Annotated in this window: 25 protein-coding genes (1 of these 25 running past the window's edge); 6 read left to right on the forward strand and 19 right to left on the reverse strand. The window is 61.8% G+C overall.

Going from position 1 to position 57671, the window contains the following annotated elements:
- Window positions 1-193: 193 nt before the first annotated feature.
- The 3 genes from ABD937_RS19980 to ABD937_RS19990 all read right to left on the reverse strand — a co-directional run bounded on the left by ABD937_RS19980 (window position 194) and on the right by ABD937_RS19990 (window position 3958).
- A complete protein-coding gene (locus ABD937_RS19980; RefSeq protein WP_345257686.1) occupies window positions 194-583 on the reverse strand; it encodes a hypothetical protein in 390 nt (129 codons plus the stop codon).
- Window positions 584-1228: 645 nt separating this feature from the next.
- Entirely contained in the window at window positions 1229-1687 is a 459-nt protein-coding gene (locus ABD937_RS19985) for a hypothetical protein (RefSeq protein WP_345257687.1), read from the reverse strand.
- Window positions 1688-2788: 1101 nt separating this feature from the next.
- Window positions 2789-3958: a tyrosine-type recombinase/integrase gene (locus ABD937_RS19990; RefSeq protein ID WP_345257688.1), complete on the reverse strand. Its 1170-nt coding sequence runs from the start codon at window positions 3956-3958 to the stop codon at window positions 2789-2791.
- Window positions 3959-4246: 288 nt separating this feature from the next.
- Between ABD937_RS19990 and ABD937_RS19995 the strand changes: the two genes are divergently transcribed.
- The gene (locus ABD937_RS19995) at window positions 4247-5938 is read left to right on the forward strand and encodes a Kelch repeat-containing protein (RefSeq protein WP_345257689.1); all 1692 of its coding nucleotides are present in this window, start codon (window positions 4247-4249) and stop codon (window positions 5936-5938) included.
- Window positions 5939-6319: 381 nt separating this feature from the next.
- On the opposite strand, the gene ABD937_RS20000 is transcribed toward ABD937_RS19995, so the two are convergent.
- From ABD937_RS20000 to ABD937_RS20030, 7 genes are all read right to left on the reverse strand, one after another.
- Window positions 6320-12298 carry a malectin domain-containing carbohydrate-binding protein gene (locus ABD937_RS20000; protein ID WP_345257690.1) on the reverse strand — a complete coding sequence of 1993 codons (5979 nt, stop codon included), beginning with the start codon at window positions 12296-12298 and terminating at the stop codon, window positions 6320-6322.
- Between the two features lie 515 nt (window positions 12299-12813).
- Window positions 12814-19896, reverse strand: a complete 7083-nt coding sequence (locus ABD937_RS20005) for a malectin domain-containing carbohydrate-binding protein (protein WP_345257691.1) — start codon at window positions 19894-19896, stop codon at window positions 12814-12816.
- Window positions 19897-20557: 661 nt separating this feature from the next.
- Window positions 20558-21445, reverse strand: a complete 888-nt coding sequence (locus ABD937_RS20010; RefSeq protein WP_345257692.1) for a polysaccharide deacetylase family protein — start codon at window positions 21443-21445, stop codon at window positions 20558-20560.
- 308 nt (window positions 21446-21753) lie between these two features.
- Window positions 21754-23484, reverse strand: a complete 1731-nt coding sequence (locus tag ABD937_RS20015) for a hypothetical protein (RefSeq protein ID WP_345257693.1) — start codon at window positions 23482-23484, stop codon at window positions 21754-21756.
- A 51-nt stretch (window positions 23485-23535) separates the two neighbouring features.
- Window positions 23536-25668 (reverse strand): fibronectin type III domain-containing protein, encoded by a 2133-nt coding sequence (locus ABD937_RS20020; protein WP_345257694.1) that lies wholly within the window; start codon window positions 25666-25668, stop codon window positions 23536-23538.
- 8 nt (window positions 25669-25676) lie between these two features.
- Window positions 25677-31910 carry a carboxypeptidase-like regulatory domain-containing protein gene (locus ABD937_RS20025; protein ID WP_345257695.1) on the reverse strand — a complete coding sequence of 2078 codons (6234 nt, stop codon included), beginning with the start codon at window positions 31908-31910 and terminating at the stop codon, window positions 25677-25679.
- 65 nt (window positions 31911-31975) lie between these two features.
- On the reverse strand, window positions 31976-37177 hold the full coding sequence (locus tag ABD937_RS20030; RefSeq protein ID WP_345257696.1) for a hypothetical protein: 5202 nt from the start codon (window positions 37175-37177) through the stop codon (window positions 31976-31978).
- A 360-nt stretch (window positions 37178-37537) separates the two neighbouring features.
- On the opposite strand from ABD937_RS20030, the gene ABD937_RS20035 reads away from it, so the two are divergent.
- From ABD937_RS20035 to ABD937_RS20055, 5 genes are all read left to right on the forward strand, one after another.
- On the forward strand, window positions 37538-37918 hold the full coding sequence (locus ABD937_RS20035; RefSeq protein ID WP_345257697.1) for a response regulator: 381 nt from the start codon (window positions 37538-37540) through the stop codon (window positions 37916-37918).
- A 53-nt stretch (window positions 37919-37971) separates the two neighbouring features.
- Window positions 37972-38592: an LURP-one-related family protein gene (locus ABD937_RS20040; protein ID WP_345257698.1), complete on the forward strand. Its 621-nt coding sequence runs from the start codon at window positions 37972-37974 to the stop codon at window positions 38590-38592.
- A gap of 464 nt (window positions 38593-39056) precedes the next feature.
- Window positions 39057-40724 (forward strand): asparagine synthase B, encoded by a 1668-nt coding sequence (asnB, locus tag ABD937_RS20045; RefSeq protein WP_345257699.1) that lies wholly within the window; start codon window positions 39057-39059, stop codon window positions 40722-40724.
- Window positions 40725-40973: 249 nt separating this feature from the next.
- A complete protein-coding gene (locus tag ABD937_RS20050) occupies window positions 40974-41183 on the forward strand; it encodes a hypothetical protein (protein WP_345257700.1) in 210 nt (69 codons plus the stop codon).
- A gap of 291 nt (window positions 41184-41474) precedes the next feature.
- Window positions 41475-44435, forward strand: a complete 2961-nt coding sequence (locus ABD937_RS20055) for a PAS domain-containing sensor histidine kinase (RefSeq protein WP_345257701.1) — start codon at window positions 41475-41477, stop codon at window positions 44433-44435.
- 273 nt (window positions 44436-44708) lie between these two features.
- On the opposite strand, the gene ABD937_RS20060 is transcribed toward ABD937_RS20055, so the two are convergent.
- From ABD937_RS20060 to ABD937_RS20100, 9 genes are all read right to left on the reverse strand, one after another.
- Window positions 44709-45752 carry a serine hydrolase domain-containing protein gene (locus tag ABD937_RS20060; RefSeq protein ID WP_345257703.1) on the reverse strand — a complete coding sequence of 348 codons (1044 nt, stop codon included), beginning with the start codon at window positions 45750-45752 and terminating at the stop codon, window positions 44709-44711.
- Window positions 45753-45829: 77 nt separating this feature from the next.
- The gene (locus ABD937_RS20065; protein WP_345257704.1) at window positions 45830-47473 is read right to left on the reverse strand and encodes a M61 family metallopeptidase; all 1644 of its coding nucleotides are present in this window, start codon (window positions 47471-47473) and stop codon (window positions 45830-45832) included.
- A 102-nt stretch (window positions 47474-47575) separates the two neighbouring features.
- On the reverse strand, window positions 47576-48154 hold the full coding sequence (locus tag ABD937_RS20070; RefSeq protein WP_345257705.1) for a chemotaxis protein CheB: 579 nt from the start codon (window positions 48152-48154) through the stop codon (window positions 47576-47578).
- Window positions 48136-48945 carry a CheR family methyltransferase gene (locus ABD937_RS20075; protein WP_345257706.1) on the reverse strand — a complete coding sequence of 270 codons (810 nt, stop codon included), beginning with the start codon at window positions 48943-48945 and terminating at the stop codon, window positions 48136-48138. The genes ABD937_RS20070 and ABD937_RS20075 overlap by 19 nt, the downstream gene beginning before the upstream one ends.
- Before the next feature lie 216 nt (window positions 48946-49161).
- Window positions 49162-49521, reverse strand: coding sequence for a response regulator (locus ABD937_RS20080; protein ID WP_345257707.1), 360 nt, complete (start codon window positions 49519-49521; stop codon window positions 49162-49164).
- A 179-nt stretch (window positions 49522-49700) separates the two neighbouring features.
- Entirely contained in the window at window positions 49701-53735 is a 4035-nt protein-coding gene (locus tag ABD937_RS20085; RefSeq protein ID WP_345257708.1) for a response regulator, read from the reverse strand.
- A complete protein-coding gene (locus ABD937_RS20090) occupies window positions 53732-55312 on the reverse strand; it encodes a sensor histidine kinase (RefSeq protein ID WP_345257709.1) in 1581 nt (526 codons plus the stop codon). The genes ABD937_RS20085 and ABD937_RS20090 overlap by 4 nt, the downstream gene beginning before the upstream one ends.
- Before the next feature lie 336 nt (window positions 55313-55648).
- The gene (locus ABD937_RS20095; protein ID WP_345257711.1) at window positions 55649-55861 is read right to left on the reverse strand and encodes a hypothetical protein; all 213 of its coding nucleotides are present in this window, start codon (window positions 55859-55861) and stop codon (window positions 55649-55651) included.
- Between the two features lie 211 nt (window positions 55862-56072).
- A protein-coding gene (locus tag ABD937_RS20100) for a nidogen-like domain-containing protein (RefSeq protein WP_345257712.1) crosses the window boundary here: on the reverse strand, window positions 56073-57671 show its 3' portion. The gene runs 4356 nt beyond the window's last position; 1599 of the gene's 5955 nt are visible here — the last part of the coding sequence; its start codon lies beyond the right edge, outside the window — the gene reads right to left on this strand; its stop codon occupies window positions 56073-56075.

Below are 57671 nucleotides of genomic sequence, written 5' to 3' on the forward strand. Positions count from 1 at the left end.
GCAAGCGGGGAAAACGGTCACCCAGCCGAACTCCTGATGCGGCGGAACTATAGGACAGCCCCACACCGGCCGGCAATAGCGCCATAACGACCAGGGCTTTGCGCTGTGGCCGAGGATGAATGTAGCACTTTTTGTATGTTCGGAGGCCATAGCGCAATAGCCCATGTTGCACGCAGGCGACGGAAACGTCGACCTAGGCTCCAAGTTGCCCACCGTACAAAAACAACAGAACAGACCCTACCAGCAATACCAATAAGAGCAGCAAGAAATATACCTCGTACCAGTTTTGATAGCTTCTCAATTTGCGCTCAGCGAATGTTGACCTCAAAGACATGTTCTGCTCAGCGTACTTAAACGGAAGATTCACTAAAACTATCAACCCGGCCGCCCAATAAGAAGCTTTCACTGGACCAAAGAAGAAGTCGAATGCTACCCGCCCCACCCCATCAAGTAATGTAATGTCTAGGCCGTTTCCAGCCAATTTAGGCACAAACATTAGCATGGCCACAAATGCGAACAATACGTAGGCGAGGTTCGCATACACAAGGCACTTAAAAATCCATGAGTTAAAGAAACGCTCCATACAGCCTAAATTACGCCAGACGACTTTAAAGAATGACAGCTAAAGCTTGCGTGCAACGGCCAGGGCTTTGCGCTGCCGCCGCAGTAATGAAGTTAGTGCTTTCGGACATTTATAGCACTTTAGGAAGAGGTGCAGCGGCGAGTAGCGCAATAGCCCATGTTATGCGCCGCCGGATTTTGGGATCGGAGAACCAGCTAATCGATCCGCAAGAATGGTCCCGTCACGCCCGCTGCTACGAAGCTGATCCCGAGCCGCCCGCATTAGGCAGCGCGGCTTCGTCCGGCCGCTGCGAAGCAGTTTCGAAAGTTGGCACTTCCCGGCCACCGCGAACGTTGATGCGAATAGGCCGCGCGAAGCCGTCGGAGAAGTTGTCGACAAAGTTTTCGACGACGCGCTCGATACGAAGCCAAAAGCGGGCGGCGTCAACTATTCGTCGGAATGCGCTACGAAGCTGGTAGCACGAACGTCGAACTGAGGAAATGATCCGAAAAACTGAAGCTACTTTAGTGAGGTTGGCCAAACTTCGACCTAAGGAAGGCAGGTGGCGCATAACGGACAGGGCTTTGCGCTGTGGCCGAGGATGAAACTACGAACTATAGCGACTGCTCGTAGGCCATAGCGCAACAGCCCATGTTATGCGCCGTCTCAAGTGAGGTTGAGGGTGACCTCATAGCGCTTTGGCTGATGACTTTCTGCTACTATAAAACCTTTGGAATCTCTTACGGTGCGGAACCAAGTGTCCAGTGGCGCATTTTCTTCTGAAAAGAGCGTGATCTTCCCGACATCGCCAAAGCCTTGTTTGTCAAAATATAATGTAATGGTGAGTTGGTAGAGCTCTTCCTCTTCGTTATCGTTGCTGCCGAATTGTCTTGTGAAGCTAATTTGAAAATTCTTTCCGTAGTCATCATACCAATCATAAGTCCCATACTGAAATAGTAATAGCTCGGGTTCCGCTTTATCAATTATTGACGGCTCGTAAGTTCTATTAAAGTCCTCGAATACGTCTAAGGAAGTCTTTACGTTTGGCCCACTCTTTAGAAATGCTTTTTCCACAAGTGATTTCAATAGGGATTCGAGATCGGCATTAGAAACTAGCTTTTTCATGCTGTTCGTTTTGATGGCGCATAACGACCAGGGCTTTGCGCTGTGGCCGAGAATGAATGTACGAATTACTTGGGTGCTCGGAGGCCATAGCGCAACAGCCCATGTTAGCGGCAGTGCCTTGGGAGGCCTCGTCGCCTTTCTAGACGCTCAATCTCTCGCGGCGGCTTTGTGTTCCATTTTCTATTCCGAAAAACTTACGACTACGCTGTTTCGCGAGATTTAGCCTAGCTAGAACCTGCCGCATTCGCCTTTCGCTCTGCAGCCCAAGATAGCACGAGTCGTAGGAGATGGCGCTTGCCGAAACGTGTTGCGCCGTTGTTATACCGACTTGCTCCGCGATACCATCTCAACGACACTTTTGTCGTTTCGCCTAAAATATCGACTGGTATGTAGTTTGACTTGACGTCCATTTCGAATTTTGTGAGAGTTCCGCATTGCCGCTAACGACCAGGGCTTTGCGCTGTGGCCGAGAGGAAAGTTACGAACTATAACGACTGCCCGGAGGCCATAGCGCAATAGCCCATGTTATGCGCCGCCGGACTTTAAGATGGAAGAACCAGCTAATCGATCAGGAAGACTCGTCCCTTCACGTCCGCCGCTATGGAGCTGGTAACAAGCCGTCCGCCTCCGGTAGCGCGGCTTCGTCCGGCCACTGCGAAGCAGTTTGGGAAGTTGGCACTTCCCGGCCACCGCGAACGTTGATGCGAAGAGGCCGCGCGAAGCCGTCGGAGAAGTTGTCGACAAAGTATTCGACGAAGCGCCCAATGCGAAGCGGAAAGCGGGTGGCGCCGAGTTTACGTCGGAATGCGCTACGAAGCAGGTAACACGAAAGTCGAACTGAAGAAATGGTCCGAAAATCTGAAGCTACTTTAGTGAGGTTGGCCAAACTTCGACCTAAGGAAGGCAGGTGGCGCATAACACGTAAATATGCGCTATTCCCATCACTTCGCCAAACTACAACCTGCGTGTTCGAAACTCCTGACAACCATCACTTTGCGCTCGCGCATTTTGGGTAGTTCAACCAGATCCAGGCGCGTTTCTTTGATAGTTCAAACCGACATAGTAATGTGACATTCTTTTCAACTACCCGAAAAACCCGGCCTACAGATCCAAGCGGAGGCTGTCCAGCGGGCTACGCAGGTTCGCCGGCCCCTTGATAGCAACATGCGTGTATCGAACCGTTGTCGTAATCTGGTGATGCCCCAACAACTCCTGAATGAAGCGCAGGTCCGTACCCTGCTCCAGCAGGTGCGTTGCATAGCTGTGCCGCAGCATATGCATACTTCCCTTCTTTGTAATGCCGGCCGCCCGCTTAGCGGCCGCAATCACCTCCTGCGCACTGCGCACCCCATACGCACCACCCTTCTCCCCTTCGAAAAGGTACTCCCGCGGCCGATACTCACGGAAATACACCCGCAGCACCTTCAGCAACGTCGGGCTTAGTGGCACCATCCGGTCCTTTTTCCCCTTACCCAATCGCACATGGATCGTCATCCGTTTCGAGTCGATGTCCCTGACTTTGAGGTGCACCAATTCGCTTACCCGCAGACCGGCACTATAGGCCGTCATCAACAGGGCACGATGCTTCAGGTTCCGGATTCGGCCGATCAACTCCTCCACTTCTGATGTAGCCAGCACGTTGGGCAACGTCTGGGGCTTCTTTGGCCGGGGCAAGTCGTAGAACTCTTTGCTCCGCCCCTCTACCTGCTCATAGAAAAACTTCAGCGCATTCACCGCGGTATGAATATGGGCCTCACTATAGCCCCGTTGCTGCATCAACCAAAGCAGGTACGACTGCACCTGCTCACGGGTCAGGCCCGCTGCCGCACGCGGGCCCAGTAAGCGTAGCAATGCATGAAACTCTGTGCAATAAGTACGCAGCGTACTGGAACTATACCCCTTAAGCTTGATCAGGTCGCGGAAACGGTTGAACGCAGCCAGGTTGTCGGCACTCAATGGCTGCTCCTGCACAATTCGCGAACGGGCAGACGAAAGACGCTCAGCATCCGTCACTCCCAGACAGGCTTTCCGCTGCTCCAGATACTGCTTCAGCAATTGGGTGTCCAAGTGCGCCTTCCCGTGCAACGCCCGCTTCACCGCATCAAAATGCACCTGCGACAGCGGCACATACCAGCAATTACGCGTCCGGCTCCAGGCCACGTCCTTCAACGGGCGCAGCACCGCTACCACGTCCGCCCAGTCCTTCGGAAACGGGATCCCGATGCGCTCGGCACGGCGGTGGTAAAAAGCGATGAGCTGAATGGTACGCATGGTAAAACACAAAGCTCTCCCGGCCCGCGCAGCCGTCCATGGGAAGAACCCCGCAAACCGGCCGTGTTTTTCTCATCCGGCCGGTGTTTTTCCTGCAGCTCCCGGCGCCCGGAGCCATCGCACCACTGCTTTGCGAGTCTTAAAAATGCGCCACCGGTCACGGATCGGGCGGAACGGAAGGCATAACGCCGGGCAGCTGCCTCGCAGCCCCTACCCCGGCCGGAGTAGGGCCCAACCCTTCGAAAGAATGTACTATCTTAACCAATCGGTTCACAACCCACCGTTGCCTTGCGCGCTTCAATCGTCATACTGCTGATCTTGCTATCGGGATGCGCCCGGGAATACTCCTACGAAAGCGGCCCCGCCAACCGCGGCCCGGTTGCCGATGCAGGAACCGACCAGGCGCTGCCCGCAATGACCACCGCTACTACCCTCGACGGCTCCGCCTCCCACGACCCCGACGGAACGATCGCCTCGTATACCTGGGTGCTGCTGTCGGGAGCCGGACCGGTCGTCGCTTCCCCCACCGAACCGGTATCAGCAATCCGCAACCTCAGTACAGGCAGCTGGGAGCTGGAGCTCACCGTAGCCGACAATAAAGGCGCCACCGCTAAGGATACGGTGAGGATCACGGTGGGTGCAGCCCCAGCCCCCACCAACCGCGCACCCGTGGCCAGGGCTGGCGCAGATACGATCCTGCCCACCGGCACTACTACGGCTACGCTTAATGGAAGCGGCTCCTATGATCCGGACGGAACGATCACCGCGTATCGATGGGACCTGCTTTCGGCGGCAGGCACCCCGGCGCTCACGGGTGCCACCCAGCCCGTAGCCCAGGCATCCGGCTTGTCGGCCGGCACCTACCTCTTCCGGCTCACCGTTACCGACAACGGGGGCGCCACTGGCACCGACAGCATCCTGATCCGGATAAACAATGACTGCGGCGTAGCCAACCGTCCAATCGCCAACGCGCAACTGGGCACATGCGCACAGCTTCCTGCGGGTATTGCCGGTATGGATGCGGTTCAGGTAGGCAACAAGCTGCTGTTCGTGGGTGGCGAATACTACTCCGGTGGTATTTCAGACCATGTCATGATCTACGACCTCGCCTCCAACACCTCATACGCGACGCGCTTGCCGGTTGCACGCCTTTCGCCGGCCGTGACCGTACTCGGAAACAAAGTTTTCGTTGCGGGTGGTCATGATGGCTGGGGCTTCAGCACCGCGCGTGTCGACATATATGATGTGCCTTCCAATACCTGGTCGGCGGCGCAGCTGAGTGTGAGCCGAACGCATGCCAGTGCGGTTACCGTTGGCAACAAGGTGCTGATTGCCGGCGGTCAGACGGAAGGAGGGAATTTCCCCGGACTTACCACCGTAGACATTTACGACGGCGGCACCAATAGCTGGCGTACCGCCCAGCTGGCCCAGCCGCGCACCCACATACAAGGCGTAGCGCTCAATGGGAAAGCCTATTTTACCGGGGGCATGAGCCAGGGCGCGGCGGGGTCCGTGCTGCCGGTCATTGAAGTTTACGACGCCGCCACCGACAGCTGGTCGCAGCCCGCAGCGCTGCAGATGACGCAACCCAGAGTGTATCATGCCGCCTTTGCTTCCGGTAACACCCTTTACCTCGCAGGCGGCTTCGTGTCCGCAACCGGGCCGGGCACCAATCAAGTTGAAATGATCGACGTGACCACCGGCGCAAGATCCTTCGCCTGCCTGGCCACCGAACGCAGCAACTTCAGGATCGTTCAAAAAGGCACCCAGCTGGTCTTCTTCACCGGCACGCCCCATGGCACACACGACACGTTCGACATCCTCCACTTGCAAACGCTCCAATGGACCGTCGGCAAGCTGAGCAATCCCTTATACGTTGCCTCCATCATCGGGGCCAACAACGAGATCTATGTAGCCGGAGGCGCCGGCCTTTTCTCACAGACCTATTTCTCCGACAAGGTGTCGAAACTCACGTGGTGAGGACTTCAGATTTATGATTTGTGATTCCGCCCCTGCACCCCGGTACCGGCATTATAGAGCTGCGATTAACGATTTGAGTAGCCGTCTGCGCTATCAAGGCCGCTCCTGCCGGCCGTGCAGGCAGGGCATGCGAGGCTACCGTCCCTTTCCTCGAAGAGACGCCGGCACCCCGAAGCTTCGGGGGCACGACGAAAACGAATATCTTCTCTGTTTCGCTCCCGCCCGTATCGCAACAACAAATCTGAAATCAAAAATCACCCATCTGAAATCCAGATCACCGATCCGCGATCACCGATCTGAGATCCCCCCGCGCGTCAGCAACAAATCTGAAATCAACAAAGGGCACCCGAAGGTGCCCTTTGTATTTCTACTGGTATGCGGTTACCGGTTCGTCACCATGATCTGGATCGTCTCGCGGCGCTTCCCGACCACTACTTCCAGGAAGTAGATACCGCTGCTTTGCGTGGCGCGGCCCATGTGGATCGTCAGCATCGACGTCGGACCCGCCAGCACCTTGCGCTCGGCCAGTACGCGCGTGCCGTTGGGCGCATGCAGCGTATAGGTCAGCTCGCCCTGCACCGGCTTCGAGAACACGAGCTGCACAGGACCCGTGGGGGTCGGGTTGGGATAGACCTTCATGCGCACGTCGTCGGTCTCGCTGGTCTCGGTAACGCCTCCCTTGGCAAGCGCGGTTCCTGTTTCCGGCGTCGTGCTGCCCATACGGGTCACGGCGGCGGGGCTCACGACCACCAGCATCTCGTCGGCCACGCTCTGGGCGCCGGCATTGTCGGTGCACACAAGGGCGAATTTATAGGTGCCCGCCACGAGCCCGCTCACGGTCGGCTTCAGGATCGTTTTGCTGCTGAATGAGGCCGTATTGGGGCCGCTCACCTGGCTCCAGAGCACGCTCACCACGGTGCCGTCGGCGTCTTTCACCGTGCCTTGCAACATCACCGAGCTCGTAGGCAGGGTGATGGCCTTGTCGGCGCCTGCATTGGCTTTCGGGGCCATGTTGGTACTGCTGGTCACCGGGATGATCTCGATGGCCGATACCTTGGCGTTGTCCTTTCCGCCTTCGCCCGTAAGCGCGCTGAACTGCAGGTTCAGCGTACCGTCCGTAACGCTCACCGTAAAGGTTTCGGTGGTGGCGGTAAAGGCGCCCACCTTTGCCACAATGTCGTAATTGTCAAGCACCCGCGTGCCTTCGAGGGCCACGTCGAAGATGCGGTTGCCGGCAGCTGTGTGGTAGATCTCGGCAAAGTGGAGCACCACCTTGTACGATCCGCTGGGCACAGGGAAGGCATAGCCGAAATTGTAGCCCCAGCGCTCGCTCTGGTAGATGGCGTCGTCGGTAGTGCCGTTGATGGCAACCACATTGCTGTGCGCGCCGCCCGAGGTCGAAGAGTAGTAGTTGTCGGCCGAGAAGGTGCCGATGCTGTTCGTCACCTGCGCACCACCCGCATTAATACGGTAGGTGCTGACGCCGGTGGGCGCGGGATTCACCAGGATGCCCACCTGGTCGGCGACACTCGCAGCGCCGTTGTTATCGGTCACCACCAGGGCGAAGAGGTACGTGCCCGCTACGAGGCCGCTCACGGTAGGCGCTGCTACCGACGTGTTGCTGAAGGTGGCCGTGCCGGGACCGCTCACCTGCGTCCAGCTGTAAGAAGCGATGGTGCCGTCGGTGTCGGTACCCGAGCCGTTGAGCGTTACCGAATTCGCAGGCAGTGTAACGGTGTTGTCGGGGCCCGCGTTGGCCACCGGCGCCGCGTTGGGCGTCGGGTTCAGCACCTCGATGGCCGATATCTTGGCGTAGGTCTTGCCGCCATCGGCCGCAAGCGAGCTGAAATAAAGGTTCAGCGTACCGTCCGTTACGTTCACCGTAAAGGTCTCTTTGGTGGCGGTGAGCGCACCAACCTTGGCGAAGATGTCGTAGTTGTCGAGCTTCTTCACGCCTTCGATCGATACATCGAACACGCGGCGACCGGCCGTGGTGGCGGTCAGCTCGGCGAAGTGCAGCACCACCTCGTACTGACCGTTGGCCACCGGGAGGGCATAGCTGAAGGTACTGCCCCAGCGCTCGGTCTGGTACAGGGCGTCGTCCGTAGTGTTGGCGATCGCGCTGGTTACCGTAGTCGTTCTGCCCGGCGTGGGTGCAAAGTTCTTGTCGGCCACGAAGGTGCCGATGCTCGTGGTCAGCTGCGGGCCACCGGCGTTGATGCGGTGCACCACGGCGCCACCACCACCGCCCCCGGTTGCCGCACCGTTCACGGTCACGGTCACCTGGTCGGGTGCGCTGCTCGCGCCGTCGTTATCCTTCACCACGAGCTGGAACACGTAGGTGCCCTGCACGAGGCCGCTCACGGTGGGTGCCGCTACGGTCTTGCTGCTGAAGGTGGCCGTATTGGGGCCGCTCACCTGCGTCCACGCATAGGAAGCGATCGTGCCGCTGGCGTCGGAGCCCGAGCCGTTGAGCACGACCGAGCTCGTGGGCAGGGTGATCGTCTTATCAGGACCTGCGTCGCCCACCGGGGGCTCGTTGGAGCCATCCGTGCCGCCCGAGGCATTAAGTACCGTAGTGGTGCTGGCGTTGGAGCCGGAGTGCGCCACCACCAGGTTGGCGGTCTGCGCGCCGGCTGCTGTCGGCGTAAAGGTCACGTTGATGGTGACGCTGCCGCCCGCGGGGATCACGAAGGGCAGCTCCATGGGCGCGGTGAAGCCGAAGGCAGCCGAGCCGGTCACCGTGATCGACGACACGAGGAGTGCCTGGTTGCCGCTTGTATTGGTCAGCACGAGGGCCTTCTCCGCCGTGTTGTTCAGGTAGGCCGAGCCTACGTTGAGCGTCGTGGGCACCGAGAGCTGGCTTTGCGTCAGCGGCGTGCCGTCGGGCGTGGTGGGGCCATAGAAGTGGAATACTTCCTGCGTCGTCAGGATCGGCGTGCCGCCGCGGTTGCCGGCGCCGGTGGCGATGTAGATGCTGCCGTTGGTGGCGATGGCCTGCGTGCCGTGGCGGCCGGTCTCGAGCGTGTCGAGCGTGCGCCAGGTGTGGGTGTGCACGTTGAGGGCCTCGGTCTCGTTGTGGGCCTTCACCTGCGTGGCGGTCTCACCGCCGATCACGATCACCTCGTCGCCGACCACCACGTTGGCGGCGCCGGAGCGGGGCGTCGGGATATTGCTGGCGGCGGGCAGGGTCGTCCACGTGCCGGTGGCGAAGTCGTACACATCCACCTCGGGCACCGTGAAGTTGAAGTCCTGGTTGGTGGCTGCCGAGGAGCGGCGGCCGCCGGCCACATAAAGCTTATTGTTCACCACCGTCACCTGCACGTGGTCACGGGCATGCGGTGCGTCGGGGAGCGTCTTCCACTCGCCGGTGGCCGGGTCGTACTCGTCGAACCACTTCACCCAGCCGGCCCAGTGGCCGTCGGTGATGCCGCTCACGAGGTAGATCTTGCCGTTGTGCACGGCCGCGCCACCCGCGCCCCGGCGGCGCGCTGCCGGAATCGACGGACCGGTGTGCCACTTGTTCGAAGCCGGGTTGTAGATATACATGTTGGGTACGGGCGTCTCGCGCGGGTAGCCGCCGGTGAAGGCGCCGGCCACGTAGATGAGCCCGTCGAGCGTAACGGCCTGGAAGTGGTGGAGCTCCAGCGGCTGGTACGCCTTGTTGGTCCATGTCTTCGTTACCGGGTTGTATTCCTGTACGGGCTTGTTGCCGCGCCCGCCAATGAGGTAGAACTTATCGCCGGCCTGCACATAGGCATTCTCCTCGCGGCCGGTGAAGGCGCCCGAGGCGGGAGCCACGATGGTCCAGTCGCCTGCGGCCGTTACGGGGTCGGCGGTGAGGTGCAGGTAGTCCCAGGTGGCGGTGAACGGGGTACCCCCCTTAGAGGTGGCGATCACGCCCACACCCAGCACGCCCTGTCCTTTCAGCGCAGCCAGCACGGCGCCGCTCACCACGATGGGGGTGCCGACGTTGATCACCGCGCCGCTGTTCGACGAGTACCCCGCCTGGACGCTGTTGGTGGCCGGGTTGAACTTCAGGATGAGGTCGAGGGTAGAGCCCGGGATGCCGCCGGTGATCGCGTATTGCTTGGTAGTAGCTACACCCGCGTTCTCGTATACGACCTGGATGCCACCCGCGCCGCCGTTGGCGTTGAGCACGATCTTGAGGTAATTGTCCTGGTCGCCGTTGCCGAGGTAGATGCCCTGCGACATCGAGCCGGTGGGGGTTCCGTTGTTGAAGAAGGGCCCGAGAATGCGGCCTTTCAGGGTGAAGGGCAGGCCGCCCGTCTGCACGCCGAACTGGAAGCCGTTCTGCTGCGTATTGAGCGCGCCGAGGGCGTCGCCGGCGGAAACGGACACCACCGAGAAGGCGCCCACCGCACCACCGGCCACGAGGTTGTCGCCGTTGAACTGGTCGCGGTAGTTGGTGCTGCCGTTGCTCATGAGGCCGTTGAAGCCGAGGCCGAAGAAGCCTTTGCCCGGATCGTTGTTGAACAGGTTGTACGTAACGGGGAGTGTCGTGGTGCGGCCGTTGCTGGCGTCGATGGCGAAGAGATCGGCGGTATCGTTGATGCCGTCGTTGTCGTCATCGGCGTCGTTGAGATCAGACACCTTATCGCCGTCGAAGTCGGCGGGCTTGCTCGAGCCGGAGCAGGGGTTGCTGCCGTTGGCGAGCTCGTCGGCATTGGTGTAGCCGTCGCCGTCCTCGTCGGAAGTGTTGTTGGCGCCCGTGCAGGCATTGTTCTCCTGGGGCTCGAAGATCACGATGGCGTCGGCGCCGTAGGTGAGTGCCCACACCGTGCCGGGGAAGGGATCGTTATCGCCCTGGGCCACGAGGTCCAGCGGCGTGGAGCCGAAGTTGGAGGCGAAGACCGGCTCCTCGTTCAGCTTCGTAACGGAGTTGCGGGCATTGAGCACGTCGGTGCCGTCGGCCGTCAGCTTGATGAGGGCGATGTCGCCGTTGTATTCAGCGGCCAGCAGGTGGCCTTTCAGCGCTCCGCCGAATGCAGACGCCGTGTATTCAGCGATGCCGTTGGTCGACGATTTGAACGTGAGCTGTGCGCCGTCGCCGGTGCCCGGCATCTTGAAGAAGCCTTCGCGCGGGTCGGCCATGCTCACGGGCACGGGCGGCCAGTTGGCCGGCAGCGGGTTGGTGCCGGTCTTGCTGGTGCGGAACACGCCGGTAGTGCCGTCGTGCGTGTAGAGGCCGGCGCCGGCGGGGTTAGCGCGGATCGGCGTCGGGTGGCCTGCGTAGAAGGCGCCCGGCGTATAGTTGTCGATGGCGCCGATATAATGGAAGTTGTCGAGGTTGTTGACCTGCGGGTGGTTGGCAGAAGCCGTGGTAGAGCCCGGCTCGCCTTGCACGTAGTTGTTGGTGGCCGAAGCGCCCTCGTTGGCGGGGTAGCCGCCCCAGCCCTGGTTGGCGCCGTTGTCGACGGCGTAGAGCTTGCGCGACTTCGTGAGCACGAGGTCGTAGCAGTTGCGCCAGCCGCCGGAGTAGATCTGCACGGGACCGCCTTGCACGACCATGGCCTGGTTGAGGCCGTCGTTGCCGCCGAAAGGATCGCCCACGTCGGTGCCATCGGCGTTGTTGGCGCGGGTGGGGTCGTCGAGCGTGGGGAGATCGTATTTATACGCCGTGTTGCCGGTGCCTTTGGTAGGCATGGCCATGATGGCGTTAAGGTTAACGGAAAGGATCGCCGCGGAGAGGGCGTACTCGGTGGTGTAGGCGAAGTTGGTGGACGGGGCGCCGGCATTGGTGTGGCCCCCCACGGCGATGAACATCGTATTCGTCACGTCGTCGATCTGCATGCCGTTGACGGCGTGGTTCTCTTCGGAGCGAGGCAGGCCGCGCACGAGGTCCACCTTCACCCACTTGGTGCCGTCCCAGGTGAGCATGGAGATGATGCCGGAGTTGGTATCGAGGTTGGTCTCACCGCTCGGGCCGCCGATGCGGCTGTCGCTCGAGCTCACGTAGATGACCGGGTTGGCGGCCGTGCCCTTCACGAGGATGCCTGTGACCTGGCGCTTCGTTACGGTGGTATTCACCGAGCCGTCGTCGTTGTGGTTGGGGATCTGGTTGATGAGGCCGATCGTCTGGAAGCCGGTGACCTCGTAGTTGTTGGGGCCGTTCTTCCTGATCGTATAAATGCGGATCCACCCGGCCTGCTCCGACACGTAGAGGCGGCCGTCGGGGCCGAACTGGATCGACGTGGGGTTGAAGACGGTGGCCGTGTTCATCTTGAGGCCGCTCGAGGAGAAGCTGAATTGTTGTGCCTGCGCCGAAAAGGAGCACAGCAGGAGTGCGCTTAGTATTCGAAAAAAGCCAAACGTTTTGACAAAACTCTGCCGGGACATATAGGAATGGTTTAGGGAGGTCGTGGGTTTTTTGAACGGGGAGCGTGGTTAGCGGAACGCCAGGGAAACAGCCTGTGTAAGGGTGTAGAGAGGAGGTAGTTGTCTTATCATGACGGGTGGTTTCAGTAGGTTAATCGAATAGATGCAGGAAACGGTGCTGGGCTATTCAAAACAAAAAGAATGCTAAAACCCCACCTGTATTAAATCTTCCCCATTATAAAGTGAAGAAGATCAACGTTTCACCTGTTCACAGGGCAAATGTTTTATATATGATGTATGGCCGAAGGCGGACGGACTTCGCTACTGTGGAGCTGCCGTGGAAGGATTTCCCAAGTTGTCCACACCCCTGCAGAAGAAAAAACCTACAACGAAGCCCGGCAGTAAGCCTCTAAGCGCGGCCCTGATCGCCTTTGGTTAATAGAAAGGAGGGCACCCAGGCTGGGGCGCCCTCCTTTAAAATGGTTCAATGGGAAGTCGAAGATCGATCGACGACCCTCCACCGGCTATCCCCGGTTTTACCGGCCGGCGATCATCACCCGTACCGTCTTCCGCCACTGACCCGACTTCACCTCGAGGTAATATACCCCGTTGGCCAGGTTGTGCCTGCTGAGGTCGATCGCCACTTCGGCCGCTGGCTTGCCCAGGGGCTGTACACCGGAACCGATGCGGTTGCCGGCAGGACCATACAGTAGATACGTGACATCCTCGCTTACCGCTTCCGAAAACCGGAGCGCAAGCCGCCCGGAAGTGGGGTTCGGGTAGATCTTCAGTTCCTGCTCCCCAGGGACTGCAACGGTTTCCTTGCTGGCTTGGGCGCCGCCGCGGCCGCGGCTCGTCACCATCGGCGGGTTGTTCACTACGTTGAAGCGTACCGTGAGCACCGTACCTGCAGTACCCGTGGCGCCGGAGCCGGTATAGGGCGTCCCTTGCAGGGTATAGGCACCAAGGACCGGCGTCCAGGGGTTGTAGTTGCCTGCATTATCACCGAACAGGGCATAGGGGGCGCCCGACTCGGTTACCGTTCTTGCCTGCGCCCCACTGAGCACGAACCGCACGCTGCCTACCGTTGCCGGCGATGTATTGGCGCGGATGTTCAGGTTGCGCGTGGGCAGCGTCGCGAGGTCGAGCGTGGCGCCGTCTGCGATCGTGAAGAGGTCCTGGTCCGTGTCGGCATTGATCAGCGTAAAGGTGCTGACTGCCTGCGTGGAGGCCGGAGCGCCGTTCACCGTCACCGTCACCCCGTCGGCCACACTCTGCGCGCCCGCGTTATCGGTCACCACGAGCTGGAAGGTATAGGAGCCCTGCACGAGCCCGCTTACGGTGGGCGCGGCTACGGCGTTGCTGCTGAAGGTGGCCGTGTTGGGTCCGCTCACCTGGCTCCAGGTGTACGTGGTAATAGTGCCGTCGTTATCGGTGCCCGATCCGTTCAGCACCACCGAGCTCGTCGGGAGCGTCAGGCTGTGGTCAGGGCCCGCATTGGCTACCGGGGCTGCATTCGGTGCCCCGGCCCTCAGCACTTCGATGGCCGACACCTTCGCGTAGGTCTTTCCGCCATCGGCAGCGAGTGAGCTGAAGTTGATGTTCAGCACGCCGTCTGTTACGTTCACCGTAAAGGATTCGGTGATGGCGGTAAAGGCACCTGCCTTGGCGAAGATGTCGTAGTTGTCGAGCCTCTTCACCCCTTCCATCGTCACGTCGAACACACGGCGGCCGACAGTGGCGTACGTGAACTCGGCAAAGTGCAGCACCACGCGGTACTCACCGTTGGCGATCGGGAAGTTATAATTGAAGGTGCTTCCCCAGCGCTCGCTCTGGTAGATCTCATCATCGGTGGTACCGTTGATGGCTGCGGTGCTGCTGTTCCTGTTGCCCGGGTTGGGCGAGAAGGATTGGTCTGCCGCGAACGTGCCGATGCTGTTCGTTACCTGCGCACCGCCCGAGTTGATCCGGAGCACGGCGGTTGCCGGCCCCGGGGTCGGGGCCGCGTTCACCGTCACCACAACCTCGTCGGGTACGCTCGTCGCTCCCGCGTTATCGGTCACGAGCAGCGAGAACACATAGGTGCCCTGCACCAGCCCGCTCACGGTGGGCGCAGCTACGGTGCTGCTGCTGAAGGCCGCAGCGCCCGGGCCGCTCACCTGGCTCCAGCTGTACGTGGTCATCGTGCCATCTGTATCGGTGCCTGAGCCGTTGAGCACCGTGGAGTTCGCAGGAAGCGTGATGGTCTTGTCCGCACCGGCATTCGCCACCGGCGGTTGGTTGGCGGCAGCCGCTCCGTTCACCGTTACGGTAACCTGGGAGGCGGAGCTGCTGGCAGCCGCGTTATCGGTCACTACGAGTGCGAACACGTAGGTGCCTTGTGCGAGCCCGCTCACCGTCGGGGCGGCCACGGCCTTGTTGCTGAAGGTAGCCGTGCCGGGACCGCTCACCTGGCTCCAGCTGTAGGCGGCGATCGAGCCGTCGCTGTCGGTACCCGAGCCGTTCAGCACCACCGTGCTCGTCGGCAGGGTGATGGTCTTGTTCGGACCAGCGTTCGCCACCGGAGCCGCGTTGCCGCTTGCGGTAGCGGGCATGATCTCGATACCGCAGATCAAGGCGTTGTTATTTCCGCCATGGAATGCCTTCGAATTGAAGTTGATGTCCAGGGAGCCGTCGCCCACGATGACCGTAAAGGTTTCCGTGGTGGCTGTCTTGCCGCCTACCTTGGCGAAGATGTCGTAGTTATCCAGCTTCAAAACCCCTTCGATCTCCACGTCGAACTTACGGCTGCCGGCGGCGGTAAAGTTGGTCTCCGCGAAGTGCAGCACCACCTTGTACTGGCCGTTGTTCACCGGGATCTTATAATCGAACAGGTAGCCCCAGCGGTAGGTCTGGTAGAGCGCATCATCCGTAGTGCCCTCAATGGGTGCCGTGCTGCTGTTGATGCCGAGTGAAGCCGTGTGGTGGTTGTCTGCCGAAAAGGTACCCATGCTGGTGTTCAGCTGCTGGCCGCCCGCGTTGATGCGTACGGTCGACTGGCCCGAGCTCGTGCCGGGGGCGCCGTTCACCACCACGGTCACCTGGTCGGGCGCGCTCGTGGCACCCTGGTTATCGGTCACTACGAGCGAGAAGACGTAGATGCCGTACTGCAGCCCGCTGAGCGTGGGCGCAGCTACGTACCTGCTGCTGAACGTGGCGATGCCGGGGCCGCTCACCTGGGTCCAGGTGTAGGCGGCGATGGAGCCGCCCGCATCCGATCCCGAGCCGTTGAGCACGGTCGTGTTCGTGGGCAGGGTGATGCTCTTATCGGGGCCCGCGTCGCCGATGGGCGGCTCGTTGGCCACGGTGGCGCTCACGATCTCGATCGCCGCGATGCTCGCCAGGTCCTTGCCGCCGTCGGCAGCCAGGGAGCTGAAGTTGACGTTCAGGGTGCCGTCCGTCACGCTCACCGTGAAGGTCTCTACGCGGGCCGTGAAGGCGGCGCCGGCCTTGGCAACGATATCGTAGTTATCCAGCTTCTTGGCGCCTTCGATCGACACGTCGAAGAGGCGGCTGCCGGCGGCGCTGTGGGTGATCTCTGCGAAGTGCAGCACCACCTTGTACTGGCCGTTGTTGACCGCGAAGTCGTAGCTGAGGCTCGTGCCGTTGCGCTCGTTCTGGTACATGGCGTCGTCGGTGGTACCGGCGATCGCTGCCGTGGTGCTTTTGGTAGTGCCCGGTGCCGGGTAGAAGAAATTATCGGAGCCGAACGTACCGATGCTGTTGGTCACCGAGGCGCCGCCCGCATTAATACGGTAGGCTACCGCGTTGCCCACACCGTTGAGCACGGTCGTCACGCTGCCGCCCTGGCCGGAGTTTTCGACGATCAGGTTCGCGGTCTGGCTGCCCGCAGACACCGGCTTGAAGGTGACGCTGATGCTAACGCTCTGCCCGGGGGCGATCACGAAGGGCAGCGGGTGGGGCGAGGTGAAGGTAAAGGAGCTGGCGCCGGAGACGATGATCGTGCTCACGTTGATCGCCTGGTTGCCGCTCGTGTTCGACAGCAGCAGCGTTTTCGTAGTGGATACGTTGATGCCGGTCGTGCCGAAGTTGAGCGTGCCGGGTGCTGCCAGCGCGCCTGCCGTGATCGCAACGCCCTCCGGGCTCGTCGGTCCGAAGAAGTAGAAGGCCTCCTGCGTCGTCAGGATCGGCGTGCCGCCGCGGTTGCCTGCACCGGTGGTCGTGAAGATGCCGCCATTGTTGGCGATGGCCTGCGTGCCGTGACGCCCGGTCTGGAGGTCGGCGAGTCTTCTCCAGGTATTCGTGGTCACGTCGAGCGCTTCCGTCTCGGCATGCGCAGCGAGCTGCGAAGCGCTTTCGCCGCCGATCACGATCACCTCGTTGCCGATGGTGACGTTACTCGCGCCGGAGCGGGGCGTCGGAATGTTGGCGCTGGCAGGCAGCGTCGACCAGGTGCCGGTAGCGAAATCATATACGTCCACCTCCGGTACGGCCAGCTCGAAGTCCTGGTTGGTGCTCGCGGAGGAGCGGCGGCCGCCGGCGAAGTACAGCTTACCGTTGGCAATGGTTGCCTGTGCGTGGTCGCGCGCTCTCGGGGCATCGGGGAGCGTTGTCCAGCTGTTGGTGGCCGGGTCGTATACATCGAACCACTTCACCCAGCCGGCCCAGTGACCGTCGGTGATGCCGCCAACGAGGTAGATCTTCCCGTTGTGCACCACGGTGCCTCCCGCGCCGCGGCGGCGGGCTTCGGGAATGCTGCGGCCGGTGATCCACTGGTTGGCGGCGGGGTTGAACATATAAACGTTGGGCACGGGCGTCTCGCGGGGGTAAGCACCGGTGAAGGCACCGACCACGTACACGAGCCCGTCGAGCGTTACCGCCTGGAAGTGGTGCAGCTCCAGCGGCTGGTAGGCCTTGTTGACCCATGCCTTGGTAACCGGGTTGTACTCCTGCACGGGCTTGTTGCCGCGTCCTCCCATGAGATAGAACTTATCGCCGGCCTGAACGTAAGCGTTCTCCTCGCGGCCCGTGAAGGTGCCGGAAGCCGGGGCTACCGTTTGCCAGGTACCGCTGGAGGTAATGGCATCGGCGTTCATATAGAGATAGTCCCACGTGGCGGTGAAGGGAGCGCCTCCTTTGGAGGTAGCGATCACACCCACGGCCAGGGTCGTATTTCCTTTCAGCGCGTGGAGCACGGCACCGCTTACGGCGATGGGCGCACCCACGTTGATCACCGCGCCGCTGTTGGACGCGTACGCCGCCTGTACGCTGCCCGTGGCCGCGTCGTATGTCAGGATAAGGTCGAGCGTGGAGCCCGGGATGCCACCCGCGATCGGGTATTGCTGGGTGGTTGCCACTCCTGCGTTCTCATAAACTACCTGGATACCGCCCGCGCCGCCGTTGGCGTTGAGCACGATCTTGAGGTAGTTGTCCTGGTCGCCGCTACCGATGAAAACGCCGAGCGATTGCGACCCGGAAGGAGTCTGGTTGTTGAAGAAGGGCCCGAGGATGCGGCCTTTGAAGGTAAAGGGCAGGCCGGCAGTCTGCACGCCGAACTGGAAGGCGTTCTTCTGGGTGTTCAGGGTACCGAGCGCGTCGCCCGCGGGTACGTCTACCACCGAGAAGGCACCTACGGCACCGCCGGCAATAAGATCGTCTTTATCGAACAGCTTCAGGTAATCGGAGTCGCTGTTGCTCATGAGGCCCGTGAAGCCAAGGCCGAAGAAGCCTTTGCCCGGGTCGTTGTTGAACAGGTTGTAGGTGATGGGCATCGACGTGCCGCGGCCGTTCGTGGCATCGATGGCGAAGGCATCGAGGTTGTCGTTGATGCCGTCGTTATCGTCGTCGGTGTCGGCGAGGTCGGAGAGGTTGTCGCCGTCGAAGTCAGCGGGCTTGCTCGAGCCGGAGCAGGGGTTGGTGCCGTTGGCGAGCTCGTCGCTGTTGGTGTAGCCGTCGCCGTCTTCATCCGAAGTATTGTCGGCACCCGTGCAGGCGCCGTTCTGCTGGGGCTCGAAGACGGTAATGGCATTTGCACCGTAGGTGAGTACCCATACGGTGCCGGGGAAGGGATCATTGTCGCCCTGGGCGATGAGGTCGAGCGGCGTAGCGCCGAAGTTGGAGGCGAAATCCGGCTCCTTGTTCATCTTGTTTACGGGATCCTTTGCGTTGGTGGTGTTGGTGCCGTCGGCCGTCAGCTTGATGAGGCCGATCGCGCCGTTGTACTCGGCAACGAGGAGGTGCCCTTTGAGGGCGCCGCCGAACGTAGAGGCGGTGTACTCCGTGATGCCGTTGGTCGACGACTTGAATGTCAGCAAGGCGCCGTCGGCATTGCCCGGCATTTTATAGAACGCTTCTTTCGGATCGGCCATGCTTACGGGCACGGGGGGCCAGTTGGCCGGCAGCGGGTTGGTGCCGGTGGTGCTGGTACGGAAGACGCCCACACTGCCGTTGTGGGTATAGAGGCCGGCGCCGGCGGGGTTGGCCCGCACGGGGTTCGGGTGGCCGCCGTAGAAGGAGCCGCGCACATAGGTGTTGAGGTCGCCTACGTAGTGAAAGTTATCGAGGTTGTTCACCTGCGGGTGGTTGGCCGTTGCCGTTGTGGAGCCCGGCTCGCCCGCGATATAGTTGTTGGTCACATTGGTGGTGCCTTCCTTGTCGGGGTAGCCGCCCCAGCCCTGGTTGGCGCCGTTGTCGACCGTATACATCTTACGCGACTTCGTGATGAGGAGGTCGTAGGCATTGCGGATGCCCGAGGCGAACACCTGCACGGGTCCGCCGGCCACCACCACGGCCTGGTTGAGTCCGTCGTTGCCGCCGAAGGGGTCGCCCACGTCGGTGCCGTCGGCCTGGTTGGCGCGGGTGGGATCGTCGAGCGTGGGGAGATCGTATTTATACGCTGTGTTGCCGGTGCCCTTGGTGGGCAGGGCCATGATGGCGTTGAGGTCGATGGAAACGATGGCCGCGGAAAGCGCGTACTCGGTGGTGTAGGCGAAGTTGGTAGAGGGGGCGCCCGCATTGGTGAAGCCCCCGACCGCGACGAATAAGGTATTGGTCACGTCGTCGAGCTGCATGCCGTTCACGGAGTGGTTCTCTTCGGAGCGGGGCAGGCCGCGCACGAGGTCGATCTTTACCCACTTGGTGCCGTCCCAGGTGAGCATGGAGATCATCCCCGAGTTGGTGTCGAGGTTGGTCTCGCCGCTGGGGCCGCCGATGCGGCTGTCGCTGGAGCTCACATAGATGACGGGGTTGGTAGCGGTGCCGCGCAGCACGATGCCGGTAACCTGGCGCTTCGTGATGGACGTGTTGAGCGTGCCGTCGTCGTTGTGGTTGGGAATCTGGTTAACGACGTTGATCGTTTCAAATCCGGTGACCGAGTAGTCGTTCGCACCGTTCTTCTTTACCGTATAAATGCGGATCCACCCCGCCTGCTCCGCCACGTACAAACGCTTGTCGGGGCCGAACTGGATGGAGGTAGGGTTATAAACGGTGGTACCGTTCAGCTTCAGCGCACTGGAGGTGAAGCTGATCTGTGCCTCTGCTGTGATCGACAGGAAGACCAGGATCACTACGGAAAATACGTTCAGAATGCCAATTGACTTGGCGGGACGGAGCCGGGACATAAGTGTAGGGTTTAGGTATCTGATTATTACAATCGGATAAGGTTAGCTGCAGAGTCGTGTGATGTTGCCTACAATCCCGGCGGGGAAGTGCGTACAGTTTTTTTCATGTGTTGCATTTCGATAGGTTAGCGAATACCAGCAGGAACGAGGAACCGGCCGGCGGTTGGGAATCCTTGGAAATACAAATAGAATGCTAAAATTAAAATTGGATTAAATGTTCCTCACTTGCAGGGCGATTTCGCGGAAACATAGCGAAAACACAGCTTTTATATAACAAACAGGTGTTCGCGCGCGGCATTCCCCAGCCAGAGCTTGCAGGGGCTTTCCCCAATGAGGCCAGTGCACAAGCACATCATTACGCTACAAATCCCGCATCCGCGCCACACTTTGCCCATGGAAACCCGGTTCGCTACCGTCGCCACCCTATGCCAACAGAGCCGCGTACCGCCCACCTGCCGGTGGGAGCGGGCATTGGCGGACACAGCTCTGCCAGGGAAACACCCGGAATGCGTGGGCAGTTCCGAAGACAGGATCACCCCGGGTACAAGGCCCGGAACACCGCGCAGCGGGAGCCTGAGGGTCACGCCTTCGCGTTGACGTGTAGCCCTAGCAACGGACGAGCTATCAAAGGGAAACCGTGAGGAGCTTTTCCAGCGAATGCTTACTTCTTCACCAACAGGCTGTCGGCACCCGGTACAGCACCGGGGTACTCGGTGGCAAAGAGGAGCTCATAGTCTTCCTTTTTCTTCAGTTCCTGTAGGAACTTCCGCAGCTCGAGCGAGTCGGCGGAGGCGCTGTACGCCTGATCGTGGGCCAGCAGCACGAGGTGGCCGGGGCGCTTGGTGCGGCCGCCGGCAAACACGGAGTCGATCTGGCGGAGCATGGTTTCGGCGCTCTGCACCACGTTGTAGGTTTTGTGGTCGAAGTGCCATTCGGCATCCCAGCCCATAAGGGCAAAGCCGGCGCGCTGCAGCGAGTCGGCCGCGGCGGTGCTTCCCTTCAGGTCGGTGGCGCGCAGCGAGTCGATGCGCCAGATATTGCGGCCGGGCGTGCGGGCCACAAGTGACGCCAGGTCAAGCGAGTCGTGCGTGCGGCGGAAGTCGGCCACCACGGAGTCGGGCGCCGCGTAGTAAGCCGTGTAGCGGTGGTGGGCGTGCGAATAGCTGTGGTTGCAGAGCTCCACGTGGGGGCAGGCCTTCAGGCTGTCGAAGAGGGCGCGCTGGCCGCGGCTGTCGAACACATGCTCACCCACGAGGAAGAAGGATACGGGCACGCCCTCGTCGGCCACGATGTCGAGCACGTTGCGGGTGCCGCGGTTGGGGCCGTCGTCGAAGGTGAGGTAGATCTTCTTTTTGGGCTTGCGTGGCTTAGCCGGGGGCGGCTTCGGCGCCTCGCGGCGCACCGACGCCAGGAGCGGCACTGCCGGCGGCTCAGGGCCACGCGGGCGGGAAGAGGGTTGGAAACAAAAGAGCACGAAGGTCACAAAGAGCAGGAGGCGGGGAGCGGCAGCGGCGGCCGTATCACCCTCGTCGTCGGAAGCAGGTTCCATGTTGAAGAACAGATTTGGAGCTGAAGCTACGTCGGCCCTGCATTCGTCGGAAACGCCCTCCGGTTAAAGATTTGTGAATTGAAAACTCCTGCCCGGAGACTCCGCCTTAGGACCGCGCAAGCGCGGGGAGCGGGGCTGACGCCCCTGTCGCGACGGCACAAAGACACGACGAAAAACGAAAAGACCAAATTCATCTTATCGTCGCACCGTTGTACCTCCCGAGGCTTCGGGAGCGCCGTGGCGCGAAGAGGCCGCTTGCGGCCGGTCCTTTCGACACTTCTGAAAAGCGCAATGGCCTGAACAGCCTGTTAGAAAACGTACCCGTATCCCGTGGTGATCACCAGGTCGTTGGTGCTTCCCGTGCGGCGCAGGTTGCGGGCCTGGTTCATCACGCCAAGCAAGAGGTTGTGCCGCTTTTTAAAGGCGTGGGAGAAGTTCAGGTGCAGGTTCAGCACCTTGCTTTCCGTAACACTACCGGCCTTACTCGCGTTGTAGGAAACCACGAAGCTCGACTGCACCGCGCGCAGCACCCGGGCCCGCAGCGCCACTGTGGGTCCCATCGTCACGAAATCGTCGGTGCCGATCCGGTTGAACTGTGCATTGAAGGCGGCCGTGAGGCTCATCCCCTGCGGGATCCGCGCCACCGTGTAGGCCAACGCGAGGTTGTAGAAGCTCGACTGACCGTTGGCCCGCTTTCGGCCGCCCTGCTCATCGCCCGAATTCAGGAAGCTCACATTAAGGTTGATCCCCTGGGTGCGCTCCGCGCGCTGCTCCAGCACGTAGTTGACATTCAGGTTGGCGTTCTGCGAGATCTGGGTAAAGTTGAGCGAGTCGTAGTTCTGGAACTGCGATACCTGGTTGATCTCCAGGAACACCGGCTTGATGTTCATGAAGGTGGAGAAGTTGGAGTAGCTGCCCGACAACATGAGCTTAGTGCTCGGAACGTAATTCAGGTTCACCGACAGGACCGAGCGCTTGTTCATGCCCGCCTTCTGACCGTCGAGATCGTCGCGCTGGTAGCCCACGCTGGCGCTCACATTGGCCTTCCCCTTTAGCGCTGTCTGCGCGAAGTTTACGGTGATGTTCTGCAGGTCGTTGTTGAAGTAGTAGGCACCCAGTGTTTCGTAGCCCGGGTCGACCCGCTCGTACCCGACGCCGATGGTGCTTTGCTTGTAGCGGTAGTTGAGGTTGGCGCGGTAGGCTTTGTAGAGCGAGGTCGAATTCCTGCGGCCTACGAGGCCTTTGAGCAATCCGCCGGAGCTGCTGCCGGTGGCTGTGGTGTCGCGCTGGTCGCGCGTGAGGGCGCTGAGCGCGTATTCCGCGGAGAGCTCTACGCCCGGGGCCGGCACGAAGAGCCCGTTCCAACTCATGGCCAGGTTCTGCTTCGGGAAGAGCTGGAGGGTGTCGGGCCGGAACCTGAGTGAATTGACGGCGTCCTTGGCGCCGAAGACGATCATGCCGAGCGTCACGTTCTTTTGCACATAGTTCGCCTTCGCCCCGTAGCCGAATCTCCGGTAAGCGGCGGGAACCGTGCGGTTCGTGCTGTCGTACTCGATGGCGCGCTGCAGCCGCCCGCCCATGACGCTGATCTGGAACTTGCCCACCCGGTCGAAATCGAGGCCGAGGCCGCGAAACTGGTGCCCGTTGAGGGTGTAAGGCGAGAAGGTCATATTGACGTCGCCGATATGGGCCCGCACTGATTTGTATTTCGGGTGCAGGCTCAGCCGGTTGGGTGAAACGGGATAGCTGAACCCGCTGCCCGAGTTGGTGAGGTTGAACGAGAAGGGCAGGTCTACAAGCCCGGCCACCTTGATGTTCAGGTTCCCGTTGAGGAAGTAGGTGAACGGAGCGCGGCCCGCGCCGCCGTTGCCATCATAAAAGATCGTATTGGCACTGAGTCCTCCGCTGGGTGCGAGGAGCGGCTGCTTCCGGAGGTCGCCCACCTTTTCGAGGTCGAGCTGCTGGCCCGCGGCGGTAGCGGCGGCACCGAGGAGAGCGGCGAGCAGGGAAGAGCGGAGGACGGTGGTGGAGCGGTACATGAGGCCAGTTTAAGAGGGGTGCTGCTGATTGATGTTTGTGTCGTTCGATAACTACGGTTTTGCTGCGCGGCGTACCGAAAGCGAAGCGCCGCGTTCACCTTCGCGCCCGTCGGCCTCCGTGATCGTCAGCGCATACACGTATACCTTTCCGGCTGCCGCTTTCGTGTCGAGGTAGGAAAAGGTGCCTGCGTCTACGGATGCCAGCCGCGTAAACTCCTTCTCGCTCGCCTCGCGGCGGTAGATGGTGTAGCCCTTGCGGCCCGCCACCACCATCTCCGGCCACGAAACCTGGATGCCGGTGCTGACGTTGCGCACGTAGAAGAGGCTGACCGTTGCCACGGCGCGCTTCAGGGGGGTGAACTCGGCCAGCTCACTCCAGGCGCCTACGTCGCCGCGGAAGTTCACGGCGGCCACGCGGTACTGCACGGCGTTGCTGGTACGCAGCACGGTATCCTCGATGTAAGCCACGGTGATGGGCTTCGGAGTGATTGTGCGGAACCCGGCCTCGCCCTTCAGGCGCCGCTGCACCAGGTAGGCCGCAATGGCGTTGTCGCGCTGGCGCACGTCCTTCCAGGAAACGCGCAGCAGCCCGTTGCTGTAGAAGAACTGTACCTGCTCGGGCCGGTCGGTCTCCACCACACGGTCGGGCACGATGCTCACCGTTTCGGAAAAGTCGCTGGTATCCTGCCGCAGGTTCTGGTTCACCACGGCATAGAAGTAGGTAGAGCGCCCGCTCAGGGAAGCCGACGTATCGAGATAGGATTTATTCTTCAGCGGGCCGGCCACGAGATCGAGGTGCCTGGGTGAGGTGCCCCTGTAGACATAGTACCCGTAGAAACCCGGGTCGTCAACCGCTTCCCAGTCGAGGCGGATGTTGCGGCCCGCCTTAGCCGGCACCAGGTTAAAAGGCGGCAGGGGGCGGGCAAAAACCGATACAGTACCGGTGCCCGTTGCCGGTATTTTCTGTGCCAGGTTGGCCTGTCCATAAAGGGCACGCACCTCGTAGGTATAATGAATGCCTGCCTTCATCTTCAGGTCGGAGTACGTGGTGTCGGCAGGAGTGAGCATCGCCAGGGTATCGGCGCCAACACGTGCGTCGCTGCCGGCCCGGCGACACAGGAGCACGCCATAGATATAAGGCTTCTTTGGCAGGAGGTCCCAGGCCAGGCGAACACCACCTTCGATGTCGCTGACACGGATACCGTAAATGAGCGGTATCGTCTTCGGGGTTACGGCCCAGGCCGTGATGGTGTCGGAGGGAACCCCGGTATTGTACACTTCATCCTCGGTAAGCAGGTAAGCGCGCACCTGCCCCTCGGGCAGCGTTTTCCTGGAGTAGGTGTAGGTGACGGTATCACCGGTGCGGTTGAGCACCGGCGCCAGCCGCATCACTTCCACAAACTTGCCTTCTAACTCCTCGACTACGCGCACGCGGGTCGCCGAGGGCGGAAACGGCACCTTAAGGATGGCGCCTTCCTTGTCCGACGCCATGCGCGACCGGGGCACCGGGATCCGGGACACCGCGTCGCCCGGTACCGCCATCTTCCAGGTAACCCGAACGAGGCTGTCGGACGTGTTCACCCCTGAGCTGCGGGGACGGAAGTACGGCAGCGTGTAGTTACCGCTCTTTCCCTGCACGATCGCATAACCTATGTACTCGGTGAGCCCGGCGTGCGTAACCCGGGAAACCGTGTAGATGTAAACCACGTCGGCCTGAACATCTTGGTCAAGGAATACCTCGCCGAGCGCCTGCTTCGTTTCGATCATGTTGTAGGCCAAGCTGAAGTCCCGGGGGCGGCTATGCGTACGGAAGTACTCGGCCACCGCCTCATCGGAGGGAACGCTGAGGACGCGGCGCAGATCGGCCAGGTCCGAGGGAGTGTACACCGCCTGCAGCTCCTTGAGGGTGGTGGCCTTACGTACGGTGCCCACCGGCTTCAGGTCGGTTTCCTTCCGCTCGCGGAGCGTGGAATCGTAGACCATCCGGCGGATCTCGAAGCGATCGGTGCCGCCCATGAGATCAGGACGCAGGGCAGCCGGGTTGGGGGCGCTCGTCAGGAAGATATAGTTGCCCTTCGGCGACGCGGCCGAGCGCAGGTACAGGCCCGGACCGTCGGGGCCCTGCCCGAAAACGGCAAACGTTACGCATTGGATTATAAGCAGCAGGAAAACGAACTTCTTCATCGGGAATATCATTTAGTAAACGTGAACTGAACGCTCTCTCCCTGCCTGTAGGAGAAGGAGGCTTTCAGATCCGCACAAAGCTTAAAGTAGAAATACGGTACGGGCAGGCACACCTCGGTGCTGCAGCTCCAATCGTAGAAGCAGCTCTTGATCGGGTTGCCACAGCAGGGGTGGTGCCAGTTGCTGCAGCAGCACCAGTTGACGCCGACGTCGGCAGAGTTGCAGCTGAGGCTCTCCTTGTTGTGGAAGAGGAGCTGGACGGCCGCCTCTCCTTTTACCCACCACTTGCCGTCGTAGCCGCCCGCAAGCGCCACGGAGCCATGTGCCTCCGCCGTGAAGCCGACGCCGAACACGTAAAGCGAAGCCTCTACATCGGTAGCTACCCCCGCCGTTACGGCGAAGGTGGTGCTCGAGCCACCCGAGTTGAAGCGGACGAAGATCTTGACCGAGCCGGTCGTGACCATACTATAATTGAAGCTCAGCACCGGAAGGCCGCTGATGTCAAAGTCGAAGCCCCCTTCCCGGTTCGGGCTGTTCATATTGCCGGCTACATAGAAGCCATGCATGCGGGTGCCGTTGTCGCTCTTGGCGGAGATATCGATATTGCCCCACTGGTCGCGGGCCTCCTGCGGCGCATTCGGATCGTTGTTGTTGTAGTTGACGCCGACGCCGAGGATGACGTTTCCGCTCAGCATGTCGCCCATGCTGCTGCCCAATTGGGCATTGACCGCCATGAAGAAGGCTCCGGTGACCCCAGACGAAGGTTTGATGCCGAACAGCACACCGTCCACATTGAGCTGCATCGTTTCGCCTACGGTTACTTTGGATTTGATTGTAACCAGCATCAGCATGCGGCAGAAATCAAGGGTGATGGCCATGGACCCCCACTCCTTTTCCTTCATGACCAGCGTGCCGCTCCCCTTGACCACGGGCCACAGCCCGCAGTTATTGATATCGAAGAGGACGTCGATGCGGGCGTTCTTCACATAGCCCACTTCCTTGGGAGTGCCGATGGCGGTGACGTCCCCGACCAGGAAGACGCTGTATTTATTCTCCGCGGTATTGAGGCTGAAGCCGCCGCCAATAGCGTACCACTGCACCGGCCCCGTCACGATGAACGTGGATGCCTTGATGCTCGCCCCGAGCTCGATGCCGCCGGTTTCGTAATAATAGAACTTGAGGCTTGCGTCGAAGACCCTTTGCACAGTCTCCATCTTGGCCTCTACCTCGAATCCGCGCTTGACGCCGCTGAACGCAACCTTCATCACGGCCTCCACCTTCATATTCGGCGTTTCCACCTTGATGGCGATCTCGTTAAGCCGCACCTCGATTTTGTTGCGTACGTTGGCAATGAGGAAAGAGCCGCTCACATCCGTGTTCATATTCTTGACCGGGAACTCAACGCCCCCGGCAATGCCCACCGCCCATGACGACTTCGATTCGTCGATCTGGTCTTCGGGGCCGCCGCTGCCCACGGAGCTTCCCTGCTCGGTGCCGCTTACAAGGTAGGCGTTCATCGCGTCGAGCGACTTGTCGTAACCTACACTCACGAGCAGCCGGTCCACGTGGAGCTTCGCGATCTTCAGGTCGATCTTGATGTTGGCCTTTGCCGCCAGGAAGAGCGACCAGTCGCTGCTATTGAGCTTGAACGACTGGATCTCGATTGGGAACACATTGCTGGTGACAGATCCCGAGCTGCTGGAAGCCGTGGTATCGGTGCGCGCCGATTTGTAGTCCAGGGTGCCCGAAGCGCTGAACTCGAATGCCTTCGACGCAACGTTGTAACTCATGTCGATGCTCTCGTCGCCGGTGGTCTTGAATACAAGCGAGCGCATCCCAAAGCCATTGACATCCGTAGAAACACTGGCCGAGAGCGCAAGGCCTTCGGCACTGTTGACGACGGAAAGCGAGTTGATGAACAGGGTGTCCCCTTTTGTCGCACCTTTCTTCCAGGTCATGGTGCCGCCAAAGCCCGCCCCCATGTTCGGGGTGCCGAGCCCATAGAGCTCCAGGTGGGTGATCTGTGCCTGCACCTTCTGCAGCTTCCAGATCCAGGGCCGGTCCTTGCTGATATCGAACTTCAGCTCCTTGATGGCGAGCGACCGGTCGATGACGAGGCTGCGGATCTCCACCTTGCCCGAATCGGGCAGGCGGGTGGCGAGGAAGTTGGGAAACTGCAGGTACCCGTTGAGCTGTAGTCCATCCTCCGAAAGCTCGGAGCTTGAGCGCTCGAGGAAGAGCGACACATACCCAAGCGCCGACTTCACGTAGTCCGAATCCGAGGGATTGTGGTCGGCCTCCCATTCCAGGTCGAAGGTTTGCCCGGAACCGAGTGCATTGATGGAGAAGTCAGGTGCCGTGTATACATACGCAAAGGGCTGCAGGCCGGCTTCCTCGCGCTCCGTGTTGGCCTTGACGATGCTGGAGTCTTTTGCCACGAGCACGGCGTCCCTGAGCTGAATCGGGACCGTGCCTACGGACCGGATCTCACGGAATTTGGCCGTGAGCTCGGTGCCCCCGATCACGGTATGGGCCCAGTTGATCTCATCGCCCTCCTTCAGACCTTTCAGCATGATCTGCGGAAGCCCCGTCACTTCTACGGGTACGAAGCCGAAGGCGGTCGTATTCATCACGGCCTCCTCGAAGGCCACGTCTGCCATCGGGAGCGCGTTGCCATCACTGTCCTCATCCTTTACCGGTACATCCTTAAAGGTGAGGCTGTTGTCGGTGGGGGAAGTGGAAAACACGTTATTATCGCCCACGGTCAATGTTCCGGAGATCAGGTAAACGCCGCTATGCACCGAATCCGCCAGCTGCTTGTCGATGCTGATGGGGAAGCCCGACAGCGACGTGAAGACAGGCATGGTGGAATCGCGGGGCAGCAACCTGAGATCGGTCCTGATGTTGACGATATTGTAGGTGGTGCCATTCAGGCGTACCTCGGAAGTATAGCTCACCGTGGAATGGGTGCTGACCGTGGTATCGAACGAGTTGAAGCCGTTCTTATACAGGTTGAGCTCGAACTCGCTGTCTTTGGGCAGCACCAGCGTATAGGCGCCCTGCGCATCGGAGCGCGCGTGGTAAGGCAGGCCGCGCACCTTGATTTGCGCGGAATCGACCGGGTCGCCGGTGGCCGTGTTATTGATGGTGCCGTGCAGCACCACACCGTCGCTAAGCAGCACGGTAACGCGGGCGGTATCGCCGGCGCTGATGCTCACTTCACTGTAAAACGGCACAAACAGCTCCTGTCCGGGCAACGGAACGACCTCGACCTTGTAGGTGCCTTGCGGTACACCTATCTCGTATAGGGCTCCCGCTACGCTCTCCTGGCCGCTGCGGAAGGCCAGGGTCTGGTGCGCCAGGTTCACCGCAGCGCGGATCCGCTGGCCCTTATACAGCACCTCCATCCGCAGGTGGCCCTGCAGCATCACGAACGTGGTACTGTCGGCGTCCACCACACCCTTGAGGTCGGCGTTCTGGGGGATATAGGATTTGTATTTGAGCTGCAGGTCGCCGGTGCCGATGCCGAACACTTCGGCTGTGAGCGTGCCGCCGGGAATGGCCTGCGGGTTGGCGAGCACCTGCCGCGTGCGGCCCAGCGCGTCCACCCACTGTTGGGACGACAGGGTGCCTGCGCCAGAAGGGCCGACGCCCGGCGCCGGCGTGAAGGAGCGTTCCCGGTCTGCAAAGCCGTCGAGCGTCACGCGCAGTTTACGCGGACCTTCACCGCTTACCCGGAGCATATAAAAGCCGGAAGCCGAGGTCTGCACGCTCTCCGACGAGCCAACAACACTCACCAGGGCACCCCTGATCCCGTTGTTGTTCTGGTCTACTACGCGGCCCGTAACGGTGTAGAGGTTATTCGGGAAGTCTACATCCTGGCGGATGATCCCGGAGTCGCTGTAGGTGCGCGTCAGTACCAGCGAATCGAAGCGGATGCTGCGGTCGAGGAAGGCGATGCGCACACTGGTGCCGGGCTTCAGCGGGGGCAGTTGGTTGTAGCTGTATTCCCCGTTGCCATCGGTACGCGTCGTATAGGTGAGGTACGGATCCATCCCCTGCACCATATCAGGGGTCTTGCCCAATTCGTCCACCCGCTTCACCGTGATCACCACGGCCACGTCGCGGCGCAGCGCCGACCGGAAGCGCACGGTACCGGCAACCTCTGTTTTGAGGCCGTTCAGGTTAAAGGTCTGCGCCAGGAGCTTTACCAGCTTAACCTGCGGGAAATAATACTGCAGGTACGCCCGTGGCGCCCAGTTGCCTTCTACCGGGCTGAGCGGTACAAAGTAGGGCTCGCGGTCCGTATAGCGGACCCGTGCCACGTAGTGCTCATTGCCGTTCCGGTTGAAGGGCAGCTTTTTGTAGGTTTTGCCATCGGTGAGGGTGGTCATCACCCGGTAGGCTTCGTTGTTATAGTAGACGAGTGCGGGATCCGTGCCGACACCGGCGGCGGAAATGAAATTGAACTGCCGGAACGTGTTTTCGCGAAGCAGGACATCAATGGCGACCGGCGTGCCGGTCACGAAGCCGGGCGCATAAACGGTGGGCTTCAGCTCGAAGCTGTTGAGGGTGGTGGTGAGCTCTTCCAACGTCCCGCCCAGGGAGTTCAGGGGCTTGCGGATCACTCCGAAAAGACCGCTCGGGTGCGAAATTTCTATAAAGTTGACGTGGTATGGCTCTAGGTAACTCCACTGCAACTCGTAATTGCCGTTCTCGTCGGTTACCGCGGTTGCCCTTGTGGCGACGCGGGGCGCCGACTGATACCCGTAATCGTACCTGGCCTTGAGGGTAACGATCGCTCCCTTCAACGGGAACCGGGTATTGCCGGGTGCGTAATCATCCGCCAATTCCGTAACGGAGCCCCCTACCGGTTCGGCGGATCCGAGGCTGCGGGGCGTTGCATCTTCAATCTCTTCTTTCGACTTGTAGGACCAGGTTACTTTACCCGTCGTCTTCTTGCTCCCTCCTTCACCTCCGATCCGCACGTTGTGGTAACCCGAGTAGGTGATCGGGCCGTTCGCCGCGCACCGGGCGCCCACCCTGTATTCATACACGTAGCTGGAGTTCCTCCACCCTGCGTGCACCTGCGCCTGGTTAGAACGCAGGAACGTGACAAAATTTGTGGCAGGTTCGTCGAAAGCGCCAACACCCGGCTGCGATCCGGTCAGCGGCACGCTGCGCTCCACGGTCTGCCACTGGCCGTTACCTTCCGTCGCATTCCGGTATTCAACCACGTATCCGGTATGCCGCGGATCCTGATTCCATTCAAACCGCACATCCACGTAAGAGTAAATGTTCGCATGGTTGCGCCGCGACGCCCAGATACCGGAAGGCTCGGGGCAGGGCCGGTAATAATGGAACCAGGATACCTCGCTGAACCCGTTGTTGCGGAACGCATCGGCAAAGTCGACGCCGTTGGTGTTGCGGGCCTGCACCCGCCAGCCGTAGCGCCTGCCTTCAAGGAGCTGCGGCTGTGCCGGGCCGTACACGAGCGACGTGGCGCTCGTGGTGACCTCATACAGCGGTTGCGCCGTGCGTAGCGCCATCTCTGGCGATATACCGTTGTCCAGTAGTTCTACGAGCTGAAAATTGTAGACGGTGGTGAACGCCGAGTTGGGACTCGACAGGTGTCGGGGTGTCCAGTTGAACACGATATTGTTCTGGGTGGCATTTACCGCCCCGCCTTTGCCCGGAAGATTGAGCAGGGGAGGATCGCTCAGGCTCAGCGAGGCGATCGCGCACTCCTGGCGGCTCACCACCCGGCCGGTGGCAATCTCCACGGCCTCGAAGCAGAATCGGTAAAATCCTTCCGGGAGCCGGCCCTGCACAATGTTGCCCTGGATGTCGAGATTATTGGGATTGAAGTAAGGGGCCAGGTCGTTGAGCGACAGGCGCTGGGGCAAGCCGGCCATGAGCTCGATCGGGTCATAATTCACGTTGTCCCGGCTGCGCAGCGTCACCAGCTGGCTGCTGATGGTCATGCGCAGGCGCACCCGCGCTACCGGCTGCTGCAGGTCGGTGTTTGTCAGCGTCACGATCATCTTGGGCACCGTGCCCGTATAGTATTCACTCAGCTCCGTACTGTAAGGCGGCACCAGTTGCGGCGTTACCTGTACGGGAAACTGCTGTGCCCGGGCGGCCGTCGCCAGCAGCAGGAAGAAGAAGGCCAGCTGCAGGCGGAGCCCGGAGCGCAGGGCCGCGAAGATCAGCCGGCGACCGGTCGTAAGAAAAAGCTTCATCGGTTGATTTTGGTTCTGAACGTTTGCTGGCGCTTCGGGTCAGCGGCTGACCACTTTCTGTTTGGTTAGTTGACGATCACTTTATAGATCCGGGTCGCCTTCGGTGTTTCAAGCACCAGCACGTACATACCGGCTTGCAGATTCAGGTTGTAGTTGAGCACGTATTCCCTGCTGCCGGCATCCTGCCGGTTGTTGATCACCGCGTTGGTCGTGACGTTGATCATCCGCAGGCGGATCGGGCTGATCTCCTTGAGCAGGATGTGCACCGTGAAATAGCCGTTGTTCGGGTTCGGAGCTACTTTGAAATCGCGGATGAGCGGGTCGATGGTCACAATGGGATCGACGAAGGCCTGCGGCTCGAGCACCTGCACGATCTTGCTGCTGATGCTTTCGCACGCTCCGCGCATGGCCTTCATCTGAAGCACATAGCGGCCGGTATCCCGGAACACGAGCTCGGCCATAGACTGGCTAAGGCTCAGGATGGTCGTTCCCGGGGCGGGAGGAAGGATCCAGGCAACGCTGTCGGGAGCGGGTGAAGCCGTGATGTTCACGAGCGTTACCGGCTGCCCCCGGAACAGTTGCGAGGCCACCATGAACTCGGAGGCGATGACGTCGGGGCTCCGGCTGATCGTAACCGTATCCCGGAACGTACAGCCTCCCGGTGATACCGCCACGGCGTAGTAGGTGCCGGGGTCGTTCAGTACCACCTGGGACGTAGCAGCGCTGAACCCGTTCGTGGACGTCCACTGGAAGCTGCTGCCCGCCGGAAAATTGCCGGTGGCGTTGGGAGTCAGCACCTGGCCGGCACACAGTACCCGGTCGGGACCGAGTTCGAACCGTAGAAATTCGGGTTGGCCAACAACCACGGTCTTTTGGAGCGTGCAGTTTTGCGCATCGGTGATATCCACCGTGTAGGTGCCGGCCACCAGGCCCGCGACGGATGCACTGGTGGCTCCCGTCGACCATAGATATTGATAGGGAGCCGTTCCGCCGCTAGCCACTACCGACACGGCGCCATTGGCAGCGCCGAAGCAAGGGGACGCGGGAGTAATCGAAGTTGAAGCCGCAAGCACTGCCGGCTCGGTGATCGTCACCGTGCGATCGATCACAACACCGCAACGGTCCTGCACCCTGTAGGTATACTGGCCCGGACCCAGGTTGCTGATCGTGGGGTTCGTGGAGTTTGGAGCTAGCCACGCCGACACGAGGTAGGGCGGCGTGCTGCCCGACACGGTTGCGGTTGCCGACCCGTTGCGCGCCCCGAAGCAGGACCCGTTCACTGTGGTAATATCGAGGGAAAGCGGAGGCGGCTCCGTGATCGTGACCGACCCGCTGACCGTACACCCGTTGCCATCGGTCACGGTCAGGCTGTATACCCCTCCCAGAAGATTAAAGATGAACCCGTAGCCGTTGCTGTAAACGACGTTATTTGACCAGGTGAACTGGTAGGAAGAAACACCGCCGGTCACCGTCGCGGTAGCCTGTCCCTGCGGGCTGTTGAAGCACTGAGAATGAACGGCAGTGAAACTGAGCGCAAGCGGCGCGCTGGGGCCGGTGATGGTGGTGCTTGCAGTGGTGGTGCACCCGAGGGCATCGGTGATGACCACGTTGTACGTGCCCACACCCAGGTTCGTTAAGGAGGAGCCCGTTGCCCCTGTAGACCATTGGTATTGATAAGGCGCAACACCGCCCGAAACCGTTGCGGTGGCGGTGCCGCTGTTGTTACCGAAGCAAGATACATCGGTAGGGACGACCTGTGCGGTGAGCAAGGGCGGGTCAGTGAAGACAACGGTACGGGTAGCCGTACACAGGTTTGCATCGGTAACCGTTACCGTATACGTGCCGCCGCCAAGATTGGTGATGGTGGGCGTGGTGGCTCCGTTGGACCAGAGATAGGAATATGAAGGCGTGCCGCCGGAGGGCAGTGCCGAAGCCGTGCCGTTGCCGCCGGTGTAACAGGTGATCGGGGTGACGGATACCGGCACCACCAATGCTGCCGTGGGCTGGGTCACGACGATGGAGGATGCGGTGCTGCAACCGGCAGCATCCGTCACCGTAACGGAGTAGGTCCCTGGCCCGAGATTGCCGATGGAGGGTGTCGGGGCACCGGTGGACCACAGGTAAGCATAATTGGGCGTGCCACCCGAAGGCGTTGCCGCGGCCGACCCAGTGAGATTTCCAAAGCAGTCGACTGCCACCCGGCTCAGCTGCACTGTAAGGGGCGCCGTTGGTTGCCCCACCGTTACGGTGCGGAAGGTCTGGCAATTTTGTGCATCGGTGATCCGAACGTTGTAGCTGCCTGCCAAAAGACCCGCAACCGAAGCCGTGGTAGCGCCGTTGCTCCAGAGGTATTGATAGGGGGCCGTGCCGCCGGTGGCAATGGCTGTAGCCGACCCGTTGCTCCCGCCAAAGCAGCTCACGTTCGTTGCCGTCACGGTGGCAAGGAGACCCGTCGGCTGTGTGATGAGCGCGCCGCCGTCGATACGGCAACCACGGGCATCCGTAACGGCAAGTACGTAACTGTCGGCCAAGAGGCCCGTAGCCGTGGCCGTGGTAGCGCCGTTGCTCCAGAGGAATTGATAAGGGGCCGCGCCCCCAGTGGCAATGGCTGTAGCGGACCCGTTGCTCCCGCCAAAGCAGCTCACCGGCACTACGGTTATTTGTACGGCCAGCTGGGTCGGCTCCGTGATCACCACGTCGTGGTTCGTCATGCACCCGTTTGCATCGGTGACAATGAGTGAATAGGTGCCCGCCACGAGGCCCGTAGCCGTGGCCGAGGTACCAGCGCCGTTGTTCCAAAGGAATTGATAAGGGGCCGTGCCGCCGGAAGGAGTGGCAGTTACCGACCCGTCGCTCCCGCCAAAGCAACCCACCGGCGTTGCCGTCAGGGTGGCCGACAAGGCAGTGGCGGGCTGGCTTACGGTGATATTGGCCGTTGCCGTACAGTTGTTGGCATCGGTTACGGTAACCGTGTAGGCGCCTGCGCTGATGCCGGAGATGTTGGACGAGGTGGCTCCGTTGCTCCACAGGTACCGGTAGGGGGCGGTACCGCCGGAGGCGGTAACGGTGGCAGCGCCTGTGCTGTTGCCAAAGCAGCGCACAGCGATGGCGCTGACCTGCACGGCCAGCGAGGCTGCGGGCTGGCTAACGGCGACGCTCATCGTTGCCGAACAGTTGCGGGCATCCAGCACCGTAACGCTGTACGTACCTGCCGCGAGCCCGGTGATGCCGGACGTAGTGGCGCCGGTAGACCAGGTGTAGCGGTAGGGCGCGGTGCCCCCGGTGGCCACCACGGTGGCCGTTCCGTTGTTGCTGCCGAAGCAAAGCGTCGCTGTAGCGCTCATTTGGAGGGCAAGAGCCGCCGGCTGCAGCACATCGACAAAACGGGAGGCGGAGCACTGGTTGGCATCGGTAACGGTTACATAGTAGGTGCCCGCTGCAAGCCCGGTTAAAGAGTTCGTGGTGGCGCCATTGCTCCAGGCGTACTGGTAAGGAGCCGTGCCGCCCGAGGCAGCCACCGAGGCCGTGCCGTTGGTTCCGCCAAAGCAGGAAACCGGGGTAGTCGCAGGCTGAACGGCAAGCGCGCTCGCCGCCTGGCTTACGGTAAAGGTCAGGGGGGCGATGCCGCAGCCGCTGGCGTCGCTGACCATCAGGTGGTAGCTGCCGGCGCCCAGGCCCGTGATCGAGCTGCCGGTGGCGCCATTGGACCAAAAGTATTGATACGGGCCGGTGCCGCCTGCTACCGTAGCCGTAGCCGTGGCGTTAAAGCCGCCGAAGCAGGCCATTGTGGTCGTTACCTGCGCTGTTACCGCGGCAGGGTCCGCCAACGTCACGCTTTGCATGGCACTGCAGCCAGCGGCATCCGTAACCGTGACGCTGTAGGTACCGGCGGCAAGGTTGGTGGCGGTGGCACCCGTGTTGAAGTTGGACCAGAGATAGGTATAGGGCGCGGTGCCGCCCGAAGGCGTAGCCGTAGCCGTGCCATTGCTAAAGCCGGCGCACTGCGGGGCAGTACCGGCAACCTGCACGCTGAGCGCCGCTGCCGGCTGTGCCACCTGCACCGAACCGGTGCGGGTGCAGCCCCGGGCGTCGGTGACGGTGACCGTATACGTGCCTGCGGCGAGCCCCGTGGCGGTGGCAGTGGTGGCCCCGTTGTTCCAGAGATACTGAAAAGGAGCCGTGCCGCCGGATGCCGAAACGGTGGCGCTTCCACTCGCCGTAGCAAAGCAGGCGGGAGTTGTGGCGAGCTGGAGTGCAAGGGCCGCGGGCGCCACCAGCACCAGGGTGTTCGACGTGGTGATGTTGCCGTTGGCATCGGTCACCCGCACGAAATAGCTTCCTGCAGAAAGACCGGTGGCGATGCTGTCGGTCTGGCCGATGGCGGCGCCGGTACCCGCGTCAACATACTGGAACGTGTAAGGGGAAGTGCCGCCCGAGGCATGCACCACCAGCTTGCCGTCGGCACCGCCGGAGCAGGAGATCGGGGCTAAAAGGGAAAGGGGCGCGCTGAACGCCACATTGAAGCTGAAGGTCTTTACCACTACGCAGCCGGCCGCGTCGGTAACGGTGACGGTATAGCTGCCGCTGCAAAGGCCGCTGAGACTGGCCGTGCCGGCCCCGTTGCTCCAGCTATAGGTATAGGGCGCTGCGCCGCCGGAAACGGAGAGGCTGATGCCGCCGTTGCAGCCACCGGAGGGTTGCTGCAGCGTGCCGGTTACGGAGAGCGCGGTGGCCGACTGCCCGATGGTGACGCTGTGCCCCGTGGAGGTACACTGGCGGGCATCGGTGACGGTGAGCGTATACGTGCCCGGGGCCAGGCCCTGCACCGTAGCCGTGGTGGCGCCGTTCGACCAGAGGTACCGGTACGGAGCCGTGCCGCCCGATACGGTGGCAACGGCGGTTCCGTTGGACGCTCCGCGGCACCCATTGCGGGAACTGGTCTGCACGGTGATCGGGTCGGGTCCCTCGAACTGGTAGAGATCCGTTGCTCCGTACACCGGGTTGCCATTGGCATCGGTCACATCGATAAGATAGTCGCCGGCGGAGAGGCCCGTGGCAATACTGTCGGTGATGCCGAGCGGTGTGCTCCCGCCATTGAACCGGAACCAGTTGTACTGGTAGGGAGCTACCCCTCCGGTAGCATGCACCACGAGCACGCCATCCGACCCGTTGTAACAGGAAACGGGCTGCCGCACCTCAACGGTGTACGAGGATTGTGCGAAGGCGCCGGTAGAGCACAGGCACAGGAGCAGAAGCAGTAGTCGCATAAGGTTTGGTTATAGCAATGAAGGGCCGCAAGGCATATCTGCCTTGGATTGAGGTGACGGATTTCTGTAAGAGATGGGAAGAGGCCCTTCTGTGGACACGGTAGCGGATCGTCCTGGGAAGGTGGCAGAGTATAGGAAGGGACAACGAATGTACGTATAAATACGGAAGGAGCTGCCATTTTTCCGTGTGAAAGCACGAGGTAAGCAGTTGAAGCTGAGCAGTAGCGGGCCGCCAACGGCAACCTGAAGCAACCGGTTCGCCGGCTTCCCAATCAGGCAGGAGCGGGTTCCCGACGCTTGCACCGCACTTTTGGAAGGGTTTTTGCCAAGTGGGCCTTTGCAACACTCAAATGGACCGCTATGAACCCAAAGATCCTCCTGGTCGATGACAACGCCGACCTGCTGCTCGTGACGCAGATCATCCTGAAGGGCCAGGGCTACGAGCCCGTGCTCGCTTCCAGCCTGGCTGAGGCCGAGCGCAAGCTCCGCATCCACCGCCCCGCCCTGCTCCTGCTCGACATCGGCCTTGGCGACGCCGACGGCCGCGTGCTCTGCCGCCAGATCAAAGACGACCCCGAAACGAGCGACGTGCGCGTCATCCTGATGTCGGGCGACGAAGAGTGGGCGCTCCGCAACACCGGCGCCGACGACTTCCTGGCGAAGCCCTTCGATTTCAACGACCTGCTCCACAAGGTGCAGGGCCAGCTTACGGCAGAGGTTCTGCCGCGCTACACCGATTAAGCAGCGGCCTTTAAGAATATTTTTGCAACTTACGCCCCAATTGAATCACCCGTATGGTTGCAGAAGCACGAACAGAGCATGTACAGCGCCCCGAGCCCTTTTTCGGTCGCTCGGAATTCTACGTGGAAGAGCGCCGCGGCTCCGTGAAGCGGCACAATGAATTTGCCATCTACGACGGCACCGGCAGCCGCATCGGCGTGCTGCTGCAGCCGGTTTCGGTTGCGATGCACTTCTGGCGCATCTTTCTCCGTTCTTCCCTCCTGCCCTTCCGCTTTGTGATCCAGGACGGGCAGGGCCGCCGCATCGCCTCCATCCGCCGCGGCTGGACGCTGCTGGTGTCGCGCACCGAGATTACCGACGGCTCCGACAACGTGATCGGTTACCTGAAGCACAAGCTCCGCTCGCGCAAACCGCGCCTCAAGATCTTCAACGGCGAAGGCAAGAAGATCGGCGAGATCGCCGGCACGCCCGGTGCCTGGAACATGGACATCATCGACCGCGAGTACATTTCCTTCGGCGCCATCACCCAGGACCATCGCGGCGACGCCTCCGCCATCAAAGGCAAAGACGTCTACCGCGTGCTGCTCACCCGCGAAGCCCTCGAGGGCCTCGACCGCCAAGTGATGCTCATCGCCGCCATCGCCATCGACCGCCTCCTGCTGGAGAATGGGTAGCGCGGAGCGCTGTTTATTGGTTTATTGGTTTATTGGTTTATTAGTGGGTCGCTCCGGTGAGAGCGTCGATATGATTGCAGTTACTCCGAAAGCATGAAAGTTTATTCGTAAGGTCGTCGTCAGGCGGCCTTTTCTTTTGCTGTGCGGTCTGTTTCAAGGTATTGACAGCCTGCAGGCAAAAAGCCTTTGACAGCAAGCTGGCTTTGCTCCTACCCGTGGCGGCAGTTACCATAAGCAACCAGAATGATCAACACCTGGTGAAGATTCACACCAGGGAGACGCTTCGCATAAAACGACCCCTGTCATCCTGAGCTTGCCGAAGGACCAATAAACTAATAGACTAATAAACCAATAAACCTTTTCCCTTATATTTGTTTCCCTCCAACGATGCTTGTCCCCTAATAAGGGCAAGCATTCTTTTTATACCGGGCCCGCCATGAAGCGGCCCCCAAAAACGGAATCTTATGTGCGGAATCGTAGGGGTATTCGACCTCAAGAAAAAAGCCGAGGACCTGCGTCCCCAGGCCCTCAACATGTCGCGCCGGCAACGCCACCGCGGCCCCGACTGGTCGGGCATCTTCATGTGCGAGCAGTCCATCCTCGTACACGAGCGCCTCTCCATCGTGGATCCCACCTCGGGCAAGCAGCCCCTCTTCTCGCCCGATGGCACCCTCGCCCTCGCCGTGAACGGGGAGATCTACAACCACCGCGAGCTCAAGAAAAAACTGAAGGAGCCGTACACCTTCCAGACGCAGTCGGATTGCGAAGTGATCCTCGCGCTCTACCGGGAGAAAGGCACTGCCTTCCTCGAAGACCTCAACGGCATCTTCGGCTTCGCGCTGTATAACCACGCCGACAATACCTACCTCATCGCCCGCGACCATATGGGCATCATCCCGCTCTACATGGGCTGGGACGAGTGGGGCACCTTCTACGTCGCTTCCGAGCTCAAGGCCCTTGCCGGCGTGTGCACGAAGATCCAGGAGTTCCCGCCCGGCCACTTCCTCGACAGCCGCACCGGCACGCCCGAAAAGTGGTACCACCGCGAGTGGACCGAATACGACAACGTCAAGGATAACGAAAGCGACATCCAGGCACTGAAGAAAGCCCTCGAGGAAGCGGTGCACCGCCAGCTCATGTCCGACGTGCCCTATGGCGTGCTGCTCTCCGGCGGCCTCGACTCCTCCGTCGTTTCCGCGATCGCCAAGAAATTCGCCGCGCGCCGCGTGGAGACCGAAGACCTCAAGGACGCCTGGTGGCCCCAGCTCCACTCCTTTGCCGTGGGCCTCAAGGATTCGCCCGACCTCGCCGCCGCCCGCAAGGTGGCCGACCATATCGGCACGGTGCACCACGAGGTGCACTTCACCATCCAGGAGGGCCTCGATGCCATCCGCGACGTCATCTACCACATCGAGACCTACGACGTGACCACGATCCGGGCTTCGACGCCCATGTACCTGCTCGCGCGCGTCATCAAGTCGATGGGCGTGAAGATGGTGCTGAGCGGCGAAGGCTCCGACGAGCTGTTCGGCGGCTACCTGTATTTCCACAAGGCCCCCGACCCGAAGGCCCTGCACGAGGAAACGGTGCGCAAGCTCGGCAAGCTGCATTTATACGACTGCCTCCGCGCCAACAAGTCGCTCGCCGCCTGGGGCGTGGAAGGCCGCGTGCCCTTCCTCGACAAGGAGTTCATGGACGTGGCGATGCGCCTCAACCCGAAAGACAAGATGAGCGGCAACGGCCGGATCGAAAAGCATATTCTCCGCAAAGCGTTTGAGGATTACCTGCCCGCCGAAGTGGCCTGGCGCCAGAAGGAGCAGTTCTCCGACGGCGTGGGCTACAGCTGGATCGACACCCTGAAGCAGGTGACCAGCGAGCAGGTGAGCGACGAGCAGCTTGCCAACGCGGCCTTCCGCTTCCCGGTGAACACGCCGCGGAGCAAGGAGGAGTATTTCTACAGGAGCATCTTTGCCGAACACTTCCCCGGCGATGAAGCTGCGCGCTGCGTGCCCTCCGAGCCCTCCGTGGCCTGCAGCACCGCCATCGCCCTCGAGTGGGACGAGGCCTTCAAGAAAATGAACGACCCCTCCGGCCGCGCCGTCAAAAGCGTGCACGAGCAAGCGTATGAGTAATGGGGTAATGGGGTAATGGGGTAATGGGGTAATGGGGTAATGGGGTAATACCTGAAAAGCCTTTCGCGCTGCGAAAGGCTTTTTGCTTACGTGCTGTGTAACGGTAATGTATCGAAACGACGTATAAGCTTTTACCTGATTATCCTCATGCTAAAAAAGCCGATTCTTTCATCACCCCATTCTCCCATCCCCCCATAACCCGATTCGATTTCAGGCACAGCGTTTGCGCAGGCGGGTCAAACATCCTTGATGCCTCCAACCCTGCAGCCTTTCGAGCGAGCGGCGCTTTATGAACTCTACCTCGCGCAGCGGGAAGAGCTGTTGCAGGCATTGGCGGGAACCGGCGAGCCCCGCGATCCGCGCTGCCTGACGCGCCTGCAGGAAAGCGTAGACCGCCTGTACGAGCGCCTCCGCGGCCAGCTGCCGCCGGGTGAATGGGGTAATGGGAGAATTGGGTAATGGGAGAATGGGGTAATGGGAGAATAGAGACGTCCCTGCCCGTATGCTGTTTCTTTCAATCCTACCGAACACCTCAAACCTCCATTACCCCATTCTCCCATCAGCATATTACCCCATTACCCCATTCTCCCATCAGCATATTACCCCATTACCCCATTCTCCCATCAGCATATTACCCCATTACCCCATTCTCCCATCAGCACATTCCCTCCATTACCCCATCAGCACATTCTCCCCCGGAATGTGCTATCTTTCGGATCGCTTTTTAAGCTGCCAGGCCCGTTCCGTCTTATGAAAACCGTTGGTCCAAACACTACCTCCCTGCTGCATCCGGCGTTTCCACATGCCGACCTCGGCATTGGCTTGCCCGAGCACCGGATCTTTTTCCAGACCGATGCCGCCGGGCGCATCGCCGGCTGCAATGCGCTGCTCCCCGAATTCTTAGGCTCCACCGAAGACGCGCTCCTGCAGCGTCCCTTCGCCGCCTTTGCCGAGGAAGGAGAGCGCGACAAGGCGCAGCAGCTCCTGGACAGCGCCCTGCAAGGGCAGCCCGACACCGGCTACATCGCCTTTCCTACGCCCGCCGGCCGCAAGCTGGGGCAGGTTACCGTGGTGCCCATGTTCCAGGACGGACAGCCCTCGGGTCTCTTCGGCTTTATCCACGACGCCACCGACCGCATCGAGAAGACCGTGCGGCTTTTCGAGACCGAGCAGAAATTCAAGGCCCTCTTCGACGGCGAGCGCGAATGCGTGAAGCTGCTCGACCCCGCCGCAAGGCTGCTCGAGATCAACGCCAACGGCCTGGCCCTGCTCGAAGCCGCGGCCGCCCACGAGGTGCTGGGCGCCTGCATTGCCGAACTCGCCCACCCCAACGACCGCGCCGCCTTCGAAAGCCTCCACGCCCGCGTCATGAGCGGCGCGAGCGACGAGCTGGAGCTGCGCATCCGCACCCTCCGCGGCAACGAGCGCTGGATCGCCTACAGCTCGCAGCCCCTCCGCGACCGCGACGGCGCCATCTACGCCGCCCTCAGCATCAGCCGCGACATTACCCATCGCCGGCAGGAAGCGGAAGACCGCCGCCTCCAGGAAGAAGCCCTGCGCATCTCCAATGAGCGCTACCAGTTCGTGGCCCAGGCTACCAGCGACGTACTCTGGGACTGGAACCTGGCCACCGGCGAACTCTATACCAACCAGTCCTTTGCACGCGTACTCGGTCATACCCCCGCCGATGGCGTCAGCGTCAGCGAAGTCTGGCGCGACAACCTGCACCCCGACGACCACGCCCGCGTGCTGCGCGAGCAGAAGCGCGCCATCTGCGATCCCGAAGTGCATTTCTGGGAAGACCACTACCGCTTCCTCAAGCCCGGTGGCGAAACCGTTTACCTGGCCGACCGCGCCATCATCATCCGCAATGCCGAAGGCCGCGCCCTCCGCATGACGGGCGCCGCCCACGACGTGACGCGACAGAAAGAAGTAGAGCTGCGCCTCGAGCGCAACGAGCGCCGCTTCCGCGCCATCGTACAGTCGGGCCTCGACGTAGTGGTGCTCCTCGACCATCGCTTCACCATCACCTACATCAGCCCCAACGCCCTTGTGCTGAGTGGCTACTCCGCCGACGAGCTGCTTGGCGTGCTCGGATTCGATGCCCTCCACCCGCAGGACCTTGCGCCCGTATTCACCGCCGGGCAAGCGATCCTGCGGCAGCCTAACGTGGTGCTGCCGCCGTTCCGGCTCCGCATCAAGGACGGCTCCTACCGCTGGATCGAGGCAACGCTTTCCAACCACCTGTCCGACCCCGACATCGACGCCATTGTCATCAACCTGCGCGACATCACGGCAAAGAAGCGCGCGGAAGACGAAGCCCACCGGCTCACCCTCGTGGCCGAGCGCACGTCCAACTGCGTCATCATCAGCGATGCGGAGCACCGCATCACCTGGGTCAACAAGGCATTCACCGACCTGCTCGAATACAGCTCCGAAGAAGTGATCGGGCAACAGGCCGCGACGCTTTTCAACGGCCCCGAAAGCGACCCGGCTACGGTAGGCTATATCCACGACCAGCTGTCGCGGAACCAGCCCTTCGCCTGCGAGCTCGTGCACTATACACGTTCCGGCAAACCTTACTGGATGGAAGTGGAAGGACAACCCATCTTCGACGAGAAGGGTGCGCTGCTGCAATACTTCGCGCTGCTCACCGACATCACGGAGCGTAAGGCTATCGAAGAGGCGATCCGGCTGTCGGAAGAAAAATACAAGCTGCTCTTCTACGAGAGCCCGATGCCCAACTGGATCTTTCGCAAGGACGACCTGCGCTTCGTAGAGGTCAACGATGCGGCGATCGGACACTATGGCTACAGCCGCGAACAGTTCCTGTCGATGACCGTGCTGGACCTGCAACCTCCTTCGGAGCGTGCCCGCGTGGAGCGCCTGCTGCGGGCAACGCCGGAGGTGATCGCAGCCGAGATGCTGCCCGTGAGCCGCCACCTGCGGCACGACGGGTCGGAGATCTTCGTGGAGCTCACCACCCACGGCATCTACCTCGAGAGCGGCTACCACGTGATGGTGATCGTAAACGACGTAACGGAACAGCGGACGCTGGAGCAGCAGGTACTCGAAGAGAAGATCGGCGCGCAGAAAGAGATCGCCAAGGCCATCATCAACACGCAGGAAAAAGAGCGCAGCGAGATCGGCAAGGAGCTGCACGACAACGTGAACCAGATCCTCACCACCACCAAGCTCTATATCGAGAACATCCGCTACTACCCCGAGCAGCGCGACACCTTCGTGGAGAAGAGCGCCGCCCTGCTGCAAAAGGCCATCTCCGAGATCCGCGGCCTCTCCAAGGCCCTCGTAACGCCGGTGATCTACGACATCGGCTTCCGTGCCACCCTCGAGGAGCTCATCGAGCACTACCGTAACCTCCAGCTCTTCGACCTCGAGCTGCACTTCGAGGTGGACGAGGCGGAGATCGAGAACGGCCTGCGCCTGACCATCTACCGCATCCTGCAGGAGCAGCTGAACAACATCGTGAAGCATGCCCGCGCCCGCAGCGTGCAGATCCGGCTGCGCCGCGCCGGCAACGCGCTGCACATCTGCATCGCCGACGACGGTGTCGGCTTCGACCCGCGCCAGAAGCGCCATGGCCTCGGCCTCAGCAACATGATGAACCGCATCGAGGTCTTCAAAGGCTCCTTCGAGATCAGGAGCGCCGAGGGCGAAGGCTGCGAGATCTGCATCCGCTTTCCGATGTGAGGAGGATCTCAGATCTCAGATGTGTGATCTCAGATGTATTGCTGACGCGCGACACGAGAGAAGGAACGCAGATTTGACGGATTTGATACGATGTGCGCGGATGGTTGCTTGCTGCACTTCAGCCTCCGCGTCTGTGCAGCACGCCCAGGTAAGATGTTTCGGTACGATAAGAAATGCCGCACAGAAACGACCGTTACAAATAGACCAATAAACAATTCTCTCCTTAGCGAATACCTTAGCTTCTTAGCTCCTTAGCGGTTCAAATCCCTTCTTTTACTTCTCTCGCCTTCCCAGCCCACCATCGATCTCTGCCAGGATCTTCCGGAATACCGGCATTACGCGCGGGCCGGCGCTCTGCACGGCCAGCACGCCGTAGTAGCCGCGCCCGAGGTCGATCCAGGGTGTGAAGCCGAAGGCGCCGGGCGAAGTGTTGATGGTGAACGAGGGCTCCCGGATGATCCAGTTGCCGATACCGTAGCGCGGATCGCGGTCCGTGCCGAACAGGGTCTTGTATTTCGTGAACGGGCTGTACCCGATGGCCGCGCCGCCGGTCTGGTCGGCGAGCAGCTCCCGTACTTCTACGGGAGACAGCAACACCGTATCGCCGATGCGCCCGCCGGCCGCGAGCATCCGGAGCAGCTTCAGGTAGTCCGACGCGCTGCTGGTAACGCCGCCGGCCACGCGGGGCGCCGCCCCGATGCGGTACCCGCCGTAGTACGTATGCCGCAGGCCCAGCGGCCGTATCACCCGCTCCTCGAAGAGCTGGTGCCAGCCCTTGCCCGATGCCACCTCGCACATGCGCCCCACCACCTGCATGCCGATGCCGCCATAGTTCAGCTGCGCACCGGGCGCCGCCGCCAGCGGCTCCTCCGCGATGCGGTCCACCATCGCCGCGAAGCCTTCCCGCCGGTACTTCATGAATTCGTCCAGCTCCTCCGACCCGCCCGCGAATCCAGCCGTTAGCGCGAAGCACTGCCGCAGGGTGATGTCTTTCTTATCGGGCCGGTTGAAGGAAGGAAGATACTTCGAGACCTTATCGTCGAGGGAGAGGGTGCCGTCGTGCACGAGCGTCATCAGCAGCACGCCCGCATACCACTTCGAGGCCGATGCAATGGGTACCGGCTTGTCGGCAGTGAAGCTGCCCACCGAGTGCGAATAGAGCATTTGTCCGTCGCGTGCGAGCAGCAGGGTGGCTCCTCCCCCGCGGCCGGAGAGGGCGGCGCGATGCGCCTCGAGCAGGCTGTCGAGCGCCCGCGCGGGCAACTGGGCATGGAGCAGGGAGCTGCAGCAAAGCAGCAGGGGAAGCAGGTATCTCATGGAACGGCTTATCCTCCTCAGATGGCCGGGAGCGTAGTTCGTTTAATCGCACCTGCAGGAATCGATGCGGCTGCGGCTCAACGGACCGCCTTCAGCTGCGGCACCGGGATGCCGACGGCGGCCTTCGGCACGTAGGAGATCGTTTGCAGCCCGCCTTTGCCGTCTTCCACCTTCAGGGTCACCGGGCGCGACGTGTCGTTGTTCGTGATGCTCCAGCCCTGCAGCACCATGCCGTTGCGGAGCCCGGCCTGCCAGGCCGCACTTTCCGCCACCACGCCTTCCACGGAGCCGCCTTTTCGCAGCGAGCCCGTCTGGAAACCCAGCGTAAACGGGTGAACCGTCTCCGTAGAAATGCGGTACCCGCCCAGCGCGGGATGTTCCGCCGAAGGCACAGGCCCACCGTCCACGATGGTTTTCTGAAAGACGTCGCGCATGTCGGCCACACCCATCGCCTGCGCCGTTTGTACCAGCAGCGAATCGTTGATGTCCTTCCCGGCGCGGAACGCAGCGCGCAGCGAAAATAACAGGTCGTCGAGCGACTGCCGGCCGCCGCTCGCGGAGCTGATGGTCGCATCGAGCCAATAGGCGAAGGAAGCGCCCTTTACATAAGGCAGGCGCTGCGAGTACGGGTTATCCCAATAGTGTGCGCTCAGGAAGGAGCGTGGCTCGCGGGCCAACGGCGACGTATGGTATGCATGAAAAAGCCGGTTGAGCTGCGTCACGTACTCCGTTGTATCGATAAGGCCGGTGCGCCAGAGCATCTTGAAGGTGTAGTATTCGGTGAAGCCCTCGGAAAACCATTTCTGATCGTTCTCCGGTCCAACCAGCGTCAGGTCGATGCCGATCCAGCGGTGAAAGTACTCGTGTGCGAGGATCGACAGCAGCGACACATCGACCGGCACTTCCGGCGACATATCGATGAGAAAGGACTGGAACATCGAGTTGCCGGCGATGGAGGCGCGGCCGTCCGTCGGCGCCAGCGCCACCAGGTAATAGGGCTCGCCCTGATCCTTCCAGAAGGCCCGCTCCGCACTGATGATGCGGGCAGCGCGCCGGAGGAGCTCGGCATCGGGAAAGTTCCAGTCGCCGCGGATGGCAAAGCGCAGCGGGCGTCCGTCCACGGTCATCTCGTGCAGGCGGAAGTCGCCCGCCACGAAGAAGGAATTCTCCAGGTCGCCCGCACGCAGCCGTCCCTGCCACGCACGGCTGCCGCAGTGCAGGCTGTTGGCGATCGTCCACCGCGCAGGCAGTCCCTTCCACGAGAGCTGCAGGCGCACCGTCTGGTCGTCGGGGGTAGCGGGCCGCACAAAGAGCGTATAGCCGCTGAGGCGGATCCAGTTCCAGCGCAGCACGCCGCGGAAATGCTTTCCGTTCTCATAGGGCCCCGACCAGTCCTGCTGCAGGCGGTAGCGTACGGTAAGGTCGGCGCCTGGCCGGTGGCGGACGAGGCGGTGCAGCGAGTCTTTCCTGGCTTCGAGGCGGGCTCCGCCGCCCTGCACCTCGAGTGCCGATACGAAGCGGTACAGCTCGTGCTCGCTCCCCCAGGCATCGGGCAGGAGGAGCTCGGTGCGGCCCGAGGCATGGCCTTTAAACGACAGGGCCACCTCGAGGGTGGGCTTGGTGCCGGCGGTATCCATCCGGAACGAGTAAGACCATTGGGGCTGGGCCGCCGCCGTGAGCGTGCAGCAGGCCGCGAGGAGCATCGGGAGGAGGAGCTTCATCAGGGAACCGTTAAGTTCCCAAACCTAGCGGATTAGGCAACGCGCCGGCGGCCGCGGTGCATGAACTGCCCGGAACACCGGGTGAACGGGAGCGGCGGGCCCTCAGGCGCCGAACATCCTGTTGATGGCCTCCGCCATATCCGCAGGGGCGAGCCGGACGATACCTGCAAGCCGGTCGACCGCTCCCTGTGGCATATACGAGACCTGGGCGGTCGCCGGCTCCTGCGCCAGCACCGTGCCGCCGGCCTCGTGGATCCGGGCGAGCCCGTCCACGCCGTCGAGGTTGGCGCCGGAGAGCAGGAGGCCAGCCGCGCGCGTACCGAATACGTCGGCTGCCGTGTCGAAGGTGACGTCGATGCTGGGACGGCTGTAGTTCACTTTCTCGGAGCAGTCAAGCGACACGGTGCCGTTGGCTTCGAGTAAGAGGTGATAACCGGCGGGCGCTATAAGTATTGTTGCTGCATGCAGCGGGTCTTTGTCCTCGGCCTCCCGCACCGGCAGGGCGCAGCGGCTCGCAAGCAGCGCGGCGAGTTGCGATTCGGCGCGGTTGCGGTGCATCACGATCACGATGGCAAAGGGCAGCCCCTTGCGCAGGCCGGGAAGCAGCGTCAGCAACACCTCCAGGCTTCCGGCCGATCCGCCGATCACGAGCACTGCCTCGGCTACCCGGTCTTTCGCCATATCTTTTCTTTGGTCCAGGGGGTGTAGTGACGGGCCACGGCGGAAAAGCGCAGGTTCTCCTTGCTGCCGAGGCAGAGAAAGCCGAGCGGCTCGAGGCTGTTGTCGAAGAGCTGCAGCACACGGTCCTGCAGGGGTTTCTCGAAATAGATCATCACGTTGCGGCAGAGGATGAGCTGAAACTCGTTGAAGGACCGGTCGTGCACGAGGTTGTGGGTGGCGAAGATCATCTTCGACGTGAGCTCGCGGTCGAAGCGGGCGTGGTCGTAGCGGGCGGTGTAATAGGAAGAGAAGTCGGCGCGCCCGCCCGAGAGCACGTAGTTCTCGGAATGTATCTTCATGTGCGCGAGCGGGTAGATGCCTTTGCGCGCATACTCGAGGGCGTCGGGGTTGAGGTCGGTGGCATAGAGCAGCGACTTGTGCAGGAGCCCGGCCTCCTTGAGGAGGATGGCCATCGAGTACACCTCCTCGCCCGTGGCGCAGCCGGCGTGCCAGATGCGGATGAGCGGATAGGTGGCCAGCACGTTGAGCACGTTTGTGCGCAGCGCCTCGTAAAAGGCCGGGTCGCGGAACATTTCGGTCACGTTCACCGTGATCTCCTCCACGAAGCGACGGAAGTATTCGGGCTCACTGCGCAGGCGGTAGCGGAACTCGGCAAACGAAGGAAAGCGGTCGAGGGTGAACAGGCGCTGCACGCGGCGCTTCAGCGAGGCACGGGCATACTCCGTGAAGTCGTACCCGTAGGTTTCGAGCAGGTCGTTCAGCAGGATGTCCAGTTCCGCGTCCTTGATCATGAAGTGTATTGGTCTATTTGTCTATTGGTCTATTAGTAAGGGGTCGCCTCTGTGGAGGCGCACTGCCGGTTGCTGTCTTTCCTCCCGGCGGGAACCGGGACGCATCATGATGCGTCCTTACCGGCGTTCCATAGGTGGGTAACCCAACCTCCCTGAACCCTCCTGAACCTTTCTGAACCCTTCATCAGCACATTACCCCATCAGCACATTATCCCATTATTCATATCGCTTCAGTAACCGCAATAATTCGTCCACATCCACGGGCTTGGACACATAAGCATCGGCGCCGGCTTCCAGGACGCGTTCGCGGTCGCCCGTCATAGCCTGGGCGGTGACGGCGATCACGGGGAGGTGGCGCAGGGCTTCGTCGGCCCGCAGGGCGGCGAGGGCGGCCGTGCCGTCCATTTCGGGCATCATCATGTCCAGCAGCACGGCGCTGATGCCCGGCTCCCGGCGCAGCACGTCGAAGCCTTCCGGCGCCGAGGGCGCCGACAGCACCTTGTAGCCCCTGGCCTTCAGCACCGCCCCCAGTGCGAAGATGTTACGGGGCTCGTCGTCGATGATCAGCAGCGTCATTTGTTTATTGGTCTATTTGTTATTTGTAAGGGGTCGCCTCTGCGGGAGCGTACTACCGGTTGCTGTCTTTGCTCCGGGCGCCGAGTCGGGACGCCTCATGATGCGTCCTTACCGGTGTTCCATAGTTGGGTGCACCCAACCTCCAAAACCCTTGCTTCGCACATTACCCCATTAGCACATTATTCATACAGCCACACGCGCAGGAGCGAGAGGAGCTGGTCGATGTCGACGGGCTTCGAGATGTAGTCGGAGGCGCCGGCCTCGATGCACTTCTCGCGGTCGCCGCTCATCGCCTTGGCCGTTACGGCGATCACCGGCAGGTTGCGGAGCTCCGGCTGGCGGCGGATGGCGCGCATCGCCTCGTAGCCGTCCATCTCGGGCATCATGATGTCCATCAGCACCACGTCGATGTCGGGCTGCTCGCGGAGCCGCTGCAGCGCTTCCTTGCCGTCGGTGGCCGAGAACACCTGCATACCGTGCTGCTCCAGCGCGCGCGACAGCGAGAAGATGTTGCGCACGTCGTCGTCGGTGACGAGGATCTTCTTGCCCGTGAGCACTTCGGTAAGCCCGCCGAGGCGCTTCCTGCGTGCCGGCTCCTCGCCTGCCTGCTGCTCCACGAGGTGCAGGAAGAGCGACACCTCGTCGAGAATGCGCTGGTAGGAGTGCGCCGTTTTCACCACGATGGAGTCGGCCACCTGCTTGATGCGCACCTCCTCGCTGCGCGAGAAGCTGCGGCCCGTGAACAGGATGATGGGAAGCCCCTCGAGGCCCGGCTGCTGCTTGAGCCCATCGAGCCGCTCGAAGGTGTGGTTGTCGGGCATGCCGATGTCGAGGATCACGCAGTCGACGCCCTCTTCCTGCAGCGCTTCGCCGCTCCCCTCCACCGTGCCGGTGATGCGGGCACTCACATTGAAGGTCTCCAGGAAGTAGGCCAGCGCCTGCGCATGCTTCGGGTTCTCCTCCACGATCAACACTTTCCGGTGCTCTTTGGTCACCACCTGCTCGATCTTTCTGAATACTTCCTGCATCTGCTCGAAGGCCACCGGCTTGGAGATGAAATCGATGGCGCCCTTCATGCGGCTTTCCTGCTTCGCCTCCAGCGACGACATCATGTGTACCGGTATCGGGCGGGTGCGCGGATCGCCCTTGAGCGCTTCCATCACTTCCCAGCCGTCCTTCACCGGCAGCTGTATGTCGAGCAGGATGCCCATCGGCAGGTAGCGCTGCGCGAGCGCGATGCCCTCGTCGCCGCGCACGGCCACGAGGCACTTGTAGCCCTTGCTGCGCGTGTAGTCGAGCAGGGCGCGGGCAAAGCCCTTATCGTCTTCGATGATGAGCAGGGTGCGGTCGCCGGCCTGGAGGTCATTGCGGTCGTCGGGGAAGGCCGGCTCGAAGTCGGACTCGTGGTAGCGGGGCGTTGCTGGTTCCTGCAGGGCCGGTTCGGCATCCGGAAGCGGCAGCGGCACGGCCGCGGCAGCCACGGACTGCAAGGGCGCCTCGGCGGGCGCGGGCGCAGGCGGCGCGGCCTGCCGGCTGACGGGTAACTCGAAGAAGAAGGTGCTGCCTTTGCCGGCTTCGCTCTCTACGCGGAGCTCGCCGCCGAGGAGGCGCGTCAGCTCGCGGCTGATGGAGAGACCGAGGCCCGTGCCGCCATATTTGCGGCGGGTGGAGCCGTCGGCCTGGCGGAAGGCTTCGAACACGAGGGCCTGCTTGTCGGCAGGGATGCCGATACCGGTGTCGCGCACCGAGAAGCGGACCTGCTCCCCGGCGCCGGGCGCCACCAGTAGTTGTACGGTACCCTCCGACGTGAACTTGAGGGCGTTGGAAAGGAGGTTCTTGAGTACCTGCTCGAGGCGCATGCGGTCGGTCTCCACTTTCGGCGGCAGGCCCGGCGCCAGCGTCACCTCGAACGCAAGGCCCTTGTCGTGCGCCACGGGCACAAACATGCCCTTCAGGTCGTGCACCAGTACTTCTACGGGCACCTCGGCGAATTCGAGCTCCATGCGCCCCGCCTCGATCTTGGAAAGGTCGAGGATCTCGTCGATGAGGGCGAGCAGCCCCTGCCCGGAGGTCTGGATCACCTGGGCGTATTCCACCTGGTCGGAGCTGAGGTTCTTCTCGTGGTTCTCCACCAGCAGCCGCGAGAGCAGCAGGATCGAATTCAGCGGCGTGCGCAGCTCGTGCGACATATTGGCCAGGAACTCCGATTTATAGCGGGTGCTGAGGGCAAGCTCCTCGGCCTTTTGCTGAATCTCGCGGTTGCGCTGCCCGATGAGGATGTTGCGCTCTTCGAGGAGGCGCGTACGCTCCTCGAGCTCCGCGTTGGCCTGCATCAGCTCTTCCTGCTGCACGCGCAGCTCTTCTTCCGAGGCCTGCAGCTTCTCGGCCTGCGCCTCGAGCTCGGCGTTGATGTTCTCGAGCTCGGAATGCTGCGCCTGCAATTCCTCCGACTGGGCCTGTGTTTCCTGGAGCAGCTCGGCGAGCCGCTGGCGGTTGCGTGCGCCGTGCAGGGCTACGGCCACCACGGGCTGCGCCCCCTGCAGGAAGTAGCGTACCTGCGGGGTGAACTCCTGGAGCGCCGCCAGCTCGAGCACGCCTTCCACCACGTCGTTGTGTATGAGGGGCAGCAGCAGCACCTGTGCCGGGGCCGAGCGCCCCGAGCCGCTGGCGATCTGGAGGTAGGAATCGGGCACGTTGGCGAGTTGCATCGTTTTCTTGCGGGCGGCCACCTGGCCGATGAGCGTTTCGCCGAACTCCACGCGGCGCGGCACCGCGGCAATATCGCTGCTGGCGTAGGAGGCACGGTACTCGAGGTGGTTGTCTTCACGGGTATACAGCAACCCGACTTCGGTGCCGGTATATTCGGCGAGCACCGCGAGCGCGTCCTGCGCCAGCTGCTCCGGCTCCTTCTCGCCGCGGAGCGCTTCGTTGAGGGCTTCCATGCCGGTGTGCTGCCACAGCTTCTCCTCGTTCTCCAGGTGGTATTGCTGCAGGTCGGAGCGCATGCGCAGGAGGGCGTTGCCGAGGATGTCGTCGGAGCTGCGCGGGTGCACGGGCACGTCGAAGCGACCGCTGCCGATGGCGTCGGCGGCTTCGGCAAGGTTCACGTTGGCGGCATCGAGTGCTATCATGGACCGGGTGAGCGAGCCCACCACGTCGTTGGTCTTCGCCTCGAGGTGTACGCCGCGCTTCCCGAGGGAGATCTGCTGCGCCGCCGCGTTGAGGGCGTTGAGCTGCGCGGATATCTGGTAGATGACCGTGGAAACGATGAACGCCACCAGCACGAGGCTCAGCACCAGGAAAAACAGCGACTGGTCGCGGGCCTTCTGCTCGCGGTCGAACAGGTCGTCGACGCCCTTTTGGGCGGCGTCGAGCGTGGCGCGCTGGAGGGCGCGTACCTTGTCCATGGCCACTGCGGAGAGCTCCCACCACGCGTTGGCGTCCATCGTCGTATCGAGCCCTCCGCGTGCGAACTGCGCGCCCAGGAAGTCCTGCGTCGCGCGCAGCTCCGAGCCCTGTTGCAACCGGGCATAGGCCCGCCGTGCCGAGTCGGTGGCCTTCAGGTCGAACTCCGTCTCGTAGCTTCGATAGATCAGGAAAATACCGCGCAGGCCTTCCACCACCGCGGCCTGCGACTGGCGCAGCTGCAGGGCCATGTACATGTTGGACCGCAGGATGCCCATATACGTGATCATCTCCGACAGGAGCTTCTGCCCTTGCAGCTCACGGGTGACGGGACGGAGCAGGAGGTTGTTGCCCGCCGATACCGAGTTGACGGAGTTGAGCCGGAAGATCGTGTTGGTGTAGTAGTTCATCACGTCCGGCGCCGCCACCAGGTCGCGGTCGATGAGGCGGCGGAAGGCAGGCAGGGAGTCAACGAACGTGTAGCGCGTGAACTCTGCACCGGTGGCATCGGCCGTAACGAATTGCTGCAGCGCGCTGTCGGTAGACCGCCGGCTGTCCTTCATTTCGGCGGCCCATTCGTGCCGGAGCGCATAGCCGAAGCTGTAGCGGCGCTCTGCCTGGAGGGCGTCCACGAACGCACTGAGCCGGGCCGTTTGGCGGATGGAGGCTTTATAGTTCGCAAGCTGCTCCATGCGCTGATCCTTCTCCAGGAAGATCTCGAAGGCGAAATACAGCAGCAGGGCCAGGGGCACGAGGGCCACCAACAGCAGCTTCACGGGCAGGGGCAATCGTTCGAACAGGCGTTTCATGAAAGGGTTCCGTTGAGGGTGGAGGGGGCAGTGTCTTTGACGGGGTGCCGCAGCGCGGGCTGGCGCACGGGCAGCAGCAGGATGAAGCGGGCGCCTTCGCCGGGGCGGCTCCGGGCGAAGATGAAGCCGTTGTGCTTTTCTACGATCTTCTTCACGATGGCGAGGCCGATGCCGGTGCCCTCGTATTCCTCGCGGGCATGCAGGCGCTGGAAGAGGGTAAAGATCTTGCCCACATATTTCTCATCGAAGCCGATGCCGTTGTCGGTGATCGTGATGCGGCAGAACGGTCCGTCGGTGGCCGGGTCGGCGTCGGGGTCGGGTGTGGCCGTAAAGGCACTGGCGATGCTGACTACAGGCGGCGTACCGGGCTGCGAAAACTTGAGCGCGTTGCCGATGATGTTCTGGAACACCTGCCGGAACTGGGCGGGCACCACTTCGAGCACGGGCAGCGGGTCGAGGTGGAACGCCGCGCCTTTCTCGCGGATCACGAGCTCGAGGTCGGAGAGTACGTCGCGCACGAGCACGGTAAGGTCCACCGCCTCGAAGCGCTCGTTCTCCGAAAGGCGGGTCACGCTGAGCAGGTCCTGGATGAGGGTGCTCATGCGCGCCGAGGAGCGGATCATCTTTTCGAGGTGGCCGGCCCACTTGCCCTGGAGCACTCCCGCGTCGTAGATCATGTTGCCGAAGAGCTGGATCTTGCGTAGCGGCTCGCGCAGGTCGTGCGAGGCCACGGAGGCAAATTGCTGCAGGTCGTGGTTGATGATCTCGAGCTCCCGGTTGGTCTCCAGCAGCTCGCGCGTGCGCTCGGCTACGCGGCGCTCGAGGAGCTCGTTGAGCTGCTTCTGCTCGTGGATGTCGGTGAGGGTGCCTACCCAGCGCACGAGGCGCTCCTGTACAAATACGGGCATCGCCCGCAGCAGGTGGTAGCGGTAGGTGCCGTCGGCGAGGCGGCGCAGGCATACCTCCTCCTCGATGCGCCCCCCCTGCCGTACCGCTTCCTGCCACACGGCTTCCAGCGGCGGGCTGCCGGGCACGGTCTCCGGAAAGGTGTCGGGGCCTTCGGCGTACTCGAGCCAGTGCTGGTTCGTGCGCTCGAGGCCACCCCCAGCATTGGCGGCGAAGGCGATCCCCGGCAGCGATTCCAGCGTCGACTGCAGCTCGCTCACACGGGCCTTCAGCTCGCGCTCGGCCTCCTTGAGGGCATGCGTCTTCTCGTACAGCTGCACGAGGTTGCGCACCTTGAGGATCAGGATGTCGGGGTCGACGGGCTTCGTGAGGTAGTCGACGGCGCCCGACTCGAAGCCTTTGGTCACAAAGCGCTTGTGGGTGTTGACGGCAGAGAGGAAGATGATCGGGATGTCGCGGGTTTTGTTGAGGCCGGTGATGGCCTCGGCAACCTCGAAGCCGTCCATGCCGGGCATCTGTACGTCGAGGATGATGAGGGCGTAGTCGTTCTTGAGCGCCTTGCGAAGGGCTTCCTCACCCGATTGCGCCGTGTCGGTGTCAAAGCGGTTGCCCTGCAGCACCTGCTGCAGGGAAAAAAGATTCTCTGGCTTATCGTCAACGATAAGGATCATGTGGCGGCGTTTGGGTAAGGGCAGAGGAGGACTCCCGAAGCCGTGAATTTAGGGCTTTTCCGGGGGTCTGTTACAGTGCCGGTGCCAAAACAGAAAAACCGGTGCCACAGGATGGGGCGAAAGGCCTGCGCATGCCTTACCGGCTGTTTGAGTTATCTGATGGATCAGTGAGGCCGCAAGCGGCCCCTTTCACGCGGCGGCGGGGCGGGAGGCGGCGTAGCGAAAAAATGTAAGATGAATTTCAGAAAAATGCCGCTGCGCCGCCTTTCGCTGCGTCGCTGCGCAAACCAGGCCGCTTGCGGCCTTTTTCAACCCTCCACCAGCTCCAGCAGCCTTCTAGTTGAAGCGGACGCCGGCATAATGATCGGACGCAAAGACCTGCGCGCCGAGCTGTCCGAGGGCCATGGCCAGCACTTCGGGCGTAAAGTTGCCGGAGATCGTGTAGTTCATGGTGTCGAAGCCGGTCACCTGGAGGCTGCAGCGTTCCACCATGTGCTTCATCGAGGTGAAATTGGGGAACTGGAGAGTAATGTTCTTGACGGCGGGCATCGCGTTCAGTTTAAGACTCCCGGTGGGGAGTAGGGCAAAAGTAGCGGCAGGGCCCGGAGGCGAACCGCTGTTTTAGACCGGCAGGCCCTTCTGCCCGGCGAACCCGGCTCCTGCTTACGGCAAAGGCAGGCACCCTGCTCCGCCGAAAGCGAAATAAGAAAGCCCCGGCGTTTCGGCCGGGGCTTTCGTTGTACAAGAACCAAGAGGATGCTTATCGGGCGATGGTGACGCGGGTGCTGAGTACCTGCTTGCCATCGGTGATGCGGATCGTGTAGAGGCCGCCTGCTACGGTCTGCAGGTCCAGCGTCATGCCGGTAAGCGGCGTGGCGGTGGTCTCGCGGCGGGTCACTACGGCACCCTGAGCGTTCCACACTTCCACGGTAAGCTTGCCGCTGAGGCCGCTGATACGCAGGCTTACGAGGCCGCGGCTCGGGTTGGGGAAGGCCACCACCGATGCTTCGATAGCAGCAACGGCTTTCGGTGCCTTCGGCTCGCTGCGCGTGGTAGCGGGCGTGCCGGTGCAGGTGCCGAGGTAGGATCCGTTGCCAAGCTGTGCGGGCACGGCGCTCGGTGCTACGCAGATCTGCACATACGGGTTGGAGGCAGAGCCCGTAGCGTGGCACACCAGCACCTTGTCGTTCTTGTTGCCGCAGCGTACGTCGATGACGCGGATCGTCTTGGTAAAGACCGCCTTACAGCCCTTGCTGTCCGTAACGGTTACCGAGAAGGTCACGGTTCCGGCCGCAGCAGCCGTCACCTGGATGGTGGAGCCGTCGCCGGAGGGGGTGAAGCTGGCGCTGCCGCTGCTCTTCACCCAGCTATACGTGTACGGAGCCGTGCCGCCCGTAGCCGTCACCTTGATGGCGGCGGTGGAGGCAGGGGTATAGCCCAGGTAAATGGTGTTGGCGAGGGCGCCCTGCTGCAGCACCGTGAAGGAGTTGAACGTACCCAGGATCGGGGCGTTCAGGCGCACGGTGGTCACCGCAGTGGTGGTGTTGCCGCAGGCGTCCTTCATCGTCCAGCTGATCGTGTTCATGCCAACAGCAAAGGTGCCGGAGGCGTCGGGGCCGGTGCCGGTGCGGGTAAAGCCGCCCGGTCCGCTCACTGCGTAGCTGTAGGTCACGGCCGTGCAGTTATCCGTAGCCACGATAGCGGCAACCGTATAGTGCGTGGACGTCGTGTCGTAGCAATGCTCTACCGCGTTCACGTTGTAGGTCACCACAGGAGCCGTGCGGTCTACTACCGTCAGGGTCTGGGTGAAGACAGCGCTCGTGTTACCCGATACGTCGGTGAAGTTCCAGGTCCGCACGCGGGTGTAGGTGGCGCCGCAGGCGGCTGTCTTCACGTCGCTTACGAGGTGCAGCGTTACCGGGGCGCAGTTGTCGGAGGCCGCCGGCACAAGGGCCAGGGCATCGGCAATGGCCTTATTGTCGGAGCACTCCTCGGTGCGGTCCATAGAACCGGCAGCCGTCGTGATCACCGGAGCGGTCACGTCCTGTACCGTGAGGGTCTGGATGCAGGTCGTGGCGTTGCCGGATACATCTGCTGCCTTCCAGGTGCGGGTGATCACGTAGTTGTAGTGGGCGGCACTATTCACATCAGCCACCTGCGTGCTCACATCGCTGTACGCGATCGCAACAGGAGCGCAGTTGTCCGTAGCCGTAGCCACACCATTGGCAGCCGTGCTGTTGTCTGCCTCGCAGCTCAGCGTCACCGATGCAGGGCAGGTCATCACCGGGGCGGTCACGTCCTGTACGGTGATGGTCTGGACGCAGGTCGTAGCGTTGCCACTCACGTCCGTAGCCGTCCA

The sequence above is a fragment of the Flaviaestuariibacter amylovorans genome (genome assembly GCF_039541815.1).
GTDB classification, from domain to species: domain Bacteria; phylum Bacteroidota; class Bacteroidia; order Chitinophagales; family Chitinophagaceae; genus Flavisolibacter; species Flavisolibacter amylovorans.

Coding starts and splice junctions, on each gene's coding strand:
- ABD937_RS19980 (WP_345257686.1), bottom strand. CDS start 583: ATGGAGCGTTTCTTTAACTCATGGATTTTTAAGTGCCTTGTGTATGCG.
- ABD937_RS19985 (WP_345257687.1), bottom strand. CDS start 1,687: ATGAAAAAGCTAGTTTCTAATGCCGATCTCGAATCCCTATTGAAATCA.
- ABD937_RS19990 (WP_345257688.1), bottom strand. CDS start 3,958: ATGCGTACCATTCAGCTCATCGCTTTTTACCACCGCCGTGCCGAGCGC.
- ABD937_RS20000 (WP_345257690.1), bottom strand. CDS start 12,298: ATGTCCCGGCAGAGTTTTGTCAAAACGTTTGGCTTTTTTCGAATACTA.
- ABD937_RS20005 (WP_345257691.1), bottom strand. CDS start 19,896: ATGTCCCGGCTCCGTCCCGCCAAGTCAATTGGCATTCTGAACGTATTT.
- ABD937_RS20010 (WP_345257692.1), bottom strand. CDS start 21,445: ATGGAACCTGCTTCCGACGACGAGGGTGATACGGCCGCCGCTGCCGCT.
- ABD937_RS20015 (WP_345257693.1), bottom strand. CDS start 23,484: ATGTACCGCTCCACCACCGTCCTCCGCTCTTCCCTGCTCGCCGCTCTC.
- ABD937_RS20020 (WP_345257694.1), bottom strand. CDS start 25,668: ATGAAGAAGTTCGTTTTCCTGCTGCTTATAATCCAATGCGTAACGTTT.
- ABD937_RS20025 (WP_345257695.1), bottom strand. CDS start 31,910: ATGAAGCTTTTTCTTACGACCGGTCGCCGGCTGATCTTCGCGGCCCTG.
- ABD937_RS20030 (WP_345257696.1), bottom strand. CDS start 37,177: ATGCGACTACTGCTTCTGCTCCTGTGCCTGTGCTCTACCGGCGCCTTC.
- ABD937_RS20035 (WP_345257697.1), top strand. CDS start 37,538: ATGAACCCAAAGATCCTCCTGGTCGATGACAACGCCGACCTGCTGCTC.
- ABD937_RS20040 (WP_345257698.1), top strand. CDS start 37,972: ATGGTTGCAGAAGCACGAACAGAGCATGTACAGCGCCCCGAGCCCTTT.
- asnB (WP_345257699.1), top strand. CDS start 39,057: ATGTGCGGAATCGTAGGGGTATTCGACCTCAAGAAAAAAGCCGAGGAC.
- ABD937_RS20050 (WP_345257700.1), top strand. CDS start 40,974: ATGCCTCCAACCCTGCAGCCTTTCGAGCGAGCGGCGCTTTATGAACTC.
- ABD937_RS20055 (WP_345257701.1), top strand. CDS start 41,475: ATGAAAACCGTTGGTCCAAACACTACCTCCCTGCTGCATCCGGCGTTT.
- ABD937_RS20060 (WP_345257703.1), bottom strand. CDS start 45,752: ATGAGATACCTGCTTCCCCTGCTGCTTTGCTGCAGCTCCCTGCTCCAT.
- ABD937_RS20065 (WP_345257704.1), bottom strand. CDS start 47,473: ATGAAGCTCCTCCTCCCGATGCTCCTCGCGGCCTGCTGCACGCTCACG.
- ABD937_RS20070 (WP_345257705.1), bottom strand. CDS start 48,154: ATGGCGAAAGACCGGGTAGCCGAGGCAGTGCTCGTGATCGGCGGATCG.
- ABD937_RS20075 (WP_345257706.1), bottom strand. CDS start 48,945: ATGATCAAGGACGCGGAACTGGACATCCTGCTGAACGACCTGCTCGAA.
- ABD937_RS20080 (WP_345257707.1), bottom strand. CDS start 49,521: ATGACGCTGCTGATCATCGACGACGAGCCCCGTAACATCTTCGCACTG.
- ABD937_RS20085 (WP_345257708.1), bottom strand. CDS start 53,735: ATGAAACGCCTGTTCGAACGATTGCCCCTGCCCGTGAAGCTGCTGTTG.
- ABD937_RS20090 (WP_345257709.1), bottom strand. CDS start 55,312: ATGATCCTTATCGTTGACGATAAGCCAGAGAATCTTTTTTCCCTGCAG.
- ABD937_RS20095 (WP_345257711.1), bottom strand. CDS start 55,861: ATGCCCGCCGTCAAGAACATTACTCTCCAGTTCCCCAATTTCACCTCG.